The sequence below is a fragment of the Cellulosimicrobium funkei genome (assembly GCF_004519295.1).
GTDB classification, from domain to species: Bacteria; Actinomycetota; Actinomycetes; order Actinomycetales; family Cellulomonadaceae; genus Cellulosimicrobium; species Cellulosimicrobium funkei.
In genome coordinates, this window is record NZ_SOZH01000007.1 from 287,287 (window position 1) to 329,054 (window position 41,768).

General features: G+C 74.9%; 43 protein-coding genes (1 of these 43 running past the window's edge). 23 read left to right on the plus strand and 20 right to left on the minus strand.

The window, feature by feature from the left end; genetic code table 11:
- The 3 genes in view from E1O70_RS13440 to mca are tightly spaced (at most 2 nt apart) and all read right to left on the minus strand, a layout consistent with a single transcriptional unit that may run on beyond the window.
- On the minus strand, window positions 1–784 hold the 5' portion of the coding sequence (locus tag E1O70_RS13440) for a carbon-nitrogen hydrolase family protein (RefSeq protein WP_061267457.1). It extends 23 nt beyond the left edge of the window; only the first 784 of its 807 coding nucleotides appear in the window; it begins with the start codon at window positions 782–784; its stop codon lies off the left edge, out of view.
- Window positions 785–786: 2 nt separating this feature from the next.
- Complete coding sequence (locus tag E1O70_RS19925; protein WP_061267456.1) at window positions 787–1,215, minus strand: hypothetical protein; 429 nt, start codon at window positions 1,213–1,215, stop codon at window positions 787–789.
- Window positions 1,212–2,153 carry a mycothiol conjugate amidase Mca gene (gene mca, locus E1O70_RS13445; RefSeq protein ID WP_051028194.1) on the minus strand — a complete coding sequence of 314 codons (942 nt, stop codon included), beginning with the start codon at window positions 2,151–2,153 and terminating at the stop codon, window positions 1,212–1,214. The genes E1O70_RS19925 and mca overlap by 4 nt, the downstream gene beginning before the upstream one ends.
- A gap of 208 nt (window positions 2,154–2,361) precedes the next feature.
- On the opposite strand from mca, the gene E1O70_RS13450 reads away from it, so the two are divergent.
- The 4 genes from E1O70_RS13450 (at window position 2,362) to E1O70_RS19930 (ending at window position 4,762) form a co-directional block, all read left to right on the plus strand.
- A complete protein-coding gene (locus E1O70_RS13450; protein WP_061267455.1) occupies window positions 2,362–2,796 on the plus strand; it encodes a DUF4307 domain-containing protein in 435 nt (144 codons plus the stop codon).
- Window positions 2,797–3,124: 328 nt separating this feature from the next.
- Window positions 3,125–3,607 (plus strand): transcription elongation factor GreA, encoded by a 483-nt coding sequence (greA, locus tag E1O70_RS13455; protein WP_021483866.1) that lies wholly within the window; start codon window positions 3,125–3,127, stop codon window positions 3,605–3,607.
- A 165-nt stretch (window positions 3,608–3,772) separates the two neighbouring features.
- Window positions 3,773–4,546 carry a hypothetical protein gene (locus E1O70_RS13460; RefSeq protein ID WP_128957441.1) on the plus strand — a complete coding sequence of 258 codons (774 nt, stop codon included), beginning with the start codon at window positions 3,773–3,775 and terminating at the stop codon, window positions 4,544–4,546.
- A gap of 51 nt (window positions 4,547–4,597) precedes the next feature.
- Entirely contained in the window at window positions 4,598–4,762 is a 165-nt protein-coding gene (locus tag E1O70_RS19930; RefSeq protein ID WP_157464303.1) for a hypothetical protein, read from the plus strand.
- A 95-nt stretch (window positions 4,763–4,857) separates the two neighbouring features.
- Here E1O70_RS19930 and ilvA read toward each other — a convergent pair whose 3' ends face one another.
- From ilvA to E1O70_RS13475, 3 genes are all read right to left on the minus strand, one after another.
- Window positions 4,858–6,123 carry a threonine ammonia-lyase gene (gene ilvA / locus E1O70_RS13465; RefSeq protein WP_061267453.1) on the minus strand — a complete coding sequence of 422 codons (1,266 nt, stop codon included), beginning with the start codon at window positions 6,121–6,123 and terminating at the stop codon, window positions 4,858–4,860.
- On the minus strand, window positions 6,120–7,430 hold the full coding sequence (locus E1O70_RS13470) for an AI-2E family transporter (protein WP_081600043.1): 1,311 nt from the start codon (window positions 7,428–7,430) through the stop codon (window positions 6,120–6,122). Before E1O70_RS13470 ends, ilvA begins: the two co-directional genes overlap by 4 nt.
- Window positions 7,431–7,509: 79 nt before the next feature.
- Window positions 7,510–8,751: a cystathionine gamma-synthase gene (locus E1O70_RS13475; RefSeq protein ID WP_061267452.1), complete on the minus strand. Its 1,242-nt coding sequence runs from the start codon at window positions 8,749–8,751 to the stop codon at window positions 7,510–7,512.
- Between the two features lie 207 nt (window positions 8,752–8,958).
- On the opposite strand from E1O70_RS13475, the gene E1O70_RS13480 reads away from it, so the two are divergent.
- The 4 genes from E1O70_RS13480 (at window position 8,959) to E1O70_RS13495 (ending at window position 12,482) form a co-directional block, all read left to right on the plus strand.
- Window positions 8,959–9,753 (plus strand): SDR family NAD(P)-dependent oxidoreductase, encoded by a 795-nt coding sequence (locus E1O70_RS13480; protein ID WP_061267450.1) that lies wholly within the window; start codon window positions 8,959–8,961, stop codon window positions 9,751–9,753.
- A 145-nt stretch (window positions 9,754–9,898) separates the two neighbouring features.
- Window positions 9,899–10,573: a peptide-methionine (S)-S-oxide reductase MsrA gene (gene msrA / locus E1O70_RS13485; protein ID WP_034653375.1), complete on the plus strand. Its 675-nt coding sequence runs from the start codon at window positions 9,899–9,901 to the stop codon at window positions 10,571–10,573.
- A 135-nt stretch (window positions 10,574–10,708) separates the two neighbouring features.
- Window positions 10,709–11,545: an aldo/keto reductase gene (locus tag E1O70_RS13490; RefSeq protein WP_061267449.1), complete on the plus strand. Its 837-nt coding sequence runs from the start codon at window positions 10,709–10,711 to the stop codon at window positions 11,543–11,545.
- A 109-nt stretch (window positions 11,546–11,654) separates the two neighbouring features.
- On the plus strand, window positions 11,655–12,482 hold the full coding sequence (locus E1O70_RS13495; protein WP_034653394.1) for a CPBP family intramembrane glutamic endopeptidase: 828 nt from the start codon (window positions 11,655–11,657) through the stop codon (window positions 12,480–12,482).
- 21 nt (window positions 12,483–12,503) lie between these two features.
- Here the strand turns inward: E1O70_RS13495 and E1O70_RS13500 are convergent, their stop codons facing one another.
- From E1O70_RS13500 to E1O70_RS13520, 5 genes are all read right to left on the minus strand, one after another.
- Entirely contained in the window at window positions 12,504–13,331 is an 828-nt protein-coding gene (locus E1O70_RS13500) for a phosphatase PAP2 family protein (protein ID WP_061267448.1), read from the minus strand.
- Between the two features lie 134 nt (window positions 13,332–13,465).
- Window positions 13,466–14,137, minus strand: a complete 672-nt coding sequence (locus tag E1O70_RS13505; protein WP_061267447.1) for an SRPBCC family protein — start codon at window positions 14,135–14,137, stop codon at window positions 13,466–13,468.
- The gene (locus tag E1O70_RS13510; RefSeq protein WP_061267446.1) at window positions 14,134–14,526 is read right to left on the minus strand and encodes an ArsR/SmtB family transcription factor; all 393 of its coding nucleotides are present in this window, start codon (window positions 14,524–14,526) and stop codon (window positions 14,134–14,136) included. The genes E1O70_RS13505 and E1O70_RS13510 overlap by 4 nt, the downstream gene beginning before the upstream one ends.
- A 38-nt stretch (window positions 14,527–14,564) precedes the next feature.
- Complete coding sequence (locus E1O70_RS13515) at window positions 14,565–15,140, minus strand: hypothetical protein (protein ID WP_061267445.1); 576 nt, start codon at window positions 15,138–15,140, stop codon at window positions 14,565–14,567.
- Window positions 15,137–16,045: a LysR substrate-binding domain-containing protein gene (locus tag E1O70_RS13520; RefSeq protein ID WP_128957440.1), complete on the minus strand. Its 909-nt coding sequence runs from the start codon at window positions 16,043–16,045 to the stop codon at window positions 15,137–15,139. Before E1O70_RS13520 ends, E1O70_RS13515 begins: the two co-directional genes overlap by 4 nt.
- Window positions 16,046–16,189: 144 nt before the next feature.
- Between E1O70_RS13520 and E1O70_RS13525 the strand changes: the two genes are divergently transcribed.
- A complete protein-coding gene (locus E1O70_RS13525; protein ID WP_034650386.1) occupies window positions 16,190–16,570 on the plus strand; it encodes a DUF5997 family protein in 381 nt (126 codons plus the stop codon).
- A gap of 43 nt (window positions 16,571–16,613) precedes the next feature.
- Here E1O70_RS13525 and E1O70_RS13530 read toward each other — a convergent pair whose 3' ends face one another.
- Window positions 16,614–17,027 (minus strand): Rdx family protein, encoded by a 414-nt coding sequence (locus tag E1O70_RS13530; protein ID WP_318280482.1) that lies wholly within the window; start codon window positions 17,025–17,027, stop codon window positions 16,614–16,616.
- On the opposite strand from E1O70_RS13530, the gene E1O70_RS13535 reads away from it, so the two are divergent.
- A complete protein-coding gene (locus E1O70_RS13535; protein ID WP_061269413.1) occupies window positions 16,938–18,338 on the plus strand; it encodes a recombinase family protein in 1,401 nt (466 codons plus the stop codon). The genes E1O70_RS13530 and E1O70_RS13535 overlap by 90 nt on opposite strands.
- Window positions 18,339–18,435: 97 nt before the next feature.
- On the opposite strand, the gene E1O70_RS13540 is transcribed toward E1O70_RS13535, so the two are convergent.
- Window positions 18,436–19,830, minus strand: coding sequence for a DUF2252 domain-containing protein (locus E1O70_RS13540; RefSeq protein ID WP_205688654.1), 1,395 nt, complete (start codon window positions 19,828–19,830; stop codon window positions 18,436–18,438).
- A gap of 88 nt (window positions 19,831–19,918) precedes the next feature.
- Here E1O70_RS13540 and E1O70_RS13545 point away from each other — a divergent pair, with 88 nt between their 5' ends.
- Window positions 19,919–21,100 (plus strand): class I SAM-dependent methyltransferase, encoded by a 1,182-nt coding sequence (locus E1O70_RS13545; RefSeq protein ID WP_061269412.1) that lies wholly within the window; start codon window positions 19,919–19,921, stop codon window positions 21,098–21,100.
- A 56-nt stretch (window positions 21,101–21,156) separates the two neighbouring features.
- Here the strand turns inward: E1O70_RS13545 and E1O70_RS13550 are convergent, their stop codons facing one another.
- Window positions 21,157–21,567 (minus strand): FKBP-type peptidyl-prolyl cis-trans isomerase, encoded by a 411-nt coding sequence (locus tag E1O70_RS13550; RefSeq protein ID WP_009864026.1) that lies wholly within the window; start codon window positions 21,565–21,567, stop codon window positions 21,157–21,159.
- A 136-nt stretch (window positions 21,568–21,703) separates the two neighbouring features.
- Here E1O70_RS13550 and E1O70_RS13555 point away from each other — a divergent pair, with 136 nt between their 5' ends.
- Together E1O70_RS13555 and E1O70_RS13560 are read left to right on the plus strand one after the other, a co-directional pair.
- Entirely contained in the window at window positions 21,704–22,582 is an 879-nt protein-coding gene (locus tag E1O70_RS13555) for an alpha/beta fold hydrolase (RefSeq protein WP_061269411.1), read from the plus strand.
- A complete protein-coding gene (locus E1O70_RS13560) occupies window positions 22,575–23,174 on the plus strand; it encodes a TetR/AcrR family transcriptional regulator (protein ID WP_061269410.1) in 600 nt (199 codons plus the stop codon). Before E1O70_RS13555 ends, E1O70_RS13560 begins: the two co-directional genes overlap by 8 nt.
- A gap of 24 nt (window positions 23,175–23,198) precedes the next feature.
- Here E1O70_RS13560 and E1O70_RS13565 read toward each other — a convergent pair whose 3' ends face one another.
- On the minus strand, window positions 23,199–24,608 hold the full coding sequence (locus E1O70_RS13565; RefSeq protein WP_021483369.1) for a cystathionine beta-synthase: 1,410 nt from the start codon (window positions 24,606–24,608) through the stop codon (window positions 23,199–23,201).
- Window positions 24,609–24,755: 147 nt separating this feature from the next.
- On the opposite strand from E1O70_RS13565, the gene E1O70_RS13570 reads away from it, so the two are divergent.
- On the plus strand, window positions 24,756–25,472 hold the full coding sequence (locus E1O70_RS13570) for a DUF5701 family protein (protein WP_061269409.1): 717 nt from the start codon (window positions 24,756–24,758) through the stop codon (window positions 25,470–25,472).
- A gap of 77 nt (window positions 25,473–25,549) precedes the next feature.
- On the opposite strand, the gene E1O70_RS13575 is transcribed toward E1O70_RS13570, so the two are convergent.
- Together E1O70_RS13575 and E1O70_RS13580 are read right to left on the minus strand one after the other, a co-directional pair.
- The gene (locus E1O70_RS13575) at window positions 25,550–26,017 is read right to left on the minus strand and encodes a hypothetical protein (RefSeq protein ID WP_128957439.1); all 468 of its coding nucleotides are present in this window, start codon (window positions 26,015–26,017) and stop codon (window positions 25,550–25,552) included.
- Between the two features lie 53 nt (window positions 26,018–26,070).
- Entirely contained in the window at window positions 26,071–26,985 is a 915-nt protein-coding gene (locus E1O70_RS13580; protein WP_021482325.1) for a Bax inhibitor-1/YccA family protein, read from the minus strand.
- A gap of 375 nt (window positions 26,986–27,360) precedes the next feature.
- Here E1O70_RS13580 and E1O70_RS13585 point away from each other — a divergent pair, with 375 nt between their 5' ends.
- The 4 genes from E1O70_RS13585 to E1O70_RS13600 are packed head-to-tail and all read left to right on the plus strand — an operon-like array spanning window position 27,361 to window position 31,419.
- The gene (locus E1O70_RS13585; RefSeq protein ID WP_076405853.1) at window positions 27,361–28,350 is read left to right on the plus strand and encodes an ABC transporter ATP-binding protein; all 990 of its coding nucleotides are present in this window, start codon (window positions 27,361–27,363) and stop codon (window positions 28,348–28,350) included.
- Entirely contained in the window at window positions 28,347–29,216 is an 870-nt protein-coding gene (locus E1O70_RS13590) for an ABC transporter permease subunit (protein ID WP_061269425.1), read from the plus strand. Before E1O70_RS13585 ends, E1O70_RS13590 begins: the two co-directional genes overlap by 4 nt.
- Entirely contained in the window at window positions 29,213–30,721 is a 1,509-nt protein-coding gene (locus tag E1O70_RS13595) for a sensor histidine kinase (protein WP_061269424.1), read from the plus strand. The genes E1O70_RS13590 and E1O70_RS13595 overlap by 4 nt, the downstream gene beginning before the upstream one ends.
- Window positions 30,718–31,419: a response regulator gene (locus tag E1O70_RS13600; RefSeq protein WP_034655510.1), complete on the plus strand. Its 702-nt coding sequence runs from the start codon at window positions 30,718–30,720 to the stop codon at window positions 31,417–31,419. The genes E1O70_RS13595 and E1O70_RS13600 overlap by 4 nt, the downstream gene beginning before the upstream one ends.
- Before the next feature lie 138 nt (window positions 31,420–31,557).
- On the opposite strand, the gene E1O70_RS13605 is transcribed toward E1O70_RS13600, so the two are convergent.
- Entirely contained in the window at window positions 31,558–34,740 is a 3,183-nt protein-coding gene (locus tag E1O70_RS13605) for an efflux RND transporter permease subunit (protein WP_061269423.1), read from the minus strand.
- A gap of 113 nt (window positions 34,741–34,853) precedes the next feature.
- On the opposite strand from E1O70_RS13605, the gene E1O70_RS13610 reads away from it, so the two are divergent.
- Window positions 34,854–35,393 carry a MarR family winged helix-turn-helix transcriptional regulator gene (locus E1O70_RS13610; protein WP_061269422.1) on the plus strand — a complete coding sequence of 180 codons (540 nt, stop codon included), beginning with the start codon at window positions 34,854–34,856 and terminating at the stop codon, window positions 35,391–35,393.
- A 52-nt stretch (window positions 35,394–35,445) separates the two neighbouring features.
- Here E1O70_RS13610 and E1O70_RS13615 read toward each other — a convergent pair whose 3' ends face one another.
- Window positions 35,446–36,678 carry an MFS transporter gene (locus E1O70_RS13615; protein ID WP_061269421.1) on the minus strand — a complete coding sequence of 411 codons (1,233 nt, stop codon included), beginning with the start codon at window positions 36,676–36,678 and terminating at the stop codon, window positions 35,446–35,448.
- A gap of 95 nt (window positions 36,679–36,773) precedes the next feature.
- Here E1O70_RS13615 and E1O70_RS13620 point away from each other — a divergent pair, with 95 nt between their 5' ends.
- Window positions 36,774–37,295 (plus strand): MarR family winged helix-turn-helix transcriptional regulator, encoded by a 522-nt coding sequence (locus tag E1O70_RS13620; RefSeq protein WP_061269420.1) that lies wholly within the window; start codon window positions 36,774–36,776, stop codon window positions 37,293–37,295.
- 21 nt (window positions 37,296–37,316) lie between these two features.
- On the opposite strand, the gene E1O70_RS13625 is transcribed toward E1O70_RS13620, so the two are convergent.
- The gene (locus tag E1O70_RS13625; protein WP_061269419.1) at window positions 37,317–38,162 is read right to left on the minus strand and encodes an oxygenase MpaB family protein; all 846 of its coding nucleotides are present in this window, start codon (window positions 38,160–38,162) and stop codon (window positions 37,317–37,319) included.
- Window positions 38,163–38,282: 120 nt separating this feature from the next.
- Between E1O70_RS13625 and E1O70_RS13630 the strand changes: the two genes are divergently transcribed.
- The 3 genes from E1O70_RS13630 to E1O70_RS13640 all read left to right on the plus strand — a co-directional run.
- Window positions 38,283–38,897 (plus strand): ArsR/SmtB family transcription factor, encoded by a 615-nt coding sequence (locus E1O70_RS13630; RefSeq protein WP_061269418.1) that lies wholly within the window; start codon window positions 38,283–38,285, stop codon window positions 38,895–38,897.
- On the plus strand, window positions 38,894–39,136 hold the full coding sequence (locus E1O70_RS13635; RefSeq protein ID WP_061269417.1) for a hypothetical protein: 243 nt from the start codon (window positions 38,894–38,896) through the stop codon (window positions 39,134–39,136). The genes E1O70_RS13630 and E1O70_RS13635 overlap by 4 nt, the downstream gene beginning before the upstream one ends.
- 230 nt (window positions 39,137–39,366) lie before the next feature.
- The coding region (locus E1O70_RS13640) for an Ig-like domain-containing protein (protein ID WP_240696701.1) at window positions 39,367–41,768 on the plus strand (2,402 nt) is incomplete at its 3' end.

The window sequence follows — 41,768 nt, forward strand, 5'->3', positions numbered from 1 at the left end:
AGCGCCGGTTCGCGAGCGACGGGTTGCGCTCGCGCACCGCGGCCAGCGCGGCCGGGTCGAGGTCCGCGCTACGCAGCTCCGCGCGCTCGCCGAGCTCCAGCCCCACCTGGCCGTCGGGACCGACGAGCAGGGAGCGCCCGGTCACGCCCCGGCCCGCCTGGCCGACGGCGAGCACGACGGCGGTGTTCTCGATCGCGCGGGCCCGCGCGAGGGTGCGCCACTGGTCCGCCTTGAGCTCGCCCGCCGCCCACGCGGCCGGCACCACCAGCACGTCGGCGCCCGCGTCCACGAGGCGCCGCGCGCTCTCCGGGAAGCGCAGGTCGTAGCAGGTCATCACGCCGAACGTCAGGTCGCCGACGCGCAGCACGAGCGGGGGCGCGGCCGGGTCCCCGGCGTCGAGCCGGTCCGACTCGCGGTGACCGAAGGCGTCGTAGAGGTGCACCTTGCGGTACGTGCCCACGAGGTCGCCCGCGGCGTCGACCGCCACGACGACGTTGACCGCCCGGCCGGGCGCGCTGCCCGGCACGAGGGTCCCCGCCACGACCGCGACACCGTGCTCGCGCGCGAGCCGGCGCAACGTGCCGACGAACGGCCCGTCCAGCGGCTCCGCGTGCTCCGCGCCGGTGCCGCGCGGGTCGAACGCCGCGGCATACTCCGGCAGCACGAGCAGGTCGGCGCGCACGCGCGCCGCCTCCCGGAACGCCGCGCCGACCGTCACGAGGTTCGCGGCGCGGTCGGCCGAGACCTCGAGCTGCCCGATCGTGACGCGAGCGCCGGTCGCCACGGTCAGCCCTGCCGCTCCGGGCCGCTCTCGTCCGGGCCGCGCGCGTCGCGGGTGCCGCCGGACGTGGAGCTGTCCGGCGCGGCGCCGTCGGACGCGGAGCCGTCCGGTCCGGAGCCGGCGGTCGCGGAGCCGGCGGGGGTCTCCGGGGCGGTCGCGTCGACCGGGCCGTCCGGGCCGATCCCCTGGGTCTCGGCGTTGTGCCGCATGCGTCGGAGCTGGCGCGAGAGCCCGAAGAACAGGGCGACGGTCGCGACCGCCACCGCGAAGATCGCGAGGAAACCGGCGAGACCGGGCGACACGTCGTTCGGATCCAGGTCCTCGCGCAGCGGGTCGTCCGACGGGCTCGGCGTCGCGGTCTCCGCGACGACGTCCGCCGCCCAGCCCGGGCCGCCCGCGAGCGTCGGCACGTCGAGGAAGGGTGCCGCGCTCACGAGGCCACCTCCTCGCCCGCGACGAGCTCCCGCACGCCGGCGAACAGGTCGTCCTCCGGCAGGTCCGTCGGGACGCGCGACTCCGCGAGCTCGAACTCCTCGAACGGCCACACGTCGACCTCGAGGTCGCGTGGGATCGCGAAGAAGAAGCCCTCCGGGTCGATCTGCGACGCGTGCGCGATGAGCGCCGCGTCACGCTGGGCGTAGTAGCGCGCCACGTGGACGCGCGTCGTGACCTCGCGCTCGGGGATCTCCCGCGCGGACCGCGACTCGACCCAGTCGCCGAACGGCGACTCCAGGCCCGCGCCCTGCATCGCCTCGTGGAGCGTGCGGATGCGGTTCATCGAGAAGTCGTGGTTGTAGTACAGCTTGAGCGGCGACCAGGGCGCCGCGCCGCCCTCCCGGCGGTAGCGCTCCGGGTCGCCCGCGGCGTGGAACGCCTCGAACGCGACGCGGTGGCACATGACGTGGTCCGGGTGCGGGTAGCCGCCCGACGGGTCGTACGTCGTGACGACGTGCGGACGGAACTCGCGCACGAGCTCGACCAGCGGCGCGGCCGCCTCCTCGAGCGGCACGAGACCGAACGAGCCCTCGGGCAGCGGCGGCAGCGGGTCCCCCTCGGGCAGCCCCGAGTCGACGAACCCGAGCCACTGCTGCCGGACGCCGAGCGCGCGCGCCGCGGCGGCCATCTCGACGCGACGCAGGGCACGCATGCCCTCGATGTCCGCCGGGCCCTCGCCGAAGCTCGGGTTGAGGATGTCGCCACGCTCGCCCCCGGTGCACGTGGCGACGAGCACGTCCACGCCCTCGGCCGCGTAGCGCGCCGTCGTCGCGGCGCCCTTGCTCGACTCGTCGTCGGGATGCGCGTGCACGGCCAGGAGACGGAGCGTCTCCGGCTGCTCGCGGTGGGTGGTCGATCCGGCCGCGGGTTCGGCCACTGGTCCTCCCGGGTGCGTCGTACGTCTCCTCGCGCGGCCCGGGACGCGGCACAGGACGCCGTGGGTGCACGACGAGGGCCGGGGCTCTGCGAAGATGGGTCGAGGACATGATCCACCACCGCGCCCACACCTGACGAACCGCCGACCACCGCCGGCACCCGCCGGGCCCGCGACCGGGGCGCGGCGGCACCGACCACGGGACCGCACCATGACGAACGAGACCACCGCCCCGCAGCCGAGCCCGAGCACGCCCCTGCGCCCTCCGGCGGGCCGGTACGGGCCCGAGCCCACCGAGCGGCGTCGGCGCCTGGCGGTCGTCGGGATCGTGCTCGTCGCGGTCGTCGGGCTCGCGATCACGTTCGTCATCGGGCTGCGCTACGCGAACGAGCCGGTGCGCTTCAAGGACTTCGGGTACACCGTCGTCAGCCCGGAGCGCGTGGACGTCACGTTCGAGGTGTACATGGACCCCGGCACGACGGCGACGTGCACCCTGGACGCACTCGCCGAGAGCTACGCGCAGGTCGGCACGGTCGACGTGACGGTCGGCCCCGTCGAGGTCACGGAGTCCCGCTACACCGTGAGCGTCGCGACGTCGGAGCTCGCCACGACGGGGATCGTCCAGTCCTGCCGCCCGGCTCCCTGAGCCGCCCGGCCGTCGTGCGGACCAGCCGCCGCACTCCCGGCCGTCGTGCCGGCGGACCGCCCCGCCCCGCGCCGTCCGCACCTCGTGCTTTGCTATCCTGAGGGATTCCCGCACCCGACCGCGTGCGGCCCGCGGCCGGTGCTCGTGACAGGCGACCGACCATCGGGCGACCCGGCGGTCCGGCGGGAACCAGTCCTCCGCGCTGCCACCCGGGCAGCGTCACCGACCCGGGCAGGCAGGCGCTCGCGTGAGCACGCGCCCCGGCTGCCCGTCTCTGCACGGCCGTGCCCGGCGCGACCGTCGAACCATGGAAAGGAAGGAGCGAACCGTGACCGACACCACCGTCACCTGGCTGACCCAGGAGGCGCACGACAGGCTGCAGGCCGAGCTCGCCCACCTGTCCGGCGAGGGCCGCACCGAGATCGCGGAGCGCATCGCCGCCGCCCGTGACGAGGGCGACCTCAAGGAGAACGGCGGCTACCACGCCGCCCGCGAGGAGCAGGCCAAGAACGAGGCCCGCATCCGCGAGCTCACCGAGAAGCTGCGCAACGTGCGCATCGGCACGCCGCCGGACGACGGCAAGGTCGAGGCCGGCATGGTCGTCACGGCCGTCGTCGCGGGCGACGAGATGACGTTCCTCCTCGGCTCGCGCGAGATCGCCGGCACGACGGACCTCGACGTGTACTCGCCGACGTCTCCGCTCGGTGCCGCGATCGACGGCAAGACCGTCGGCGACGAGACCAGCTACACCGCTCCGAACGGCAACGAGATCGCCGTGAAGATCACCGCCGCGAAGCCCTTCGAGGGCTGACGCGCCCCCGGCGGCCGCGACGCCGCCGGGCGAGACGTGAGAAGTGGCCCCTCCGACACGTGTCGGAGGGGCCACTTCTCGCTTCTCGGCAGCTCTCGTCTGCTTCGTCCACAGGTCTTGGCCGTTCCTCGGCAGGTCGGGGGTGTGCTCGGGGACACTCTCGGCATGCCCGTCCCGGTGCCCGACCCGCCGTTCGTCGTCGCCGAGGCGCTCCGCCTCGGCGTGAGCCGGAAGCAGCTGCGCTCACCGCGGCTCCACGCCCCGGTGCGGGGCGTCCGCATGGACGCCGCCCGGCGCGACGACCTGCGGTCCGTCGCCGCCGCCGTCCGGCTCGCGCTCCCGCGCGCGGCCGCCTTCTCCCACACCACCGCTGCCGCGCTGTGGGACCTGCCGCTCCCGCCCGGCGTGTCCGGCCTCTCTCCGCTGCACGTCTCGGGGCCACCCGGCACGCGACCCCTCGACGCGACCGGTGTCGTCACGCACGTCGGCCTGCCGGGGCGCGACGTCGTCGTCCGGCACGAGCTCGCCGTGACCGGCCCGGACAGGACCGTCGCCGACCTGGCGGCGCTCGTCGCCGCGGGCGGGCACGGTCTCACCGAGACGGACCTCGTCGTCGTCCTGGACGCGGTCCTCGGCGCCCGGGGACGAGCCCGCCCGTACCCCCGCGACCGGCTCGAGGCGCGCGTGCACCTGCCGCGCGGTCGACGCGGGGTCGTGCCGCTCGCGTCCGCGCTCCACCGTTCCCGCCGTTTCGTGGACTCCCCCATGGAGACGCTGCTGCGCCTCCGGCTGGTCGACTCGGGCTTCCCCTGCCCGGTCGTCGGGGCCGACGTCGTCGACGACGACGGACGCTGGCTCGCACGACCCGACCTGTGCTGGCCCGAGCTCCGCATCGCGGTGGAGTACGACGGCCGGCACCACCTGACCTCCGCGCGGTAGCGCCTGAACGACGTCGCGCGGCAGGAGGAGCTGGAACGGCTCGGATGGCGGGTGATCGTGCTGTTCGCGTACGACGTCCTCGGCCGCTGGCCCTCGACCGAGGGCCGGATTCTGCACGCCTTCGTCGACCGCGGCGCGCGCCCGGAAGAGCTCCCGGACGCTCCCGACCCGGCCACGCGCCCGCGCGTCGTCACCCCGGCGCACCGGACCACCTGACTGTCGGCCGCCGGCCGAGAGGCGGGTGAGCGAGACGTGAGAAGTGAGAAGTGGCCCCTCCGGCACGCGCGGGAGGGGCCACTTCTCGCTCCTCGTCAGACGCGCGGCGACCCGCCGTCGCTGCGCTCGACGCGGTAGCCCGCGGAGCGCAGGTGCGCGACGAGCTCTTCGCAGTGCTCGGGCCCCTTGGTCTCGACCTGCATGCGCACCCACGCCTCGCCGATCGCGAGGCCCACGTCGGTGCGGTCGTGGTCGATGTGCATGATGTTGCCGCGCCTCGCCGCGACCGCCTCGAGCATGCGCGCGAGGGCGCCGGGGCGGTCGTCGAGCAGCACCTGGAGCTGGATGTACCGGCCCGCGGCGGCGAGGCCGTGCCGCACGACCCGCAGCAGCACGAGCGGGTCGACGTTCCCTCCGGACAGCACGACGACGACCGGTCCCTCGACCGGGTCCGCCGCGCCCGCGTCGACCGCGGCCGTCCCGGACAGGAGCGCCGCGACGCCGGTCGCGGCGGCGGGCTCCACGAGCAGCTTCGCACGCTCGGCGACCATGAGCAGGGACCGGGAGATCTCCTCCTCGGTCACGGTGCGCACCTCGACGCCGTGGTGCGCGACGATCCCGAACGGCACCGCACCCGGGGTCCCGACCGCGATGCCGTCGGCCATCGTCCCGGCGAGCCGGGCCGTCGTCGGCTCTCCTGCGGCGAGCGAGCCCGGGTAGGCCGCGGCACGCTCCGCCTGCACCCCGATGACGCGCACGTGCGGCGCGGCCTGGGCGAACGCCGCGGCGAGCCCGGCGACGAGGCCGCCGCCTCCGAGCGGGGCGACGACGGTCCGGACGTCGGGCACCTGCTCGAGGATCTCGAGCGCGATGGTCGCCTGACCCGCGACGACGTCGGGGTGGTCGAACGGGTGGATGAACACGGCGCCCGTGCGGTCGGCCTCGGGGCGCGCGGCGGCGAGCGTCTCGTCCACGTCGGCGCCGACGAGCCGGACCTCGGCGCCGTACTGGCGCGTCGCCGCGACCTTGGGGAGCGCGGCGTCGACCGGCATGTACACGACGGCCCGGATGCCGAGCAGGCCCGCGGCGAACGCGACGCCCTGCGCGTGGTTGCCCGCGCTCGCCGCGACGACGCCGCGCGCCTTCTCGTCGACGCTCAGGCGCGCCATGCGCACGTAGTCGCCGCGGACCTTGAACGACCCCGCGCGCTGGAGGTTCTCGCACTTGAGCAGGACCCGGACGCCAGCCGCCTCGCTGATCGCCCGGGTGGTGTGCACCGGCGTGCGGTACGCGACGCCGTCGAGCAGGCGGGCGGCGTCGCGGACGTCGTCGAGCGGGACGGGCACGGGACCTGAGGTCACCGCGCCTCTCCCGGTGTGCCCTCGCCCGGTGCGTCGGCGACGCCGGCGTCCTGCGTCTCGACGACCGCCGAGCCGCCGGCGTCGTGCGCCCGGCGACCGGGGCGGCGGGCGCCCGTGTCGTCGAGGTCGGACTCGGCGCGCGCGATGACGGGCGGCTGCGGGCTGCCGCGCACGACGACGCGGTCGTCGGTGCCGAGCTCGGGGAACTTGTCGTGGCCGTGCAGGTAGAGCACCACCGTGTTGAGCACCGCGGCGATCGGGACCGCGAACAGCGCGCCGACGATGCCCGCGGCGAAGCTACCGGCCGCGACGACGAGCAGGACGGCGACGGGGTGCAGCGAGACCGCGTGCCCCATGAGGAAGGGCTGGAGGATGTGGCCCTCGATCTGCTGCACGAGCAGCACGATGCCGAGCATGACGAGCGCCTGCACCCAGCCCTGCGCGACGAGCACGACGAGCACCGCGATGGACCCGGTGACGATGGCACCGACGATCGGGATGAACGACCCGACGAAGACGAGGATGCCGAGCGGCAGCGCGAGCGACGGCACGAAGAACGCGGCGCCGACGCCGATGCCGACCGCGTCGACGGCGGCGACGAGGATCTGGGTGCGCGTGTACGCGGCGAGCGTCACGATGCCGCGACGGCCGGCCTGGTGCACGCGGTCGCGGGCGCGCAGCGGGAGCAGCCCCACGACCCACGACCAGATCGAGCGCCCGTCGAGCAGGAAGAAGAACGTGCAGAACAGGGCGATGAGGGCCCCGGCGAGCACGTGGCCGATGGTCGTCGCCGCGCCCAGCGCGCCCGAGACGATCGAGTCCTGGTTCTCGGAGACCGCGGTCCCCGCCTGGTCGAGCCAGTGCGAGAGCGTGGTGGAGTCGAGGCCGAGGGGGCCGTCGGCGAGCCAGTTCGTGAACTGCTCGAAGCCCTCGACGGCCTGGTCGCGCAGGTCCTGGAAGCCGCTGACGATCTGCTGCCCCGCGATGGCGATGAGCCCCGCGACCACGACGATGAGCGCGATGAGCGCGGCGCCCGACGCGAGGCCGCGCGACATGCGCAGGTGCCGCCGGAAGAACCGCTGGACCGGCGTGAGGAGCACGGTGAGCAGCAGCGCCACCGCGATCGGCACGACGATCACCTTGAGCTGCGTCACGACCCACAGCCCGGCCGCGATCGCCGCGCCGATGAGCAGCAGGCGCCACGACCACGCGGCGGCCGAGCGCACGGCGTCGGGCACGGCCGCTGCGCCGGGACGCGCGGGAGGAAGCGGGTCGGGGGTGCGGTGCTGGTCCGTCTGCGCGCTCACAGCGCAACCCTAGGGGAGCGGCCCCCGCCGCGCGCCCCTGCGCACGGCGAGCCCGCGCGGTGTGCGCAGGATCTCCCCGTCAGGCGAGCGCCTGCCCGAGGTCGGCGAGGAGATCCTCGACGTCCTCGATGCCGACGGACAGCCGGACGAGGTCGTCGGGGACCTCGAGCGCCGTGCCCGCGACGGAGCCGTGCGTCATGCGGCCGGGGTGCTCGACGAGCGACTCGACCCCGCCCAGCGACTCCGCGAGCGTGAACACCCGGGTGCGCGCGCACACGTCGAGCGCCTTGGCCTCGCTGCCCACGCGGAACGAGACCATGCCGCCGAACCCGGACATCTGACGCGCGGCGAGCTCGTGGCCCGGGTGCGACGCGAGGCCCGGGTAGATCACCTCGGTCACGGCCGGGTGCGCGTCGAGGAACTCCGCGACCGCGGCCGCGTTCGCCTGGTGGCGGTCCATGCGCACCGCGAGCGTCTTCAGCCCGCGCAGCGTGAGCCACGCGTCGAACGGCCCGGCGACGGCGCCCGACGCGTTCTGGTGGAAGCCCACCGCCCCCGCGACGTCCGTGCCGCCCGCGGGCGACGCGAGCCCGCCGGGGAGCTGCGCGCCCGTCGCCACGACGAGCGCTCCCCCGACGACGTCGCTGTGGCCCCCGACGTACTTCGTGGTCGAGTGCACGACGACGTCCGCCCCCAGCGCGAGCGGCTGCTGGAGGTAGGGGGTCGCGAACGTGTTGTCGACGACGAGCAGCGCCCCGGCCTCGTGCGCGACGCCCGCGAGCGCCGCGACGTCGCTCACGCCGAGCAGCGGGTTCGTCGGGGTCTCGACCCAGACGACGCGCGTCTCGGGGCGCACTGCCGCGCGCACGGCCTCGACGTCCGTGAGGTCGACGGGCGTGTGCTCGACGCCCCACGGCCCGAACACCCGGGCGATGAGGCGGTAGGTGCCGCCGTACGCGTCGTCGGGCACGATCACGTGGTCCCCGGGGCGCACGACGGCGCGCAGCAGCGTGTCCTCGGCCGCGAGGCCGGACGCGAAGGCGAACCCGCGCGCGGCGGGCGACCCGTCCGCCGTCGGGCGCAGGCCGCCGGACTCCGCGGCCGCGAGCGCCTCCTCGAGGGCGGTGCGCGTCGGGTTCGCGGAGCGCGAGTACTCGTAGCCGCCGCGCAGCCCGCCGACGCCGTCCTGCTTGTACGTCGAGACCTGGTGGATCGGCGGCACGACGGCGCCGGTCGTCGCGTCCGGGTCCTGGCCCGCGTGGATCGCGCGCGTGGAGAAGCCGGTGGTGGTCCAGTCGGGGTGCTCGCTCGGGGTGGTCACCCGACCAGCCTAGGCGCACCCCCTGCGCCGAGCAGGCGGTCCTGGTCCGTCCCGCTACCCGGACGAGCCAGGACCACCTGCTCGGCGGCGGCCGTGGCGACGGCGGCCATGGCGAGGGCGGTGGGGCGGTGGCGGCCGCGACCGCCGCGGGCCACGGTAGGGAGGCGGGCGGCGACCGTCGTCCGACGACCCGGAAGGAGCCCGCGCATGAGGATCGACCTGGACGGCAGGAGGGCGCTCGTCACCGGCTCGGCGCAGGGGATCGGGCTCGCGATCTCGCGCACGCTCGCGGCGTGCGGCGCGGCGGTCGTCGTCAACGGGCGCTCCGAGGAGACGGCGCAGCGGGCTTCCGCCGACGTGCGCGAGCACGTGCCCGGGGCGGACGTGCTGGGCGTGGCCGCCGACCTCGCGACCGACGAGGGGACGGCGGCCGTGCTCGACGCCGTGCCGCACGTCGACGTGCTGGTGAACAACCTCGGCATCTTCTCGAGCGCGGACCCGCTCGCGATCGACGACGCAACGTGGCGCCGCTACTTCGAGGTGAACGTCCTCGCGGGCGTGCGGCTCACGCGCGCGTACCTGCCGGGGATGACGGAGCGCGGCTGGGGCCGGGTGCAGTTCGTCGGGAGCGACTCGGCGGTCGTGATCCCGGCCGAGATGATCCACTACGGCGTGACGAAGACGGCGCTGCTCGGCGTCTCGCGCGGGTTCGCCAAGGCGGCGGCGGGCACGGGTGTCACGGTGAACAGCGTGCTCGCCGGGCCCACGCACACGGGCGGGGTGGAGGCGTTCGCGCGCGAGCTCGTCGGCGACGACCTGCCGTGGGACGAGGCGCAGCGCGTGTTCATGCGCGAGCACCGCCCGCAGTCGCTGCTCCAGCGCCTCATCGAGCCGGAGGAGATCGCGCACATGGTCGCCTACCTCGCGTCACCGCTCGCGTCGGCGACGACCGGCGCCGCGGTGCGCGTCGACGGCGGGTACATCGACTCGATCGTCCCGTGAGAGGCTCGGGCCGGACACGCGCCCGGCCCCCCGGTCGCGGCACGTCCGCGGAACACCGACCGCCCCCGCCGCGTTCTACCCCGTGCCAGGACGATGCGTCGTGGGCCAGCGCCCCGGTCGTCCGGGCACCCTCAGGAGGTAAGCGATGAACTCGATCTTCGACGCGATCTTCGGCTCGTCCGGCAAGACGACGATGATCGCCCCCGAGGACGCGCTGCCCGGGCGCCAGTCGCCCGTGCTGCAGGCGCCGCGTCCCCACACCGTGCTCGGCACCTCGATCACCGGCCCGTGGCCCGAGGGCACCCGCGTGCTCTACCTGGCGATGGGCTGCTTCTGGGGCGCCGAGGAGATCTTCTGGCAGGTCCCCGGGGTGGTGAGCACCGCCGTCGGCTACATGGGCGGCACGACGCCGAACCCCACCTACGAGGAGGCGTGCACCGCGCGGACCGGCCACACCGAGACGGCGCTCGTCGCGTACGACCCGACGAAGGTCTCCGAGGAGGAGCTGCTCAAGATCTTCTGGGAGCGCCACGACCCGACGCAGGGCTACCGCCAGGGCAACGACGTCGGCACCCAGTACCGGTCCGCCGTGTACTGGACGACGCCCGAGCAGGAGCGAGCCGTCCGTGAGACGGCGGCGCGCTACTCCGCGGTGCTCGAGGCCAAGGGGTACGACCCGGTGACGACGGAGATGCGCCCCGCGGCCGAGGCCGGGCCGTTCTACTACGCCGAGGACTACCACCAGCAGTACCTCGACAAGAACCCGAACGGCTACCGCTGCCACGCGACCACGGGGGTCCCGTTCCCGAGCGCCGCGTAGCACCCGCCGAGAGGTGAGAAGTGGCCCCTGGTCCCGCCGGACCAGGGGCCACTTCTCGCATCTCGCCCGCGCGACGTCCCGCTGCCGCGTCCCGCCGAGGTGCGGGGCCGCCGGGGTCGCCCGCACGATGGGCCCATGACGATCCCCACCCTCGCGGCGCAGGACGGCACGACGATCCCCGCGATCGGCCTCGGCACCTACCGGCTCCAGGGCGAGGAGGGCGCGGACGCCGTCGCGCGCGCGATCGACGCGGGGTACCGGCTCGTCGACTCCGCGTTCAGCTACGAGAACGAGGGCGCCGTGGGCGCGGCGGTGCGCCGCTCGGGCGTCGCGCGCGAGGACGTGCTCGTGACGTCGAAGCTCCCCGGGCGCCACCACGCGCACGACGACGCCGTCCGGACGGTCGAGGAGTCGGTGCTGCGCACGGGCCTGGACTACCTCGATCTGTACCTCGTGCACTGGCCCAACCCGCGCGTGGGCCGGTACGTCGAGGCGTACGAGGCGCTCGTGGAGTGCCGCGACCGGGGCCTGGTCCGGCACGTCGGCGTCTCGAACTTCCTGCCCGAGCACCTGGACGCGGTGATCGCGGCGACGGGCGTGACGCCCGTCGTGAACCAGGTCGAGCTGCACCCGTACTTCCCGCAGCCGCTCCAGCGTGCGGCGGACGCGGAGCGCGGCGTCGTCACGGAGGCGTGGAGCCCGATCGGACGCGCGAACGACCTGCTCCGGGACCCGGTCGTCACGCAGGTCGCGGCCGCGCACGGCGTCTCCCCGGTGCAGGCGATCCTGCGCTGGCACGTGCAGCTCGGTGTCGTGCCGCTGCCGAAGGCGTCGTCGCCGGAGCGTCAGCGCGAGAACCTCGACGTGTTCTCGTTCGAGCTGACCACGCACGAGATGAACGCCCTGACCGGGCTCGCCCGGGCGGACGGGCGCACGAACGGCCAGGACCCGGCGGTGTACGAGGAGCTGTAGCGCCGGGGCTCGCACGGCCCGGTCGCGGCCCGGTCCCGGCGCGGCGGCGCGCGCCCCCGCCCGCCGGTCGTGGCACCGTGTGCGCGTGACCTCCGCCGCGCTCAGCCCGCTGCCCGACGCCGCCCGCCCGCCCTGGGCGGTCGGGTCGCCCCTGCGGCTGCTCGCCGCGGTCCTCGTGTCCGGCTCCGCGGTGCTGCTCTTCGCGGTCCACGCGCGCCCGCTCGGGTACGTCCCGCTCGTCCTCGGGGTCGCGCTCGGGCTGCTCGTAGACCGGCGCCTCGGCCGTGACCTCGCGCTGGTCGGCGTCGGGATGGGGATCATCTCGACCATCTCGCTGAAGGCCGACCTGTCCGACGCCGGCATGGTGCGCTTCGCCGTCGTGCTCTCCCTCGCGGTGCTCGTCCCGTGGGCGCTGTCCCGCTTCGTCTTCCGCGAGGACGCCGTCACGTTCCCCGTCGCGACGGGGCGCCGCTGGACGCGGGGGCAGGTCGTGTACCTGGTCGTGGTCGTCGTGGCGGGCTACCTGATCCTGCCGTTCTACTTCATCGGGTCGGGCGCGTACCTCAACTGGCCGCCGATCACGGGCGGCGCGGAGATCGCGCGCCTGTTCGTCGGCGTCAACGCGGTGGGCATCTGGGACGAGCTGTTCTTCGTGTGCGTGGTCTTCGCGCTGTACCGCGAGCACTTCGGGGTGTGGACGGCGAACCTGCTGCAGGCGACGGTCTTCGTGTCGTTCCTCTGGGAGCTCGGCTACCGCGAGTGGGGCCCGCTGCTCACCGTGCCGTTCGCGCTCGTCCAGGGCTGGATCTTCTCCTGGAGCAAGTCGCTCACGTACGTCGTGGCCGTCCACCTGCTGTTCGACGTCGTGGTGTTCGCCGTGCTGGTGCACGCCCACCACCCGGAGCTGTTCGACGTCTTCGTCACCGCGCCGCGCTGACGGCGCCGCCCGCGGGCGGGGTCAGGACGGTCGGGCGAGCAGCACGCGGCGCACCCCGTCGACGCGGCACGCCGCCGCGACGGCCGCCGTGGCGGGACCGGCGAGCACCGTCACCGCCGCCACGACCACGGCGACGCCCACGGCCGCGCCGGCCACGACGTCGTGCGGGAAGTGCACGCCCTGGGCGACGCGGGCCGCCGCGACCGCCACGGCCAGCAGGGCCGGCACGACGACCCACACCGCGAGGTCGCGCGTACGGGAGCGGGTCGCGTGCCGCGCCGGCACGGCGCCGGGGACCCGCACGGCCGGCGCGCCGGCGAGGACGACGGCGGTCGCGAGGGCGAACGCGATCGCGGTGTGGTTGCTCGGGAACGACCAGTCGCCCGCCGCGGGGCAGTGCGCGACCTCGACCAGCTCCCAGCAGCCGCGCGGCTGCCGCACGAGCGACTTCACGGCCTCGCTCGCGGCGTAGGCGGCGACGGCGCCCACGCCGGCGACGAGCGTCGTCGCGACCGCGGGCGGGCCGCCCCGACGCGAGCGCCAGGCCACGAGCGCGCACCAGGCCACGAGCACGAGCACGCCGCCCTCGGCGACGAGCTCCGTCCCGGGGAGGTCGGCCGTGCGCGCCGTGACGGCGAGGTAGAGGGACTCGCTCGGGCCGCGCAGCATCCGGGCGACGAGGACGACGAGCGCCGCCCCGACGAGCCACGACAGCGCCACGAGCGCCTGCCCCGCCAGCCCGGACGACGGCTCGGGGGCCGTGGGTCCGGCCGGCGCGCCGTCGCTCTCGTCACGCGTCGGGGCGGCGTCGGGCAGGGTCGTGGTGCGGGACGAATCGGGCGAAGTCATCGGACGAGGGTATGCCGGGTGAACCACGGGTGAACATCCGCCCCGCGGCGGACGTCCGCCGCGGGGCGTCCCCCCAGGGCGGTACCTCGCGGGACCGCCGGTGCGACCCGCGACCGGCGACCGCGGGGGCGGCCCTACCGGGTGCCCGGGCCGTCCTCGGCGGGGACGTCGTCCGCAGGGACGTAGAACGCCGTCGTGGCGGCGACGCGGGCGGCGACGTCGTCCGCGTCGAGCCCGTCGGCCGCGGCGAGCGCCGCTCCCCACGCCTCGCTGCTCGCGACGTTGAACGCGCGCAGCTCGGGGCTCGCGAGGACGGCCTCGGGGTCGAGCGTCGCCCCGCCGTCGAGGTGCAGCCCGAGGCCCAGCAGCGCGCCGTCCCACCCGACGCCGACGGCGCCCGGGCCGAACTGGTCCCACATCTCCGGCGGCACGACGGCGGTGTGCTCGAGCGTGAGCGTCGTGCCGCCGTCGGGCGCGGGCGCGAGCCGGACCTCGACGACGGACGTGTCCTCCGGCGTCGGCGGGCCCATGACCCACGTGAGCCGCAGGAGCCGCGGGGCCTCGCACGCGCGGATCTCGCCGCCGGCGTTGCCCTCGACCTGGTAGGTGCCGCCCACCCGGAGGTCGCCCGTCACGGGCAGGAACCAGCGCGGGATGCGCTCGGGGTCGGTGACGGCGTCCCACACGTCCTCGACGTCGGCCGGGTAGGTGCGCTCGAGGGTGACGACCCGTGCCGCACCGGCGGGCAGGTCTCCCGTCCCGACGGTGCGCCGCGCGGCCTCGAGCTCGGCGATGAAGTCCTTCATGCTGTCCTCCTGGTGGTGTCGGTGGGGCGCTCGTCGTCCTCGTCGGCGCCGGCTGCCGTCGCCCGACGGCGCTCGCGGGCACCCCGGGCGAGCTCGGTCCCGAGCGCGTCCAGCCGCTGCTCCCAGAACCGGCGCAGGCCCGCGGTCCAGTCCTCGACCTCGTCGAGGGCGGCCGGGTCGAGCGCGTAGAGGCGCCGGGTCCCGTCCGGACGCACCGACGCGAACCCGCTGGTCCGCAGCACGCGCAGGTGCTGCGACACCGCGGGCTGGCTGATGCCGAACTCCTCCCCCACGCGCGCCGCGATCTCGCCGGCGGGCTGCTCGCCGTGCGCGAGGTGCTCGAGGATCCGGCGACGCACCGGGTCGCCGAGGACGTCGAACGCTTCCATGACCCCATTTTTTAGACTGTGCTTATATAAGTCAAGGCCTATGTTGCGAGCGCGCGTGCCATGACCCGCTGCGGCCCGGCGCTGCCCCCGAGGTACGCGCCGCGGTCGTGCAGCACCGCGCGGGCGTACGCGCGCCGCCCCGCCGCGTTGCGGTCGTTGACCGTGAGGACGAGCGCCCCGTACGGCGCCGTCCGCCCACGCAGCGCCGCGAGCGCCGCGACCGCGCCGGGAAGGTCCCGGACGACGCGCGACCCGACGCCGCCGCCCTGCGCCGCGACGTCGACGAGGAAGCCGCGGAACAGCACGACGTCGTCCGGGGCGACGCCGTCGAGCAGCGCCGCGACCTCGGCCGGGGCGCCGCCGGGGTGCAGCACGCCGAGCGCGACGGGGTCGCCGCCCGGTGGCCGGGCGACCAGCAGGTGCCGTCCCGGGTCGGCGTGGGCCGCGGCGACGACGTCGGCCGCGGGCGGCACGAACTCCTCCTGCCCGGGCCCCAGCCGGAGCCGGAGCGCGGCGGCGAGCAGCCGGCCCCGCTCGTCCGGGGGCACCGCGTCGAGCAGCACGAGCTCGACCGGGCCACCCGGAGCCTGCGGCGCGGGCGACGGAGCCGTCACCGCCGCTTCCCGCCCCGACCGCGGGCGCCCCGGCCCTTCGGCGTTCCGCGGCCCTGCGCGCCGCCCCCGCCGCGCCCGCCGCCCGCTCCCGCACGACCGGTGCCCGCTCCGCCGCGACCCGTGCCCGCTCCCCCGCGGCCCGCGCCACCGCGCGCGTCGCGGTCGCGGCGCTCGCGGGCGGGCGCGGCCTCCTCCGCGGGCGCCGTCGCGCGACGCCCGCGCGAGCTGTTGGCCGTGCGGCCCCGGACGATCCCGACCATCTCCTCGACGAGGTCGTCGTCGCGGTCCGCGACCCACGCGAGCGCGACGGGGGCCGACGGCGCCCCCTCCAGGCGGCGGTAGGTGACGTCCTTGCGGTGGTGCAGGCGCGCGAGCGACTGCGGCACGACCGCCACCCCGACGTTCGCGGCGACCAGCACGACCGCGTCGCCGGTCGTCGCGGGCCGCTCGTCGGCCGGCCGCCCCGGCGGCTGCGGCGCGTCGTCCGCGGCCCCGGCCTCGCCCGCCCACGGCACGACGTCGTCGAGCGGCCGCAGCAGCACGTCGTCGGCGAGGTCGTCGAGCGCGACCGGTTCCTCGGGCTCCAGGGCGGCGAGCAGGTGGTCGCGCGACACGAGCACGACGGGCGCCTCCTCGTAGAGGCGGATCGCGCTCAGCACGTCGCGGTCGACGGGCAGGCGCAGGATCGCGGCGTCGGCCTCGTCGTCGCGCAGCGCCCGCTCCGCGTCGCAGGGCTCGACGGCGACGAGCTCGAGCGGCACGTCGGGGAGGCGCTCGCGCCACGTGCGCACCCACTTGGCCGGGGTCGCGCCGGGGACGTACGCGAGCCGGAACCGGCGGCCGGCCCCGTCGTCCCCGCCGCCGTCGGTCGTTGCCTCGGGAGCCGTGCCCGCGTCGTCGTCCACCCGGACAGCCTAGGCGCGCGGTCCCGCGCGCTCCCGCCCGAGGTGCACCGGGGCCGCCCCGGGTCCGTCGCCGGCCCGCCGGACGCCCGCCGCTCGCCCCGCCGCGGGCCGCCGGCACCCGACCGGCCGACTACCCTGGAGCCCATGACCCCCAAGCAGTCCGCGCAGACCATGAAGCCCGCCACCGCGGCGAAGAAGCTCGGGGTGTACCTGCCCGCCACGCCGCAGGAGTTCCAGGAGGGCACCATCACCCGGGCCCAGCTCGAGGAGATGGAGAAGAACCCGCCCCAGTGGCTCGCGGACCTGCGCCGCAACGGCCCGCACCCGCGGCCCGTCGTCGCGGGCCGGCTCGGCGTCTCGATCTCCGGCCTCACGCGCGGCGGCCTCACCGAGCCGCTGACCACCGACGAGATCGACGCGCTGCGCCAGGACCCGCCGGAGTGGCTGACGGCCGAGCGCGAGGTGCAGAAGAAGGTCCGCGCCGAGGAGGAGCGGCTCGCCGCCGCGCGCGCGAAGAAGGGCTGAGCCGCGCCCTGCGGGCCGCGTCTGCCGGGCGGCCCGACCGGCCTCAGTCCGTGCGCGTCGCGGGGTCCGTCGCGGGGTCCGTCGTGGTGGCCGCGCGGTCGGTGTGGCCGAGCGACAGGTCGGGCGCGACGGCGTCGCGCACCCGGCGCTTGAGGTCCGGGATCTCGGGGAACCCGCCGTCGACGCGGCGGTCCCACAGCAGCACCGGCCCGTCCCCGGCGTCGAGCGTGACGCGGAAGACGCCGTCCGTGCCGGGCACGAGGGCCACCTCGCCCAGCCGCGTGCGGAACGTCTGCAGGAGCTCCTGCGCGACCCACGCCGCGCGCAGCAGCCAGCGGCACTGCCAGCAGTGGTGTAGTGTCTGACTATGCTCTCGGAGGTGGTCGCCTACGCCCGGGTCTCCGACGACAAGGAACGCGAGCAGATAGGCGTAGCAAACCAGATCGCAGAGTTGCAGTCATGGTGCGCCGCGCGCGATTTCGTCATCGTGGAGGAGTTCCTAGACCCCTCCGTGTCGGCTACGTCCGGCAAGGTGCGCCCGGGGTTCGAGGCTCTACTAGCCCGCGCCCCCCGACTCCCCGTGGTCGTGTGGAACCTCGACCGCCTCGCACGCGTGAGCCGCGATATGGAGCGCGTGCTAGGTGCTGAGTTGGTCGTCTACTCCAAGAACACTGGGCATCTGGACCTCTCGACCATCGGTGGTCGGATGGCAGCCCGGATCGTCACCGCCACGGCTACCGCTGAGGTGGAGATCAAGAGCGAGCGCGCCCGCATGGCCAACGCAGCACGAGCGGCTAAGGGGCTCCCCTACTGGCGACGCCGCCCGGTGGGACACAACATGGACGGCACCCTTCACGCGGAGGAGGCGTCGCTCATCAAACGCGCTGTGGAGGACGTACTTGAAGGTGCCTCGCTAGGCAGCATCGCTCGTGCGTGGAACGCGTCTGGGGTCAAGCCGCCTCAAGCGGGTAAGGAATGGAGCAACCTGCGAGTCCGTGAGTTGCTGATCCAACCTCGCATCGCGGGAGTGCTCGTCTATAAGGGTGAGCGGATGCCGAAGAGCAAAGTTGCTCCCATCGTCACGGAAGCCGAATGGCGGGCCGTACAGGGCATCTTGTCCGACCCCTCGCGCAACAACGCGGGAGGCGGTCCGGCCGCAACCCTGCTCACCGGTATTGCCCTGTGCGGGCTTTGCGGCAACGGCAACACCATGCACGGCACGTCTGCCTACCTCGGGCGCGGAGACAAGCGCGAGTTGGTGAAGACCTACCGCTGTCACAGCGCGTCCCACAACCGCCACATCCGCGAATACGTGGACGGCTACGTTGTAGATCAGACCCTCTTGTTCCTCACGTCTCAGGACGCTCCGCAGGTGCTGGAGGACACGCAAGCCGCCAAGGAAGCCGCTGCAAAGGCAGCAGACCTCCGGGAGCGTCTGGCGGAGTATGAAGCGCTCTCAGGGCAACTGAGGGCAGCGGAGTACCTGAGGATCACTGCACCCATGCGCACGGAGCTGGAAGCCGCAGAGGAAGCCATGCGCAAGAGCAACCGGGCAGCGGTGTTCGCTGGGCTGGTAGAGCCGGGTATGGGCAAGTGGAACGCACTCCTCGGGCTCGCAGAGGCACACGAGAAGTGGCAAGCACTCTCCATGGACCGCAAGCGCGCGATCATTGACGCTACGTGGAAGGTCACCCTCCTACCGCGTACTCCGCAAGATCGCTGGGACGCGGACACGGTCAAGGCTAAGACTGTCCTAGAGCGTCGCTAGACCCCACATACAGCAGAGAAACCCGGACCTCACACTCAGGTACCCGTGCGGGCGGCGGCCCGGCGCGCGGGTGGCCGTCCACCGCCGTCGGACCGGCTCAGACGCCCCGCTCGGCCGGGAGCCGGCCGCTCGTCACGGCGGCCTCGAGCGCGGCGTAGTCCCCCTCGACGACGTCCGCGTACGCGCGCGACCACCGCGCGAGGGACTCGTCGAACACGTCGGAGCGGCCGAGGTAGCCGTGCGCCACGCGCGCGCCCGGCGACTGGCTGTGCGCGCGGGCGAGCACGCGCCCGCACAGCTCCCCGTACCGCACGAACTGCGAGGCCGAGAGCCGGCCGAGCTCGACGGACCCCTTCATGTCGCGGAACTGGCGCCAGTAGAAGTCGACGCGCGGGCGGCCCGTGCGGTCGGGCGCCTCGACGGTCGTCCACCCCAGGAACGGGTCGGACTGCGCCTGCAGGATGCGCTGGGCGGCGACCACCCGGCGGCCCTGCGCGGGCAGGGCCCCGGCGGGCACGAGCCCGGACGGCAGCGCGTCGACCATCCCGCCGTACGTCGCGAGGACCGACGACGTCGCCTCCTTCACCTGCAGCACGAGCGGCTCCCCCGCGGGCCCCTCGAGGAGCACGATGTAGCAGCGCGTCCCGACGCTCCCGACGCCCACGACGCGCAGCACGAAGTCCACGACACTGAACTGGCTCAGCAGGAGCCGGGCGTCGGCGCGCAGCGGCTCGCGGTACGTCTCGAACAGCGTCGTGAGCTCGTCGACGCTCGCGGTGTCCACGTGCTGGGTGACGGGCGGCTGGTCGACGATCCGCGTGCGGCCGTCGGCGGTCCGGCTCGTGATCTTCCGCACCACCTGCTCCGACGTGCGCCGCCGCGCCTTGCGCACGGTCCGCTCGAGCTCCTCGCGCCCGCCGTCGAGCAGCAGGGGCTCGATGACCGCGGTGTCGACGAGGAAGGCGTAGCGCTCCAAGGCGTCGCGCGCGAACGCCTCGGCGAGCGTCTCGCGGTACCCGCGCACCGCGCCGCGCGCGGCGTCCGCGCAGTCGTGCTCGGCCAGGCCCTTGTCCCGCCCGCCCACGTACATGCTCGCCGCGAGGCGCTTGACGTCCCACTCCCACGGGGCGTCCGACGCCTCGTCGAAGTCGTTGAGGTCGAACAGGACCCGCCGCTCGGGCGACGCGAAGAGCCCGAAGTTGGAGACGTGCGCGTCCCCGCACGCGACGACCTGGACGCCGGTCCGGGGGCCGTCGCGCAGGTCGTGGGCCATCGTCGCGGCGGTGCCGCGGTAGAACGCGAAGGGCGACTCGAGCATCCGGCCGATCCGCAGCGGGACCAGGTCCTGGAGCCGGTCGCGGTTCTGCTCCTCGACGATCGCCACCGGGTCGCGCTCCGGCAGCAGCAGCGCGCCCTGCGTGCGGCGCGGCACCCGGTCGCGCAGCGCGCGCCCGACGGCACGGGACTCGACCAGGGTTCGCGGGACGTCCACGGGTGCCTCCTCGCTCTCCGCAGTCGCACAGTAGCGCTCCGCCGGGCGCGCGGCGCGGCGACCACCGGGCGTCGGGGAGACTGGGGCGGTGACGACCTCGCCCGACCTCGCCGCCCTCCTGGAGCGCCTGCGCACCCACGACGTCGGTCCGGACCGGGAGGACGCACCGGTCGCCGTCGACCCGGCCGACCGCCTGCTGCTCGACGAGGCGGCGCCCCTGCTCGCCGGCGTCGCACCGGGGGCCGTGGCCGTCGTCGACGACCGGTACGGCGCCCTCACCCTGGGTGCGGCGCTGCTCACCGGGGCAGGACCCGCCGGGGGGCGCGTGCGCGTCCACCAGGACGCGTGCACCGCGGAGGCGGCGCTCGACGCGAACGCGCGCGCGGTGGGGATGGCGACGGCGTACGACCGCCACGGCCTCGACGCGGCGCTCCTGGCCGGGGCGCGGGTCGTGCTGCTGCGGCTCCCCCGCGGCCTCGCCGCGCTGCGCGACGTCGCAGAGCACGTCGCGCGCGAGGCCAGGCCGGACGTCGTGCTCCTCGGGAGCGCGCGCGTCAAGCACATGACGCGCGCGATGAACGACGTCCTCGCCAAGTCGTTCGGCGAGGTGCGCGCGAGCTTCGCCCGGGGCAAGTCCCGCGTGCTCGTCGCGTCGGCACCCCGGCCGGGGCGCCCGCCGACCTACCCGGTCGTCACCGACCTGGCCGACGTCGGCCTGCGGGTCGCGGCGTTCGGCGCCGCCTTCGCGGGAGCGGGCCTGGACCTCGGCACGCGGTTCCTGCTGGACCGGCTCGGCGCCGACGACGGACCGACCCCCGTCGCGCAGGGTGCGCCGCCGCGCGACGTCGTCGACCTCGGGTGCGGGACGGGCCTGCTCGCCGCGTGGGCGGCCCGGCGCTGGCCCGAGGCGCACGTGGTGGCCGCGGACCGCTCGGACGCCGCCGTCCGCTCGACGGCGCTCACCGCGCGCGAGAACGGCGTCGCCGACCGGGTGCGCACGGTGCGCGACGACGCAGGCGCGACCCTCGCGGACGCGAGCGCCGACGTCGTGCTGCTCAACCCGCCGTTCCACGACGGCGCCGCCGTGCGCACCGACGCGGCGCACCGCATGTTCGTGACCGCGGGGCGGGTGCTGCGACCGGGCGGGGAGCTGTGGTGCGTGTGGAACTCGCACCTGCGGTACCGCCCGGCGCTCGAGCGCGCGGTCGGCCCGACGGCGCAGGTCGCGCGCGACCCGCGCTTCACCGTGACGCGGTCCGTGCGGCGCTGAACGCCGGGTGCCCGTCGTCGGCGAACGCCGACGACGGGCACCCCGCGCTCACGACGTCACTGGACGTCGACGACGTCCACGACGAAGACGAGCGTGTCCGTGCCGCCGATGCCGGCCTGCGGCACGCCGCGCTGGCCGTAGCCGTGCTCCGGCGGGATCGAGAGCAGCACGCGGGAGCCGACGTTCTGGCCCACGAGGCCCTTGTCCCAGCCGCCGATGACGGCGCCGACGCCGATGGGGAAGGCGATGGTGTCGCCGCGGTCGTAGGAGTTGTCGAAGACGTGCCCGCCCCAGGTCTGGCCGAGGTAGTGCACGACGATGTTGCGCCCCGACGTGACGGCCGGGCCGTCGCCCTCGGTGAGCACGACCACCTGCAGACCGCTGGGCGCGTCCGTCTCGGGGAAGGTGAGCGTCGGCTTCTCGCCGAAGGATCCCGAGGCGGTGGGGAGGGTGGGCTGGTCGGTCACGAGGTTGCCTCTCGTCGGGTACAGGAAGGCCCGCGCGGGCGCGGGTCTCCTTACCCTACGCGGGTCGCCCCGACCCGGCCGGGCGCGATCGCCGGAACTCTTGCCCTCGTTGGCTAATGGCATTAGCCTTGCAGCTATGACCACGAGCCAGCAACCGAGCGTGCGCCACCTCGCCCGCGCCGAGGGACGCCTCGCCTACACCGACCAGGGCTCCGGCCCGCTCGTCCTCGCCGCGCCCGGCATGGGCGACCTCCGCGCCACCTACGACGACGTCGTCCCCGACCTCCTCGCCGCGGGCCACCGCGTGGTCGTCATGGACCTGCGCGGCCACGGCGACAGCGACACGACCTTCGCGACGCACGGCGACGAGGCGACCGCGTCCGACTACGTCGCGCTCGTCGAGCACCTGGGCGCCGGCCCGGCCGTCCTGCTGGGCAGCTCCATGGCGGCGTCGGCCGCCGTGGTCGCCGCGGCCCTGCGTCCCGACCTCGTGCGCGGGCTCGTCCTGCTCGACGGGTTCCTGCGCGAGCCGTCGTCCCCCGCGAGGCTCCGCGCGATGCGCGTGCTCTACCGCGTCGCGCTCGCACGACCGTGGGGCGCGGCGTTCTGGGCCTCGTTCTACGGCTCGCTGAACAGGGGCCGCACCCCCGCGCGCCTCGCCGCGCACCAGGCCGCGATCCGCGCCAACCTCTCCGAGCCGGGGCGCCTGCGCTCCTTCCGGGACCTCACCCTCCAGCTCGACCACCGCGTCGTCGAGCCGCGCGTCGCCCAGGTCGAGGCGCCCGTGCTCGCGGTCTACGGCGCGCTCGACCCCGACTACGCCGACCCGGCCGCCGAGGCCGCGTGGGCCGAGCAGGCGCTCGGCGCGACCACGCTCCTGCTGCCCGACGTCGGCCACTACCCCCAGCTCCAGGCGCCCGAGGAGGTCGTGGCCGCGACCCTCGGCTTCCTCTCCGGGCTGCCCGACGCCGACGCGCGCCCGGATGCCGAGCGGTCGGAGGACGCTCGTGGCTAGGGCCGGGCTGTCCCACGACGCCGTCGTCCGGATCGCGCTCGACCTCGTCGACGCCGGCGGCCCGACGGGCTTCGCCGACCTCACGCTCGCCAAGGTCGCCGCGCAGGCAGGCGTCGCGACGCCGAGCCTCTACAAGCACGTCGGCTCGCTCGCCGCGCTGCGCCGCGAGGTCGCGGTCGTCGCCGTCGGGGACTACACGCGCGCCCTCACCGACGCGACGGTCGGCCTCGCCGGGCCCGACGCCGTCGCCGCCCTCGCGCACGCGACCCGGCGGTACGCCCGGGCGCACCCCGGCCGGTACGCGGCCGTGCAGGTCGCCCCCGACCCGGACGACCCCGCGGACGCCGCGCTGTCGGCGGCCGCGGGGCGCAGCGTCCAGGTCGTCGCCGCCGTGCTGCGCGGGTTCGACCTCCCCGAGGACCGCACGGTCGACGCCGTCCGGTCCGTGCGCGCGAGCCTGCACGGCTTCGTCGCGCTCGAGCTCGGCGGCGGCTTCCGCCTGCCCGACGACCTCGACCGCAGCTTCGACCTGCACGTCCGCGCCCTCCTCGCCGGGCTGGCGTCCCTCGCGCGCCCGCCGGCGGGAGCCTGAGGCGCGCGCGGGGCCCGGCGGGGATCAGCGCGCGGCGACGAACCCCAGGAGGTCGTGCCGCGTGAGGACCCCGACCGGGTCGCCGTCCTCGACGACGAGCAGCGCGTCGGCGTCGTGCAGCGCCGTGCGCACGGCCTCGACGCCCTCGCCCGCGCCGATGAGCGGGAAGCGGGGCTCCATGTGCTGGTCCACGCGGTCGGCGAGCGACGCGCGGCCGGAGAAGACGGCGTCGAGCAGCGCGCGCTCGCTCACCGACCCGGCCACCTCCCCGCTCTTCACGGGCGGCTCGGCGCCGACGACGGGCATCTGCGACACCCCGTACTCGCGCAGGATCTCGATGGCGTCGCGGACCGTCTCGCTCGGGTGCGTGTGCACGAGGTCGGGCAGGCGGCCGTCCTTCGCGCGCAGCACGTCGCCCGCGGTCACGCCCTCCTCGTCGGGCAGGAACCCGTAGGACCGCATCCACGCGTCGTTGAAGATCTTGGAGAGGTAGCCGCGCCCGCTGTCCGGCAGCAGGACGACGATGACGGCCCGCGCCGCCGCCTCCGGGTCCTCCTCCTCGAGCCGGCGCGCGAGCCGCAGCGTCGCCTCGACGGCCATGCCGCACGACCCGCCGACGAGCAGGCCCTCCTCGCGCGCGAGGCGCCGGGTCATCGCGAACGAGTCCGCGTCGCTGACCGGGATGACCTCGTCGGGGACCGCCGGGTCGTAGGCGGCCGGCCAGAAGTCCTCGCCCACGCCCTCGACGAGGTACGGGCGCCCGTCGCCGCCCGAGTAGACCGAGCCCGCCGGGTCCGCGCCGACGACGCGCACGCGACCGCCGTCGGAGTCCGCGCGGTCCGCGGAGACCTCCTTGAGGTACCGGCCCGTGCCGGTGATGGTGCCGCCCGTGCCGACCCCGGCGACGAAGTGCGTCACGCGACCGTCGGTGTCGGCCCAGACCTCGGGGCCGGTGGACTCGTAGTGCGACGCCGGGCCGTTCGGGTTCGCGTACTGGTTCGGCTTCCAGGCGCCCGGGATCTCGCGGACCAGCCGGTCGGAGACCGAGTAGTAGGAGTCCGGGTGGTCAGGGGCCACGGCGGTCGGCGTGACGACGACCCGCGCGCCGTACGCGCGCAGCACGTCGCGCTTGTCCTGGCTCACCTTGTCCGGGCAGACGAAGACGCAGTCGTACCCCTTGCGCTGCGCCACGAGCGCGAGGCCGACGCCCGTGTTGCCCGACGTGGGCTCCACGATCGTGCCGCCGGGCCGGAGCTCGCCCGACGCCTCCGCGGCCTCGACCATCTTCAGCGCGATGCGGTCCTTGACGGAGCCGCCGGGGTTCACGTACTCGACCTTGGCGAGGATCGTCGCGCTGAGGCCTGCGGTGACACGGGACAGCCGGACGAGCGGGGTACCGCCGACGAGCTCGGACACGTGCTCTGCGTATCTCATGCCCCGATCATCCCCGATCCGGCGCCGCGCGCGTGCTCGACCGGGCACCGTCCCGACCGACGCCCGGCATGAGGGTCGCTCGCGACGGGAATTCCCGTACGGTGTAGAGCGTTGAGGACGCCGACATCCCCGACCGAGAGGTGACCCGTGCCCGAGCCCACGACCGCCGCCACCCGTCCCGCGTCCCCCGCAGCGGCCTCCGCGCCGCCCGCGCTCCCCCCGCTGCCCGACGTCGTGGCCCAGGCCGAGCGCCTCGTCGCACTCGGCGTCCACGACATCGCCGGTCTCACCGCGGACGCGTTCCGCGCCGCCGCGGCCGACCTCGCGGCGACCGCCCCCGCGGGCGCGCTGCTCGTCGTCGACCCGGCGCTCGCGCCGCCGTCGGCGCTGGCTCCCCTGCTGCGGCTCCCGGCGAAGGACGGCGAGAAGGAGGGGTTCGTCGTCGTCGACATGACGGACGTGGACCGCTTCACGCCGATCGAGGGGATCGTCGTCCCGCCGGGGCCGCTCTCGCTCGTCACGGACGTCGACCGCGGCGACGACCTGGCGAGCTGGTCCCCGGACGAGGCGCTGCCGGAGCTCACGGCGCGCGGCCGGACGCCGCTCCTGCTGCACGAGGGGATCCACTGGGCGCTCCAGGCGCCGGACGTCCTCGCGCGCAACCACTGCTACATGACGGTCGGCTCACGGCGGCGCAAGCCCGACGGCCGCCTCGACACCCGCACCCCCGCGCTGTGGATCTCGAACGGCACCGGACGCGACGGGCGCGAGCGCCGCGGCGCCCCGAAGGTCGGCTGGTGCTGGGCCGGGAACCGCCACACGTGGCTCGGCTTCGCCTCGGCCACCGGCCGCCTCCCCGCCTGACCCCCGCTGAGTGCGGGAGAGAGTCGCGGCGGAGACGCCCGACCGCGGCTCTTTCCCGCACTCACGGGGTGGGGCCGTCAGCCGACGAGACCCAGGATCGCGACGAGGACCACGGCGACGCCGAGCACGACGACGAGCAGCGGGCGGTCGGAGGCCTCGGGCGCCACGAGCCGGCCGAGACCCGCGCCGACCGCGGCGGTGACCCCGACGACGGCGGCCGCACCCGCGACGAGCGCACCGCCACCGCCCGCGCCGGCGTCGGCGAGCTGCCGGGCGATCCCGCCCGCGAGCAACGACCCCCAGAGCGCTCCGGCCACGAGTCCGAGCGCCGCGAACACGAGCGCGGCCCGGCGCTCCGTGGCGTCGCGCGTGATCCGGGTGCCGAGCCAGGCGACGGCGGCACCCGCCGTCGGGACGCTGAGCAGGATGAGGAGCGCCGCGAACGACAGCCACGCGGGCGGCGCGCCCGAGACGACCATGTAGAGGACCTGGACGCCGAGCATCGCGGCCGCCGCGACGACGAGCCCGGCCAGAAACACCGGCACCCGCGGCGGGAGGTCCGCCGCGGGTGCCGGTTCACGGGTGCTGCGCGCCACCGTCAGTCGCTGCTCTGCAGGATCGCGAAGAGGCGCAGGAACTCGAGGTAGAGCCAGATCAGCGTGACCATGAGGCCGAACGCGGCCGACCACGCGAACTTGGCGGGGACGCCGGCCTCGACGCCACGCTTGATCGAGTCGAAGTCGACGATGAGCGACGCGGCGGCCAGGCCGACCGCGATGAGCCCGACGACGATGCCGATCGTGCCGCCGCGCATGCCCCAGCCGTCGAGGACGCCGAAGAGCACGAGGACCACGTTGACGAGCGAGAAGGCGAGGTACCCGACCATCGCGATGAGCAGCCAGCGCGTGAACTTCGGGGTGACACGCACCTTGCCGGAGCGGAACAGGAACAGCGCGGCCGCGAACGTCGCGACGGTCGCGAGGACCGCCTGGAAGACGATGTCCGTGAGGTTCCCGCCGTTGCCGACGGTCATGGTGCCGAACGCGAGGCTGATGCCACCGAGGAACAGGCCCTGGGCCACGGTGTAGGCGATGATCAGGGCCGGGCTGGGGTTCCGCTTGAACGCGTTGACCAGGCCGAGCACCAGGCCGGCGATCGCACCCAGCAGGTAGAGGAACGGCATCTGCGGCGTGAGGTACCACGACGCCGCCCCGACGACGACGAGCAGCGCGAGCAGGCCGCCCGTCTTCATGATCACGTCGTCGTACGTGAGGCGCTTGGTGTCCGCCGTGGTCGCCGACGGCGCGCTGTACATCGCGTCGAGCTGCGCCGCGTCCGCGGTCTGGGCGCCGTACGCACCCCACTGCGCGCCCTGCGGGGGCGTGCCGTACGCGGGGCCCTGGCCCTGTGCGGGCGGGCTCCCGTAGGCGGGTGCGGCCTGCGTGGCCGCCCCACCGCGCCGGTTCTTCGGCTCGCCGAAGACCGCGCTGTTGTTGAAGACGGGGTTGCTCATGAGCTCCTCCTGGTCGCGGCGTCCACTACCTCTCAGCGGGCCTCGTCATCGGCGTCTCGCCTCGAGTCGGGTGTCGCTGGCCTGTGTTCATCCTAGGGAACGTGCGAGTCCCGGCCACTGTTCCCGCGGGTTTCCCGCGCCTCGCGGGCGAAGTCCCGACCAGCGGACCACGCGCCGGGACGTCGTGTACGCCGCGCGGCGTACGCGCCCCGGGTCACGACGGCGGCAAGATACGTCGCAAGGTGGCTGCCCGGCGCCGAGCCCGTCCGTAGGCTCGAGACGTACCTCGCGGTGAGGGGCCCGGCCGGACCGGAGCGACCTTCCCGCGGTGCACCAGGACCATCCCGGACGAACGACCCTCGGAGGGGCGAAGTCATGATCGAAGCACGCGGCCTGACCAAGAGGTACGGGCCCAAGACCGCGGTGGACGGCATCTCGTTCACCGTGCGTCCCGGGACCGTGACCGGCTTCCTGGGCCCCAACGGCGCGGGCAAGTCCACGACCATGCGCATGATCATGGGCCTGGACCGCCCCACCGCCGGGACCGTCACCGTCAACGGGCGCCCCTACGCCCAGCACCGCTCACCGCTGACCGAGGTCGGCGCGCTGCTGGACGCCAAGGCCGTGCACACCGGCCGCTCCGCCTACAACCACCTGCTCGCGATGGCCGCCACGCACGGCATCCCGACCAAGCGCGTGGACGAGGTCATCGAGATGACCGGCCTGCAGCCGGTCGCGAAGAAGCGCGTGGGCGGCTTCTCCCTCGGCATGGGCCAGCGCCTGGGCATCGCGTCCGCGCTGCTGGGCGACCCCAAGACCCTCATCCTGGACGAGCCGGTCAACGGCCTGGACCCCGAGGGCGTGCTGTGGGTGCGCAACCTCGCGCGCTACCTCGCCTCCGAGGGCCGCACCGTCTTCCTGTCGAGCCACCTCATGAGCGAGGTCGCCCTCACCGCCGACCACATCATCGTCATCGGCAAGGGCCGCATCATCGCGGACGCCCCGGTGAGCGACATCGTCAACGGCTCGCAGCAGCGCACGGTGCGGGTCCGCACCCCGCACGCCACGCAGCTCGCCGAGCTCCTCACGAGCGACGGCGCGACCGTCACGAGCGACGAGCCGAGCCTGCTCGTCGTCACGGGCGCGGACGCCCCCGGGATCGGCGAGCTCGCCGCGGCCAAGGGGTTCGTGCTGCACGAGCTCACGCCGGTCACGTCCACGCTCGAGGACGCCTACATGGCCCTCACGGCGGACGCGGTCGAGTACCAGACCGACTCCGCGCAGAACCACATCGGCCACGGTGCCGCGGGCGCGACCGCGGGCGCACCGGCCCCCACCGACTCCCTCGAAGGAGCGCAGCGATGAGCGCCACGACCCTCGCCACCGGCGCCGGCCCGACGGCGTCCCGCACCTCCCCCTACCGCCTCTCGTTCGGCCACGTGCTGCGCTCGGAGTGGATCAAGTTCCGCACCCTGCGCTCCACCTGGTGGACGCTCGGCATCACCGTCGTCGTCATGGTGGGCTTCTCGCTCATGTTCGCGGCCGTCATGTCCTCCATGCAGTCCGCGGGCGCCACGCCCGAGGAGGCCGGCATGGGGTCCGCCGACGGGGTGGGCATCACCGTGATCACCGTCGGCTACACGTTCGCGCAGCTGGCCGTGGCCGTGCTCGGGGCGCTCACCGTGACGGGCGAGTACTCGACCGGCATGATCCGCTCCACGCTCTCCGCCGTGCCGAGCCGTCTCCCCGCGCTCGCGGCGAAGATGATCGTCGTCGGCGTGGTGACCGCGGTGACGACCGTCGTGGCCGTCGGGCTGTCGTGGCTCGTGACGTACCCGATCCTGTCGGGCAAGGACATGACCGTCGACTTCTCGTCCGCGGACGACCAGCGCGCGCTGATCGGCGTCGTGCTCTACCTCACGACCGTCGCGCTCTTCTCCGTCGCGGTCGGCGTGCTGCTCCGCAGCTCCGCGGGGGCGATCTTCACGCTCGTCGCCGTGTTCTTCGTCCTGTCGATGGTCCTCGGGATCGTCATGGGCGTGACCGGTGCCGAGTGGGTCCAGACGCTCTACAACTCCCTGCCCGCGTCCGCCGGCGAGCAGATCGTGCTCGGCGGCAACATGTCGGGCAGCGACACGATCGCGCCGTGGCCCGGCTACGCCGTGCTCCTCGGCTGGACCGCCGCGCTGGTCGCCGCGGCCGCGGTCGTCCTCAAGCGCCGGGACGCGTGACCACCCGGCCCACCACCCCGCCGACGCCGGACGAGCAGACCGCTCGTCCGGCGTCGGCCGTGGCGCGCCCGGAGCCGGTGGAGCCCGCCGCGCCGGGGAACCCGGGCTCGTCGACCCACCCCCTGCGCCCCGCGCCCGCCCCCTTCACCGAGCTCGACGCGCGTCGGCTCGGCCCCGTCCGCCGGTACTTCGCGCGGCACCCGGTCGTCATGGACTGGGTCGTCGTGGCCGTCTTCGTCTTGCCCGGCGTGCTGTACGCGCTCACCGCGTCTCAGCCCCGTGGGACGACGGCGCTCTCGCTCGTGTTCTTCCTCGTCGGCGGCGTGCTCCTGTACTGGCGCCGCCGTCGGCCCGTGACGATCGCGCTCGCGCTCACCGCCGTCGGCGTCGTCGCCATCGGCGTCACCGGCGACACGGCCGGGTTCGAGGTCGCGGCCATGTTCGCCGTCTACGCCGTCGCGGCGTCGCGGCCCTCCCGCATCGCGTGGCCCGTGCTCGCGATCACCGTCCTCGCGCTCTCCGGCGCGACCCTGCTCTGGTACGACGTCGTCACCACCCCGGAGGGGGAGGTCCTGCGCCAGAGCGTCGAGCCGGGCCGCGCGACCGTCGACCGCATCGTCGGCATGCTCGTGACCACCATCCTCTGCCTCGTCGCGCTCGCGATCGGGACGAACGTGCGCGCGCGCCGCCAGCACGTGTCCGACCTCGTCGAGCGGGCCAACTCCATCGCGCGCGACCGCGACCAGCAGGCACAGCTCGCCGCCGCCGCCGAGCGCACGCGCATCGCGCGCGAGATGCACGACGTCGTCGCGCACTCCCTCACGGTCATGGTCGCCCTCGCGGACGGTGCCAAGGCGTCGGGCGCCAAGAACCCCGAGCTCGCGGGCCACGCCCTCGACGAGCTCACCGCGACCGGGCGCGCCGCCCTCGCCGACATGCGGCGCGTCCTCGGCGTCCTGCGCGAGCCGGGCGGCGAGCAGACCGTACCCCTCGCGCCCGCGCACGAGACGCCCGAGCTCGAGGAGATCGTCGAGCGGTTCCGCACCGCCGGGCTGCCCGTCCGGCTCGTGCGCTCCGGCCCGCAGCCGACGCCCGGCCCCGCCCTGCGCCAGACCGCGCACCGCATCGTCCAGGAGGCCCTGACGAACGTGCTGCGCTACGCGCCCCTGTCCCCCGTGGTCCTCGTCGAGGTGTCGCGCCGCGCCGAGCCCGGCGCCGACTGGCTGGAGCTGCGCGTCGTCAACCAGGCGGGCCGTCGTCCCGGGGAGGGCGCGAGCGCCGACGAGCGCGGGCTCCCGCCGTCCGTCGCGGAGCAGCACCCGCCCGGCGTCCCCGTCGGCACGGGGCGCGGGATCATCGGGATGCGGGAGAGGGCCGCGGTCTACGGCGGTACCGTGTCCGCGGGGCCGAGCGGGACGGGCTGGGAGGTGCGGGCGAGCCTGCGCCTCGACCTCGACCCCGGCCGCCAGGCCGGCGCACGCGACGACGGACGGGAACGCACATGACGGGAACGGGGGCACCGATCCGGGTGCTGCTCGTCGACGACCAGGCCCTGCTGCGCATGGGCTTCCGCATGATCCTCGCCGCCGAGGACGACATCGAGGTCGTCGGCGAGGCCGGGGACGGCGAGACGGGCGTCGCGCAGGCGTCCGCGCTCGCGCCGGACGTCGTGCTCATGGACGTGCGCATGCCCGGCACGAACGGCATCGAGGCGACGGAGCGGATCGTCGCCGCCCAGCCCGGGTCGCGCGTCATCATCCTCACGACGTTCGACCTCGACGAGTACGCGTTCGCCGCCCTGCGCGCCGGGGCGAGCGGCTTCCTCCTCAAGGACGCCAAGCCCGGCGAGCTCGTCGGGGCGATCCGCGCCGTCGCGAGCGGCGACGCCGCCGTCTCCCCGCGCATCACGCGCCGCATGCTCGAGATGTTCTCCGGCCAGCTCCCGCAGGACGGCACCGCCGCCCCGGCCCAGGCGCCGACCGGCCGGGACGACCCGCGCCTCGCCGACCTCACCGCGCGCGAGCTCGAGGTCTTCGAGGCCCTCGGTGAGGGGCTGACCAACGCCGAGATCGCCGAGCGCTTCGTGCTCTCGGAGGCGACGGTCAAGACCCATGTCGGGCGCGTCCTCGGCAAGCTCGGCCTGCGCGACCGCGTCCAGGCCGTCGTGCTCGCCTACGAGACGGGCGTCGCCCGCCCCTCCTGACTCTCCCGCCCCCCGCCGAACAGGTGGTTCTGGCGCGTCCAGGACATCGGACGCGCCAGAACCACCTGCTCGGCCCGCCGGGATCGCCTGGTCGGCGGGGGCCCGGCGGGTCCGGCGCGTCGGGGACGGTGGGGCGGTTCAGGCGTTCGCCGTCGCCTCCTCGGCGGCGGCGGCCTTGTCGGCCTCGGCCTGGGCCGCGGCCTCTTCCTTGGCCGCCTTCCTCGCGGCGCGCTTCTCGCCGCGGCGCTCGGCGAGCGTGTAGAGCACCGGGACGACGACGAGGGTAAGCAGCGTCGAGCTCAGCAGGCCGCCGATGACGACGAGCGCGAGCGGCTGGGAGATGAACGCGCCGCCGCCCGTGATCCCGACGGCCATGGGCGTGAGCGCGAAGATCGTCGCGGCGGCGGTCATGACGATGGGGCGCAGCCGCTTGCGCGACCCCTCCAGGACGGCGTCGTCGAGCGCCCGCCCGCGCTCGCGGTACTGGTTGATGAGGTCGATGAGCACGATCGCGTTCGACACCACGATGCCGACGAGCATGAGCAGGCCGATGAGGGCCGGCACGCCCAGCGGCGTCCCCGTGGCCAGCAGCAGGAGCAGCGCGCCCGTCGCGGCGAACGGGATCGACACGAGCAGGATGAACGGCTGCAGGAGGCTGCGGAACGTCGCGACCATGACGAGGTAGACGATGAGGATCGCGACGAGCAGCGCGAGCCCGAGGTCGGCGAAGGCGTCGGCCTGGTCGGCGGCGACGCCCCCGACCTCGACCGTCGCGCCGCCCTCGAGCTCGAGGCCGTCGATCGCGGTCGTGAGCTCGGTGGTCAGCGCGCCGAGGTCCTGCCCCGCGGGGGTGACGGCGATCGTCGCGCTGCGCTCGCCGTCGACGCGCGTGATCGAGGTGGGGACCTCGACCTCGGCGACCTCGGCGACCTGCGTGAGCGGCACGGGGCCCGCGGCGGTGGGCAGCACGACCTGCTCGAGCTCGGCGACCGTCGCCGGCGCCTCGCCCGCGACCACGCGCACCTGCACCGGGCCGTCGCCGAGGTTCACCGTGCCGACCGGGGCCGGGGACATCGCCCCCGCGACCGTCCCGGCCACCTGCGTCTCCGTGAGCCCGACGGCGGCCGCCGCCTCACGGTCGACCGTCACCTGGACGGTGGCCTGGGCGGCGGCGAGGTTGTTCGTCACCTGCGCGGCGCCGTCGGTCCCCTCCGCGAGCTCCTGCACCTCGGCGGCCGCCGCGGCGAGGGTGTCGGTGTCGGGCGCGCGGACCACGAGGTCGACCGTGGAGCTGCCGAACGCGGCGTCGGCGCCCGCGACCTCGATGCCCTCGCGCGCGTCCCCACCCAGCCCGGAGACGGCGTCGCGCACGTCCTCCTGGGCCGCGACGGCGTCGGCGTCCGCGTCGAGCGTGACGGCGAACGTCGCCGTCGGGGACCCGCCGCCGCCGAAGAACGCGGCCTCCGGGCCGCCCGCGGTGCCGACGGTCGTCTGGACCGTGGCGACGCCGTCGACGTCGAGGAGCGCCTGCTCGACGTCGCGCGCGGCAGCGTCCTGCGCGTCGAGCGACGTGCCCGGCGCGAACGACTCGGTGACGGTGAGCGTGTCCTGGCCGGTGTCGCCGAGGAAGTTGGTCTCGAGCCGCGGCACGAGCGCGAGCGTCCCGGCGAGGATCGCGACCGACACGCCGAGCGTGATCGCGGGGTGGCGCAGGGCCCCCCGCAGCGTCGGGAGGTACGCGCGCTGCCACAGCCCGCGACGCTCCTTGGCCTCCGCGGCGGCGCGGGCGCGCTCGCCCGCGAGGCGCGCGGCCTCCGGGTCGGCCGGGACGGGCGGCGACGTGATGAACCAGTACGCGAGGACCGGGACGATCGTCAGCGCGACGAAGAGCGAGGCCAGCATCGCGATGGCGACGGTGAGCGCGAACGGCCGGAAGAGCTCGCCGACCATGCCGCCCACGAGCGCGATCGGCAGGAACACGGCGACGGTGGCGACGGTCGAGGCGGTGATGGCGCCCGCGACCTCCTTGACCGCGCCGATGATGGCGCCGACCTTCTCCTCGCCGTACGACAGGTGCCGCTTGATGTTCTCGATGACGACGATCGAGTCGTCGACCACGCGGCCGATCGCGACCGTCATCGCCCCGAGCGTGAGGATGTTGAGCGTGTAGCCCGTGGCGTTCATGACGATGAACGTCACGAGCAGCGACAGCGGGATCGACACGGCGGAGACGAGCGTCGAGCGCAGCGACGCGAGGAACAGCAGGATCACGACGACCGCGAAGAGGAGCCCGAGCAGGCCCTCGGTCGCGAGGCCCTCGATGGACTCCTCGATGAACGGGGCCTGGTCGAACACGACCTCGACGCGCACGTCCTGGGCGTCGAGCACGCCGGAGAGGTCGTCGACCGCGTCCTGGACCGCGTGCGACACCTCGACCGTGTTGCCGGCGGGCGTCTTGGTGATGGCGACGGCGAGCGCGGGCTCGCCGTCGAGCCGGGAGAACGACGTCGCGGGCTCGGGGCCCGCGGTGACGGTCGCGACGTCGCCGAGCGCGACGGGCGGGGTGCCGGGCGCCGCGGTCGGGGACACGAGGGGCAGCGCGGCGAGCTCGTCGACGGTCGTGATCGCCGTGCCGACCTGCACGCTGAGGGTGCGGTCGCCCTCCGCGACGGTGCCCGCGGGCACCACGACACCGTTGTCCTGGAGGATCGTGGAGACCTGCTGCGGGCTGAGCCCGGCGACGGCGAGCGCGGCGGGGTCGAGGGCGATCGTCACCTGCTGGTCGGCGACGCCGCTCACCGCGACGCTGCGGACCCCCTCGACGTCCTCGAGCGCAGGGACGAGGCTCGACGTCACGGTGTCCGCGAGCGCCGCCTCGTCCGCGCCGCCCGACACGGCGAGCTGGATGACCGGGAGGTCGTCCACGGAGCCGGTCACGACCTGCGGCTCGACGTCCTCCGGGAGCTGGGACTGCAGCCGCGTGACGGCCGTCTGGAGCTGCGAGGCCGCGGCGTCCATGTCGGTGCCGTACGCGAACTGGACGGTCGTCACCGAGAGGCCGGTCGACGACGTCGACGTGACGTCCTCGACCCCCTTGACCCCGCGCGCGGCCGTCTCGACGGGGACGGTGACCTGCTGCTCGACGATCGCCGGGGCCGAGCCCGGGTACGCGCCGACGACGGCGGCCGTGGGGATCTGCAGGCTCGGGATGAGCTCCTGCTTGAGCGATCCCATGCTGAGGACGCCGAAGATCGCGATCGCGACGGTGGCGAGCGCGACGAGCGCGCGGTTGGCCAGCGACAGCCGGGCGAGACGGGACACGGAGCCTCCAGGGGTTCCAGGTCGGGCGGGAGACGACGTCGGCGTCGCGATTTCGTTAGCGTAACGCGAAGCATCTCGGGATGGTTCCCGCCCCCACCGATAGAGTCGGCGCCGTGACCCACCCCGCCGACGACGAGCGCGCGGCGCTCGCCCGGCGCCTCGAGGACGCCCAGCGACGGCTCGCCGACCTGCTGCTCGCGCAGCGCCTCGAGCCGCTGCTCCGCACGACCCTGACGGTCCCCCAGCTCCGCGCGCTCGCCGTGCTGCAGCTGGACGGCGAGACGAGCTCGCACCGGCTCGCGGACGTGCTCGGCATCTCCCCCGCGACGCTCTCGGGGATCGTGGACCGGCTCGAGGCGGCGGGCATGGCGTCGCGCCGCCCCGACCCGCAGGACGGTCGCGTGCGCCTCGTCGCCGCCACCCCGCGCGGCGCCGCGGCGGTGCGCCGGCTCGTCGCGCAGGAGGACGAGCCCCTCACGGACCTCCTCGACCGGCTCGACGTCGCGGACCTGCGCGCGCTGACGGCCGGGATCGAGGCCCTCACGCGGGCCGCGGAGTCGGCCGCGGCCGACCCCGAGCCCGACCCGGCGACCAGCACGTCGGGCGCCTCGGGCGACGGCTCGGCCGACGCCGGGACCGACCCGGAGGACTGAGGGTCCCTGGCCGCGCGGCCCGGGACCCTCCCCCGTCGGTGCCGCCGGCGGCTCAGACCTCGCCGAGCGCCTCCTCGGGCGTCCCCTCGACGGTGCGGGCCGTGCGGTTCCACCGGGACCACAGGACGCGCTCCCCGAGCTCGCCTGCCATCCGGTGCCCGTACGCCACGAACACGACGACGCCGAGCACGAGGATCCCCGCCCCGAGCCAGAACGGCGCGGTCGCGGACACCGGGTGCAGGAGCCCCGCGATGACCGGGGCGGGAGCGGCGAAGCCCCAGCGCACCAGGTTGAACGCGCCGGTGGTCACGCGGCGGTCCGGGTCGCCGAGCGCGAGCGAGAGGTCCGTGAGGTTGGCGTTCGCGATGCCCATGAACACGCCGGCGCCGACGAGCACGACGACGGACCAGGCGGTCCCGAGGTCGAGCGCGAGGAGGACGAGCGCGACGAGGACGCCCACGACGGCCACGCCCAGCGTCTGGACGGCGCCGACGCGGTGCGCGAGCCGGTGCCCGACGACGAGGATCCCGATCGCGAGCCCCACGCCCCACGCGGTGAAGACGAGACCGAGCGGCACGACGTCGAGCCCGAGGAACACGGGGGTGTACCCGAGCACGACGAAGAAGCAGAAGTTGTACGCGGCGGTGACCGCGGCGAGCGCGAGGAAGCCGGGCTTGCGGAACAGGCGGAAGACCTGGCCGACGTGCAGCGGCGCGGGCTTCTCGGCGGGGTCCTTGAGGCGCGTCACGGACACGAGCAGCGCCACGAGCATGAAGACGCCGCACACGAAGAACGGCACGCGCCACGAGATGCCGCCGAGCAGCCCGCCGAGGAGCGGCCCGACGGCGAAGCCGAGGCCGACGCACGTCTCGAAGAGCTCGACGACCCACTCGCGGTCGTTCGCCAGGGAGACCAGGAGGACCATCGCCGTCGCGAAGAACATCGCGTTGCCGAGGCCCCACAGGCCGCGGAGCGCGGCGAGCTGGCCGATGCTCGTGCTCAGCGCCGCGAGCACGGCCGCGACGGCCACCAGGCTGACGCCCGTGGCGAGGATCTTCTTGTAGCCGAAGCGCCCGGTCGCCATGACGGCGGGGATCATGCCGAGCGCCATGACGGCGATGTAGGCGGTGAAGAGGAGCTCGATCTGCCAGGTCGACGCCCCGATCTCCTCGCCGATCACGGGGAGGATCGGGTCGACGACGGCGATGCCGGCGATCGCGAAGAACGCGGTGAGGGCGGTCGCGTAGATGGCGGTGCGGTTCGGTTCGTTGCGTGTGGAGGCCACTCGGTCGCACTTCCTGGTGAGGGAGGCCGCCGCACGAGGGGCGGCGGCGGGAGAAGTACCTGTATCTAGCAGGTAACTATCTGTAGAATACACCCATGACGGTTGCCGAGGGAAACGATCAGCCGCAGGCCGAGGCGCGCGGGGACGCGACCGCCCAGGACGTGCTGGGAACGATCGAGCTCGAGGTCGCCCAGCTCCTGCGCCGCGCGGAGCGCACGCGCGCCTCCGGGAGCCCCGGGACGTCGCGCCGGGGCGGCACGCTCGACCGGTCCGGCTACCTGCTGCTCCACACGCTCGGCACCCACGGCCCGCTGCACGTCAACGCGCTCGCCGAGCGCCTCGGCCTCGACGCCTCCACCGTCACCCGCCAGGTGGTCGTGCTCGAGCGGGCCGGGCACGTGCGCCGGGCCCGGGACCCGCACGACGGCCGGGCCGTCGTCGTCGAGCCCACGGGCGCGGGGCTCGACGAGCTCGCCGCCCACCGCGCGGCGCGCACCGCGCTCTACGCGGACGTGCTCGGGGACTGGTCGCGCCTCGACCGGGCCCTCCTCGCCGAGCTCCTCGGCCGACTCAACGAGGACCTCGACGCCTACCGCCGACGCCGCGCCGACGCCTGACCCGCCGGGCACGCCTCGCCGTCAGGCTCCGGGGAGGGCCCACCGCAGCAGCCGCGTGACCGCCTCGCCCGCGGGGTGGGCCCACCGTTGAGGCAGCCCCCGCACGCGCGGCATGCCCGCGCGCGCCCAGTCCGGCAGCGACGCGCGTGCGGCCACCGCGAGCCCCGCGTACACCCGACGCACGGCCCACGGCAGCGGCGGCTCGACGAGGAGGAACCGCGCGGCGTCGAGCGCCGCCGGGGTGAGGCCGAGCACCGGACGGTACCCGGCGACGGCGTCGTCCAGCTCGCGCACCGTGACCGGCACGTCCTCGACGCCCAGGGCGCGGCCGACCACCGCCGCCTGCGCGACGTACTCGTCGCACCCGGCGGCGCCGAGCGGGCGGTGCCCGAACTCCTGGTGCGCCACGAGGAAGCTCTGCGTCTCGGCGACGTGGACCCAGCGCAGCAGGTCCGGGTCGCTCGCGCGGTAGGGGCGGCCGTCGGGCGCGACGCCGCGGACCCGTTCGTGGACCGCCCGGACCGCCGCCACGGCGCCGGCGGCGTCGTCGGCCGTGCCGAAGGTCGTCGTGGCGATGAAGGTCGAGGTCCGCTGGAGGCGCCCCCAGGGGTCGCCCCGGTAGCCCGAGTGCGCCGCGACCCCGGCCATCGCGAGCGGGTGCAGGCTCTGCAGGAGCAGCGCACGCAGCCCGCCGACGAACATCGACGCGTCGCCGTGCACGCGCTGGACCGCGGACCCCGGCGGGAACCAGCGCGGGCCGGGCGTCTCGTGGATGCGTGCCCGCGTCGCCGTGGCGTCCGGGCCCGCGACCCGCAGGAAGATGGCGCGCTCCGCCGCGCCGCGCACCCGCTCCGCCACCTGCGTCATGCGCTCGATGCTCGCACCTCGCGCACGCCCCCGCTCCCCGCGCGGGCCGTCCGACAGATGCCAACATCCCGCTGCAAAGAAACTCTTGCAAAGAGTCGTTTGCATCGCTATGGCCGTCGTATGCCCACCGACAGCGCACCGGCACCCGTCCCGGCCGAACGCCACCCCGCGCTCGGCCCCGCGCAGCTCAAGGCACTCGCGCACCCGTTGCGGGTGCAGATCCTCGACCTGCTCTCGACGCACGGCGCGCTCACCGCGAGCCGCCTCGCCGACCTCGTGGGCGAGTCCAGCGGGTCGACGAGCTACCACCTGCGCCAGCTCGCGCGGCACGGCTTCGTCCGGGAGGTCGCGGGCCGCGGGACGGCGCGCGAGCGCTGGTGGGAGCGCCCGCCGGGCGGGTTCACGGTCGACGTCCCGCACGACGAGGAGGACGCCGCCGCCACGCTCGCGGGCGCGATGGTGAGCCGCGAGTTCGAGTCCGCGAGGGCGCGCAAGATCCAGGCGTTCCTCGAGCGCTCCCCCGAGCTGCCGACGCGGTGGCTCGACGGCAGCCGTCTGACGACGGCGAGCATGTGGCTCACCGCCGACCAGATGCTCGAGGTCGCGGAGGCGTGGGACGCGTTCGACGCGACGCTCCAGCGGTTCCAGGGCCAGGAGCAGACGCCCGGCGCGCGGCCCGTGCAGATCCACTTCAACGTCTTCCCGACGATCGACGGCAAGGAGAACCCCTCATGAGCGCGTACTCCCCCACCCTGCCCCGCACGGTCGAGCCCCGTGGCACGGACCGTCTGCTCGTCCTCGTGGGCTCCGCCCTGGCCGACCTCGGCCGCCGCCGCGCGGCCGCCCGATCCCGGGTGTCGACCACCCCGCGCGCCGCGGAGGCCGCCGTCCGCCCGGACGGCGCGTCGCTGCGCACGGCCGAGGACCGCACGCGCGACCGGGCCGCGCTGTCCCGTGCGTCCCTTCTGCCCTGATCAGGGGAATATTCCACCCTCCATGGGGACCGCTCCCCATGCCCTGAGCGACCCTGCCTCGGTTACCCTCGTCGGGGCGTTCTGCGGGCAGTCTGCGGGCACCGGAGCACCCGTTCCCCTCGTCACCGCCGCTCGGCGGGACCGGGAGGACGTGTGCCCCGCCCAGGCACAGAGGAGCACAGGTGGGTCTTCTCACGACCATCCGCGAGCATCGTCGTACCGTCGCGTCGGTGAGCACCGTGTCGGTGTTCTCGACGGCGCTGGTGGGCATGGCGCTGCTCTACGAGGGCGAGGCCACGGCGGACGTGGACCTCAACGACTCGGGCGTGTGGGTGACGAAGACGTCCGCGGGCCTGGTGGGGCGGTTCAACTACGAGTCCCAGGCGATGGACGGCACGCTCAACGCGGGCAGCGCGTCGTTCGACGTGCAGCAGGACGCGGGCCGCGTCCTCCTCGACGACCAGGGGACGAGCACGTCGTCCCCCGTGGACGTCGCCCACCTCAAGCTCACCGGGCAGATCCGCCTGCCGGCCGGGGCGCAGGTCGCCTCCGGCGGCGCGACGACCGCGATCCTCGACGGCGAGGAGGGCCTGCTGTGGGTCCTGCCGTTCGACGGCGCCACCTCGTTCGACGCCGAGAAGCTCGACCCGACGGCCGAGGTCGGCGGTGACGGCGCGCTGACGGTGTCCGAGGACGGGACGGTCTTCGTCGCGATCCCTTCGACCGGAGCGCTCTGGACGGTCGAGACCACGAGCAAGGGCGCCGTCTCCGGCGACCCGGCGTCGACGTCCCTCCCGGTCGGGAAGGGCGCCGAGGTCGAGGTGACGGCCGTCGGTGACGAGCCCGTCGTCCTCGACCGCTCCGCCTCGCAGCTCGTGCTGCCAGGCGGCCGGACCGTCGCGGTCGAGGGCGCGGAGCAGGCGCGGCTCCAGCAGCCGTCCGCCGGGTCGGGCGACGTCGTCGTCGCGACGACCGACGCGCTCGTGACCCAGCCACTGAAGGGCGGCGACGCCCAGCGCCGCGCCGCGCAGGGCGTCCCGGCCGCCCCGGTGCGCCTCGGGTCGTGCACGTACGGGGCGTGGGCCTCGACCGGCCAGGTGATCCGCGACTGCGAGGGCACCGACCGCGACGTCGACGAGCGCCTCGAAGGGCTCGACCCCCAGACCCGCCTGGAGTACCGGGTGAACCGGCAGGTCATCGTGCTCAACGACCTGTCGGCGGGGACGTTGTGGATGGCGGCGGACGAGTACCAGAAGGTCGACGACTGGGACGTCCAGATGCCCGAGGAGGCCGAGGGCGAGGAGGCCGACGCGGAGCTGACGAACCCGGAGCAGGTGGACCAGTTCATCGCGGACCGGTCCCAGCCGAACCGGCCGCCGCAGCCGAAGGACGACGCGTTCGGGGTGCGTCCGGGGCGCACGACGATCCTGCCGGTGCTGGGCAACGACGTGGACCCGGACGGGGACGTGATGACGGCGTCGCTCGTCGGGGACTCGCCGTCGAACGCGACCGTGCAGACCATCATGGGCGGCGCCGCGCTGCAGGCCGTGGTCCCCGAGGACGCCGAGGGCACCGGCTCCTTCCGGTACTCCGTGTCCGACGGCCGCGGCGGCGTCGCCGAGGCGGGCGTCACCCTCAAGGTGTCCCCCTGGGGCGAGAACGCTCCCCCCGAGCAGACCGGTGACCCGGTCCTGCGCGTCGCCCAGGGCGGCGCCGCGACGATCAAGGTGCTGCCCTTCTTCAAGGACCCGGACGGCGACGACCTGTACCTCGCGTCGGCGGCCGCGACGGTCGCGGGCGACGACGTGCGCTCTCGCCCCGACGGCACGGTCGAGCTGCGCGACGGCGGCGGCTCGACCGGGCGCAAGATCGTGACCCTGCTCGTCTCCGACGGCGAGCTGTCCTTCGAGGGCAAGCTGCTGGTCGACGTGGTGCCGGGTCCGCAGCCGCCGGTCGCGGTGAGCGACCACGTGGTGGTCCCGGCGGGGCAGCCGGTGACGGTGGAGCCGTTGCGCAACGACACCGACCCGAACGGGGACGAGCTGCGCCTGGCGTCGGTCTCGGAGTCCGCCCCGGCGCAGATCACGCCGAACTACGACGCGGGCACGTTCACGTTCCTCTCGATGGAGCCGCGCTCCTACGACCTGACGTACCAGGTGACCGACGGCCCGAACGCGACCACGGGCCTCGTCCGGGTCGACGTCCTGCCGCCGTCCGAGGCCGAGGGCGCGCCCGTCGTCGTCACCGACACCGCGCTCCTCCCGGCGGGAGGGTCCACGCTCGTGGACGTCCTCGCGAACGACACGGACCCCTCGGGCGGCGTGCTCGTCGTGCAGTCCGTGCGCGTGCCCGCCGACGCCGGCGTGTCGGTCGCGATCCTGGCCCACCAGATGCTGCGGGTGACCGAGATCCGGCGCCTGGACGCGCCGGTGACGGTGGAGTACACCGCCTCCAACGGCACCGAGACCGCGACCGGCCAGGTGCGGATCGTGCCGGTGCCGGCGCCGACGCGGCTGCAGCCGCCGAACGCGGTCGCGGACGAGGTGACCGTGCACGCGGGGGACGTGGTGACGGTCCCGGTGCTGAGGAACGACACGCACCCGGACGGGTTGGAGCTGTTCCTGCAGCCCGA

Excerpts from the sequence above, each read along its gene's own strand:
- E1O70_RS13505 (WP_061267447.1), bottom strand. The coding sequence starts at position 14,137 with ATGAAGGACTTCATCGCCGAGCTCGAGGCCGCGCGGCGCACCGTCGGG.
- E1O70_RS13480 (WP_061267450.1), top strand. The coding sequence starts at position 8,959 with ATGAGGATCGACCTGGACGGCAGGAGGGCGCTCGTCACCGGCTCGGCG.
- E1O70_RS13500 (WP_061267448.1), bottom strand. The coding sequence starts at position 13,331 with ATGACTTCGCCCGATTCGTCCCGCACCACGACCCTGCCCGACGCCGCC.
- E1O70_RS13585 (WP_076405853.1), top strand. The coding sequence starts at position 27,361 with ATGATCGAAGCACGCGGCCTGACCAAGAGGTACGGGCCCAAGACCGCG.
- E1O70_RS13620 (WP_061269420.1), top strand. The coding sequence starts at position 36,774 with ATGACGGTTGCCGAGGGAAACGATCAGCCGCAGGCCGAGGCGCGCGGG.
- E1O70_RS13460 (WP_128957441.1), top strand. The coding sequence starts at position 3,773 with ATGCCCGTCCCGGTGCCCGACCCGCCGTTCGTCGTCGCCGAGGCGCTC.
- E1O70_RS13580 (WP_021482325.1), bottom strand. The coding sequence starts at position 26,985 with ATGAGCAACCCCGTCTTCAACAACAGCGCGGTCTTCGGCGAGCCGAAG.
- E1O70_RS13635 (WP_061269417.1), top strand. The coding sequence starts at position 38,894 with ATGAGCGCGTACTCCCCCACCCTGCCCCGCACGGTCGAGCCCCGTGGC.
- E1O70_RS13555 (WP_061269411.1), top strand. The coding sequence starts at position 21,704 with ATGACCACGAGCCAGCAACCGAGCGTGCGCCACCTCGCCCGCGCCGAG.
- E1O70_RS13450 (WP_061267455.1), top strand. The coding sequence starts at position 2,362 with ATGACGAACGAGACCACCGCCCCGCAGCCGAGCCCGAGCACGCCCCTG.
- msrA (WP_034653375.1), top strand. The coding sequence starts at position 9,899 with ATGAACTCGATCTTCGACGCGATCTTCGGCTCGTCCGGCAAGACGACG.
- E1O70_RS13535 (WP_061269413.1), top strand. The coding sequence starts at position 16,938 with ATGCTCTCGGAGGTGGTCGCCTACGCCCGGGTCTCCGACGACAAGGAA.
- E1O70_RS13565 (WP_021483369.1), bottom strand. The coding sequence starts at position 24,608 with ATGAGATACGCAGAGCACGTGTCCGAGCTCGTCGGCGGTACCCCGCTC.
- E1O70_RS13600 (WP_034655510.1), top strand. The coding sequence starts at position 30,718 with ATGACGGGAACGGGGGCACCGATCCGGGTGCTGCTCGTCGACGACCAG.
- E1O70_RS13590 (WP_061269425.1), top strand. The coding sequence starts at position 28,347 with ATGAGCGCCACGACCCTCGCCACCGGCGCCGGCCCGACGGCGTCCCGC.
- E1O70_RS13525 (WP_034650386.1), top strand. The coding sequence starts at position 16,190 with ATGACCCCCAAGCAGTCCGCGCAGACCATGAAGCCCGCCACCGCGGCG.
- E1O70_RS13630 (WP_061269418.1), top strand. The coding sequence starts at position 38,283 with ATGCCCACCGACAGCGCACCGGCACCCGTCCCGGCCGAACGCCACCCC.
- E1O70_RS13510 (WP_061267446.1), bottom strand. The coding sequence starts at position 14,526 with ATGGAAGCGTTCGACGTCCTCGGCGACCCGGTGCGTCGCCGGATCCTC.
- E1O70_RS13625 (WP_061269419.1), bottom strand. The coding sequence starts at position 38,162 with ATGACGCAGGTGGCGGAGCGGGTGCGCGGCGCGGCGGAGCGCGCCATC.
- E1O70_RS13490 (WP_061267449.1), top strand. The coding sequence starts at position 10,709 with ATGACGATCCCCACCCTCGCGGCGCAGGACGGCACGACGATCCCCGCG.